Here is a 57,671-nt window from a genome sequence, read left to right on the forward strand (position 1 = left end):
CTGATCCTTTACCTGATCCAACGTCAACTCTGTCTCTATCTCCGTATGTTGATCGTTCGCCATATGCCAACTCCCTCCTCCCTAAAGCCGCCATCAATCCAAATATAAACTTATTTAGAATGATTTTAATTGCTTAATTAGGGATGTTCTCTCATTACCAATTAAACCAGCCTTAGCCATATCTCCAGAAAAAGCTGCTGCTATCATTTCTTCTTGTTTCTGTTCAATCAATTTTTCGATCTTATATATTTTTATTTTACTTATAAAATCGTCGATAACCCGACCATTAACCCCGTGAGAGTTGCCCATCATAGCAATCGAGCTTGCCAAGCCCTCCAATTCTTCCTCCTGAAGCATCGCAATAAAGCTGCTAAAGTTCGGCTCATTGCCCTCCGCAAAGTAAGCGTACAAATAAGCAGCTAAAGCACCATGAGCATCTACATTGAATTGATCTCCCAAGTTCCGTTCTACATATTGCGTAATATCGGCATCAAACAGCATTATTGCCAATAATTGGCGTTCCGCATTATAATAGGCGGGAAGCAATGAGGGGGTTTGTTCCCGGGGTCTTCGTTCATTCCTAACATTATTCCACGGTTTAGCATTATTATCCCCAGAATGATTGCTTTTTTCCGCTTGGAGCCTGATTTCATTCAGGTCTTGCAAAGTAGTATCAAACGAATAATGAAATTCCGAAGATAGCTCCTTTACATAGTGCTCTCTTTCAATGGGGGATGGGACATCCGCAAGAATCTTGAGAGCCTGCTTCATATATCGAAGCTTTTCCCCATCTTCCTGCATTTTAAAATTTTTGCGAAAATAATGAAGTTTATATTTGATCGTTGGTACGGCACCGTCAATGATTTCCCGTACAAATCGTTCAGAACCGTTATTGGTAATATAATCATCCGGATCCTGACCATTCGGAATCATGGCAATTTTGACTAGAAACCCTGCTTGCTCCAAAATTGGAATGCTCTTATATGCAGCATTTTGTCCGGCAGAATCACCATCGTAAGAAACAATCACTTGATCAGCCTGCTTGCGGATAATTTCCGTATGCTCTTCAGTCAAGGATGTCCCCATCGTTGCAACACCGTTCGTTACGCCAGCCTCCCAAGCTTTAATCACATCCATATAACCTTCAAATAACACAATTTGCTGCTTTTTACGAATTTGCGGTCGCGCTAAATGAATGTTGTACAAGCTTTTGCTTTTGTAGAAGAGCATCGTTTCAGGGCTATTCAAGTATTTGGGTTGTGCATCTCCCATAGCTCTGCCACCGAACGCAATTAACCTCCCCTTCCAATCACAAATAGGAAACATAATTCGATCACGGAATTTGTCGAAATACCCTTGTCCTTCCTGTCTTGCGGACAAAAGCCCCCCCTTTTCCATAAGCGGTAAAGCATATTGCCGTTTCTCGAGCAGTTGAGCCAGCGTATCCCAATTAGAGGGCGCATAGCCAATGCCGAAGGTGTCAATTAATTTATCACTTAATCCCCTTGCGCGCAGATACTCCATGGCTTGCTTGCCTTGCTCCGTATTTTTGAGAATATGCTGGTACAGCTTGCCTGTAAACTCGTAGGCTTCATACAGCTTTGCCTTATCGGGATCCTGCTGAACTCGGTTATCGGGACCTAAGTCTACACCAAGATCCAAATTCGCATCTGTAGCCATCTGATTAATCGCTTCGATAAAAGAATAGCCTTCTATCTCCATTAAAAATCGAATTGCACCGCCCCCAGCACCACATCCATAACAATGATAAATTTGTTTTTCAGGTGTAACGGTGAATGAGGGTGTTTTCTCTGAGTGGAAAGGACAAAGTCCCTTCATATAATGACCTTGCTTGCTCAAATGAACATAACGACCCACGACATCGACAATATCATGATGCTTGAGAACTTTCTCGATGACTTCTTCCGGAATGCGTCCGTTACTCATTCTATCCACCTTCATTCAAATTAACACGTAATAATATTCGCTAATACTCGGAAATCTCCTGCAAGCCTTGTAAAACTTTTGTCAAAGTTTGTAGAAAATAATGGCGATCCTCATCAGTAAAAGGTCTTGGGCCTTTGCTGTGCTTGCCTCCACGTCGTTGCTTGGCTTGCTCATGGCGGCGATCTAGCAAGAAATCAATCGTCCGATCCGTATATTGTTGCCCACGATTCGACAGAGCTATCGCTTTTTTGCCTAGAGCCAATGCAGCTAGGCCAAAGTCTTGAGTGACTAAGATATCTCCAGCGGCAATCCGATTCGCGATATACAAATCTGCGGATTGGTCGGAGCGATCTACTTGGACAATCTGTACACCATCCATAGGGGCAAGCCGGTGGTCGAAGGAGGCTACCATGACCACATCAACGGCAAAAGGAGCCGCAGCTTTAACGATCTCAGGCTTAACCGGACAAGCGTCAGCATCCACAATAATTTTGCGCCGTATTAGCATTATTCACCAAATCTCTTTCCTGGTGGTACTTATTAATATACGATGGGGACATAAAAAATCCTGCTTGTTTTTTAGAAAAGCATTGTCTGTGTTATCGGTTGCGGTACCATTCCATAATTAAGCCCGCAGTTTCTTCCACCGCTTTATTTGATACATCGATCACGGTACAGCCAATGCGTTTCATAATACGGTCTGCGTATTCAAGCTCCACATTGATTCGCTCTACATTGGCATATGTCGCTGTCCGCGGCAACCCCAGCATTTTCAAACGCTCTGTACGGATCATATTGAGTTTATCGGGATCAATGCGGAGCCCAATAATTTTTTTATTGGAAACCGTAAATAGTTGCTCTGGTGGCTGGATTTCAGGCACAAGCGGGACATTTGCAACCTTGAACTTTTTGTGGGCAAGGTACATCGATAAGGGAGTTTTAGAAGTCCTTGATACTCCCACCAATACAATATCGGCCTGCAGTACCCCATTATAATCCCGGCCGTCATCATATTTCACAGCAAACTCTACCGCTTCTACTTTTTTGAAGTACCCTTCATCAAGCAGATGGATCATACCGGGCTGATGCCTAGAAGGCTGCTGCATTTTTTGCTCTAAGCCACTTAAGATAGGACCGAGTAAATCAATATGCACGAGTTGGTGAAGAATCGCCTGTTGGATTAAATAATCACGAAGCTCCGGGATTACCAGTGTGAATACGATAATACCGTCCTGAGCCTTGGCCATTTGAATCAATTTATCAATACCCTCGTGATCTTCAAGAAATGACGTGATATGAACGTCTACCAGATGAGGATAAAATTGGACAGCTGCTGCATGGACTACGGCTTCGCCCGTATCCCCTGCTGAATCGGATGCTACATAAATAATCGGAATCGCTTTTTCGACCATAGGCTACAGCTTCCTTTCTTTTCAAAAAAAGAACTCCCCACAAGCCTGTGCGAGACTTATGACGAGGTATATTTTAATGTAATATATTATATTATCAAAACTAAATAAAAATGTCAAATTCCATATTTATCCATCTGGTCCAGAAAGTTACGTGATTTCAATGGGACGCCGATTTGTGCATCAAAATAAGAACGCATTAAGTTTTTCAAGCTGGTCTTGGTTTCTGGTTTTACATCAATCTGGCCAAGCCTCGTAATATCCATTCGAGCAAATAAACGAATTAATTTGAGTGTTCCTGACGAAAGAATAAGGGCTTTAAGGTCTTTAAAGCGGCAGCTTCCACACAGCATCCCACCCAGCGCCGCGCTGAAAGCCATCTCATTATCTTCCCTCCGACAGGCTACACAAACTTCCAGCTCCGGCAGATAGCCAGCATGTGTCCAAATTTTCATTTCATATATGAAAGAAATAATCTGCATATCTTTATGCTCAATAAGGCCTTTCATTGCGGCATTCAGCTGGTCGAAGAGATAAGGATTCGCCTCTTGGTCAGCCAGCATCCGGTCCGTTAATTCCGCCATATAGGAAGCATAAGCAGAAAGATGCAAATCTTCGCGGATAGCATGGTGCGAATCCACAATTTCCGCATGTTTCAAAGTGCCCAGCTGCCCGGAGCGAAAAAACAAATATTGACCCGAAGTGAATAATTGGGAAACCGAGCCATAACGACTTTTTAATTTCTTGGCACCTCTTACTATAACGGCGATTTTGCCCATTTCACGGGAAAATATCGTAATAATTTTATTACCTTCCCCATAATCCATACTGCGAATGACGATTCCTTGTACCTGATACTGCATCGCCGGTTTCCCCCATGCCCCACATTAACGCTATTGTAACGTATCCTCGGACTCGTCATTCAAGTCCTCGTCTGTTTCATCCGAAACGGAGTCCATATTGATCTCTTTATAAAGCAAATAAGCATCGACATCGCCTGTTAATGAAAAATACTGCCATGAAAAATCTCTCATACTGCATCCCCTCTCCATAAGCCAACAACGTTTAGGATGGGGAGAAGCATGAATAATTATGTGTTGCAATAACTGCCACAGTCGATTGGAAACTAAGGACCAACCCACTGTTGCCGATACCTGATAAAATTGTTTCTTAATCGTTGCGGAAGCCTAAGTCACGCAAAACCCGATCCTGGTTCCGCCAGTCCTTTTTCACTTTGACCCAAAGCTCAAGAAAAGTTTTGGAGCCCAGCAGGGCCTCTATATCGTAACGCGCTTTTTGCCCGATTTCTTTTAACAAAGCACCTTTTTTTCCGATAATAATCCCTTTTTGCGAATCCCGCTCCACATAAATTACCGCCGATATATGCACCACTCCATTGTCCTCTACCTTCATGTCTTCAATGCCGACAGCAATAGAATGGGGGATTTCTTCGCGGGTCAAATGCAAAATCTTCTCGCGGATCAGCTCTGCGCAAACAAATTGCTCCGGGTGGTCAGTCACTTGGTCAGTAGGATAATATTGCGGCCCTGGCACTAAATATTTACCAATCTGTTCCAGAAGCGTGTTTACATTATTGCCATTTTTCGCCGATACCGGAATGATTTCTGCAAAATCATACAAATCCTTGTACTTCACAATCGTTGGCAATAGCTCCTCCGGCTGTACTTGGTCAATTTTGTTCATAACCAAAATTACTGGCTTCGTTACCTTCTTGAGGTTCTCAATAATAAAGCGGTCGCCGCCGCCAATTCCTTCGACAACATCGATTAGCAGCAATACCGCATCAACCTCGCGCAAAGAGCTCTCTGCTGTTTTCATCATATAATCGCCTAGCTTTGATTGCGGCTTGTGGATACCCGGCGTATCAAGAAATACAATTTGCATATCGTCGGTTGTATAAACGCCGTGAATTTTGTTGCGTGTGGTTTGCGGTTTGTCGGACATAATAGCAATTTTTTGCCCTATGACCTGGTTCATCAAAGTAGATTTACCCACGTTCGGGCGGCCAATTATGGCGACAAAGCCGGATTTAAATGCTTTTTTAGGGGTAGATGCTGTCATTATTAGGTTGTTCCTCCATTTAGATCGTTTTGGGTAAAAGCACCAGGAAGCAGCTCGGCCACTGTCATTTCAATCATGTCGCCTTGTAAATTTGCCATATAAACGGGCATATCAGGAGCACATAGCTCCATTAGCACCTGGCGGCATACCCCGCAGGGTGAAATGGGATGGGGCGTATCGCCCACGACAGCAATCGCTACAAAGGTATTAGGCGCTTTTCCATCAGCAATCGCGCGAAACAGCGCTGTACGCTCTGCACAATTCGTCGGGCTGTAAGCGGCATTTTCCACATTGCAGCCTTGGTGCACATGCCCGTCTGCATCCAGTAAAGCACTGCCCACTTTGAAATGCGAATAAGGCACATAAGCCTTTTCCCTAGCTTCCATGGCTAGTTGGATCAATTGCTGTTTGTCCATCCGCTCATCCCTTCCTAGTTTATTACATAATAAATAGCGAAAGTTATACAGGTGCCAACCAAGCCACCCAGGATAAGCGAAGCCAAGGAGCGGCTTCGTTTATCATAAAGCACCAGCATAACCAAAAATGCCAAGAAGTAAGCCAACAACACCACATAGGTAATGCTGGAATAAAAGGCAATACAGGTAGCAATGGCAAATGCAATTGCAGATAATAAAGACAGTCGGTACCTGCTGTCCTTGCTGGAGAAGCGAGTATCCAGCACAATGGTCGCCAGTGCAACTAAACTTATTAATATCCATAAGGTAGCTGCTGAAAAAGCCATCCCGCCAGATGTCCTTACATTTCGGAACAATTGGTCAACAGGCTCATAAAATACAACCATGCCGACCACAGCGGCAAAAACCGCAGACACCAAAACGGAGGCTGCGGCCACATCCTTCGCTATTTTAGCTAGGGGATGATGATCTGGCATGGCGAGATCTACAGTTTTTTCAATCGCCGTGTTGATCAGCTCCGTAACGATCATCAAGGTTACAGCCAGTAAAATAAACAATATTTCCAGCTTGGGCAAGCGCAGATACAGAGCGAGCAGCATGACAATAAAAGCGGCAAAAAAATGAAATTTCATATTACGCTGTGTGGAAAGAGCATACTTCACTCCTTCATACGCATACCGAAAGCTTCTGCGCCACTTCAGCATTGAGCTCATCTCATTAAGCCGGCTTGCTCTAAAATTCGCTCCTGCTTAGCGAACATTTCTTTCTCGGCAGCCTCATTATCGTGGTCATATCCGATCAAATGCAGAAAGCCATGCACGAACAGAAATCCCAGCTCACGCTCTACAGAATGCCCATAATCGACACTTTGCTCAATCGCTCGCGGCACGGATATAATAATATCGCCTAATGGTTCATCAAAGGTCGCTTCCATTCCTTCTTCATCCCCGTAATCCCCCTCCTCTGCTTCTAACCCCTCGTCAAGAGCAGAATCAGATCCTGGCGATTGATCCAGACGATCCAAATCCTTAAGATCATCCTCGTTCATGAAATCGTCTGCTTCTTCCTCTTCTTCTTCATTGATGTAGAAGATTTCCATCTCGTCCTCACCAATATCCTGCATGGCAAAGGATAACACATCCGTAGGCTTATCAAGCCCACGGTATTCACGGTTCAACCGTTGAATCTCCTTATCGTCGACAAAGGTTAAGGCGACCTCACCTTCTGTTACCTGCTCCGCTTCTCCAGCAAGCTTTAGTAATAGTTCAAGCCTCTGTACGAATTCGGGTGAAATTGCTAATTGGGTTTGTTCATTGTTCCATTCAAGACGCAAAGCCATGGTTTACCTCCTTTATGCCTATTTGGTTACCACTGCCGATTGGTTCTCTGTGGATAAACTCGTAGGCGGATATTCAATTCGGGAATGAAAAATTCCAAGCAGAGTTTCATTTAAGGTTTTGGCGATTTGGTCAAGCTCCTTGGTGGTCAGGTCGCATTCATTAAACTGCCCATCATCCAGCCGCCCTTTAATAATTTTACGAACCATCGAATCAATCTGCTCCAGGTTTGGGCTGCGCAGTGAGCGGACAGCCGCCTCGACACAATCGGCAATCCCTACAATCGCCGCTTCCTTGGACTGTGCCATGGGACCTGGATACCGATAGTCAAGCTCCTCTACAGGATTCGGATCATTTGCCGCCTCCGCGATTTTCTTCGCTTTGTAGTAAAAAAATTGCAGCAATGTCGTCCCATGGTGCTGCTCGGCAATATCGCGGATTGGTTTGGGAATATGATGCTCTTTCAGCAGCTCAACGCCATCTCTCGCATGGGCAACAATGATAGATTTGCTAAGGGCAGGATCCATCTTGTCATGCGGATTCTCGATATTCGTCTGGTTTTCGATAAAATAGGCTGGACGCTTCGTTTTGCCAATGTCATGGTAATAAGCGCCCACCCTGCATAGCAGACCATCCGCACCAATCGCCTCTGCCGCTGTCTCTGCCAAATTCCCAACCATAATACTGTGGTGGTAGGTTCCCGGTGTTTCCGTTAGCAACTTGCGCAGCAAAGGATGGTTCGGGTTGGACAGCTCAACAAGCTTTAATGGCGATAGGATACCAAATGCAGCTTCGAAGAATGGCAAAAGGCCAATAACGAACACGGCGGTTAGCAAGCCGCTGCCCACAATAAAGGAAAGCGCGAACAACATATTACGCTTGCTTTCATGGTCGTCAATAAGCAGCAGCGACCCGAGAAGCAGCATTCCCATTAAGGCAACAGCCATTCCCGCTTTCAAGATTGAGGAGCGCTGGCTCGCCCGCTGGATGGAGAAAATGGCTGCAAACGAAGTAACCAACGTGACCAGACCATAACGAAAATCAAAGGACTGTAGATGGTCGGTGTTAAAGATCATGCTAGCCATCACGCTAAACAATACCGCGGAAAAAAAGGCTAAATTGGCATCTAATAGAATAGCAACAAGCATGGCTCCCATCGCCGCGGGTGCAAGAAGACCAATATACGGATAATCTAAATTCTGCACAAGCGAGAACAGCTTCATACCTAAAATATTCATAATAATGATAAGCACCAGCATGAGCAGTTGGGCATTATTGCTTTTGATCGGCAATGCGCTGCGTCTAACAAACATCACTACGCCTAAGGTGAACAGCAATACCAGAATAATGAGTCCAATCCGTGGTAAAAAGCTAGATTCATCCTGCAGCATATCAAGGCCGCTAAGCCTTTGATAGATTTCTTCCGTGATGGGATCACCTTTATTAACAAGCACATCGTTTTTATTAATGAAGACTGGCTTCACGTTGTCGCGGGCTTGCCCTTTGGCAGTTTCCGTACCTTTTTGATCCAAAAATTTGTTAGGCGTTACCGCAGCCCGGACGATCTCCTGAACCATCTCCCGGGCAATGCTTTTGGTTAAGGTGGAGCTATTCACGAGCTCGGCAACCTTGGCACGTACGGTTTGGGCATCCAATATTTGATCGTTCATCAGCTTCGTGACGATTTCTTTGGATACCGGCTCCATCAAGGTCAAATCTTCCTTAGCCAGCCTAGGCATTTTATAAAACGTTTCTTCAGGTATCCGGTATTGCTGCTCCGAAACTTTTTTGCGAATCTCTAGCAGCAAGGGCTCATTATACTGGCCGCTTGCTGTGTAGCCTTGAATTTGTTTATCTATATGGTCTTGGGCCAAATTTGGAAAAACTGATTTAAAAATATTAACCTTGTCGCCTAGTGTTACTTCGGAATCGGCATTAATTTGCTGCAGCTTTTCAAACATGGCCTCAATGAGCTGCTCATTCTTTAGCGATACAATCCGATATACAGGCTGCACATGCTGAGCTGCTTCTTCTTTAGCCTTTTCGGTAGCTATCGCATTTTCTATCGCTCGAGGCGCTAGTATATTCTTCTCCGCGGTCGTGCCTACCTGGATATCATAGGTTTGCGGGATCATCCTATTCGTTAAAGCCAAATAAAAGACTGCAGTAAGGATTACAAACAGAAGAAAGCGCACGAGGGCGCTATATTTCCATCCAGAAAACTGGGATTGAATTTTCTTTTGAAACAAAGCCTTATTGTTCATCGCGAAAGGTCAGCCCTTTCTATACGCATCTTCTTTGCCAAAGAGCTGCAAGGGTTTCGACTGACTGTTTCATCTATCAGCCTGCCGTTTCCCCTAAGCTGCATTTATTTGGTCTCGTTCTGTCCATTATAAGCGATAATTATCTTTTGTACCAAACTATGCCTAACTACATCCGCTTCGGAAAATTCAATAAAGCCGATTTCTTCAATTCCATTCAAAATGCGCTGCACCTCGATAAGTCCGGATGACTTACCACGAGGCAGATCAATCTGCGTGACATCGCCGGTAATAACCATTTTCGAACCAAAGCCAAGCCGGGTTAAAAACATTTTCATTTGTTCGGGTGTCGTATTCTGCGCCTCATCCAAAATAATAAAGGAATCGTCCAAGGTCCGACCACGCATATAAGCAAGCGGAGCAATTTCGATCAAGCCTCTTTCCAATGACTTCAGTACCTGCTCCGGTCCCAAGACATCGTTAAGTGCATCATACAATGGGCGTAAGTAAGGGTCAACCTTTTCCTGTAAGTCGCCAGGCAAGAAGCCTAAGCTTTCCCCCGCTTCAACGGCAGGCCTCGTCAGCACAATGCGCTTTACTTTGCCTTCCTTGAGTGCGGTTACCGCTAGGACAACTGCCAAATACGTCTTGCCTGTACCAGCTGGACCAATACCAAATACGATATCTAATTTCTTAATAGTGGACACATATTGCTTTTGTCCGATTGTTTTTACCCTTATAGGCTTGCCCTTATGCGTAGTCGCGATATCGCCTTTGAACAAATCCAACAGTTGGTCTGCCTTCATGTTCTTCGCGAGCTCTAATGCATACTTAATGTCGCGCTCCGTTAAGATATAATTGTTGCGTACAAGCTGCAAGAGCACATCAAACAGCTGTTCAAGTGAATCCATCTCGCTGCCTTGGCCTTGAATAACGATCTCTTCTCCACGAGATTGGATGGTGGCATCCGTCTGCTGTTCAATCATCTGTAAAAACTTATCCTGCGGCCCGAATAAAGCAAGTCTTTCAGCCGTATTTTTCAAAGCTACTTTGATGAAACGTCCTTGATCCGTCAACAGGCCTCTTCTCCTTCAAGCGAATGCGTTATGGTATGATAGCTTGCTCACCAACAATGGATTCTTCCACTTCTAAATGCACTTCCATATAAACTTTACCATTGTCCGTCTTTTCATGCAAAATTTTTTCATTTACGACTCGTGCTTCATTGCCTGCTGCCGTGATAATTTCCTGCTTAGCCCGCTCCATACCGAGGCTGCGGGCCTCCTGAAGCTCCAAGGGCTGTTCTAGCAATTGGATCTCCATCACTTTTTCTTGCAGCCACCCTAAAGGCAGCGTGTAATCACGCCAGTGCAGGCTCTTGCGCTCTGGCAATGTTTCATAATGTTCAAAGGGCAATTCCCCATAGCCGCTTAATTGTAGAGCACGGCTACCCATAACCAAATAGGAGCGGTTGACGACAGCACCTGTATATATTTTCAATTGCCGCAAAAGTGGCACCTCAATGGATGGGGTGTACCATACAATGCCTTTAACCTTGCCCATGGCCACGACCGTTTGCCGGTTCAACTCATCTCCCAAAATACCTGAGATCAGGATATCCCCTTTTTTTACATAGGTATTGGGTTTAACAACAGGTCGTCCTTTTTCAGCATAAATGGAAGTGATCAATGCACTTTTCGTGGCAACCAAATTCCGTGGATTTAACAGTGGGGGCACATCCGGTATTGTGGCTTCAACCACTTTGATAACGATCTGGGTACCTTGTACCTCCACGCCAACCCAAGCTGTGCCGGGCAGCTTATTTTGCAAGCTTTTGGAGAGCACATCTGTATCCTTCAAGCGGAATTTCCATTGCATCTTATAGATGCCCTCCTGCTTGGCTGTCTGTAAAATATCTGTGGTGCTTATCGATTCATTGCCCTCTACCCGCACCTGCCAAACTAGTGACGACAGCAAATAAAGTCCGATAATAAACCCAATGAAGCCCGCAACAAACAATTTTCTTTTTTCCACTTTATTCAAAGTAAAGGGCAGCCCATATCTTTGCAGGACATGGATACGGGAGCCTGTCTCTTTTAAAAGCGGGCGAAGCAAGAAAAAATCACGAAGGGATATGCACAGCTGTGCACGTGCTTCATGGATTTGAATATCCCAAATAGACATCCGCCGCTCTACAATCCGATTGATGAGCTGTTCGATGCGTTGTCCTCTCACTTCGACTATGACATATCCGCGCAACGATGATAGAATGGATGATTTCAATTCAGCACCCCTTTACGGAATATATTTGAGCTCATCAATAACTCCTTCAATGAACACTTCCTCAGACAAAATGGCACGGATTACGAGCTGCTTCCCATGAACCTCTAGCCTTCCTTTGGATAAAGCCAGCCCAAGCAGCTCACTTGAAAAATGCAGCACGCCACGATGGTTTTCAATATAAAGCTGAACATTCCCGATCATGGTCAGCCTAGGCAAATCTGAAGTTATATCTTGTGGAAGGTCCAGCAGCTTGGCAGTCAATTTGTTAATCGTCCGAGTCAACGCTCGCATGCCTTTCCCTCCCCAAACGTTCTAAAGCCATTACCAGACTGTTTACAACATATGCCCGATTGACGTACTTTATGAGACCCCCACAAAAAATTGCATGCAGGAACATTAAGCCCAACTGCGGCTCACTCCATTTTCTAGAAAAACAAAAACGCCAACACCTTGCCAGTTAGGCAGGTTCGGCGATTAGATGGGGGCGTTTTCATTTGGCAATATATCGATCGATTATATATTTAATATATTTAATAATTCTTCTCATTAATTACATCAGCGCAATCTGAAAGAAGCTAATGTACCCTTTCATCTGCTTCCCGCACAATAATGCGTGAACCTTCTACCTCCACGATAACTACTTGCTTATTAATAGCGATAAATTCTCCATACGTAACGACATGCACCCATTCATCGGCCACCTGGATTGTTCCTGAGGGTCTTAGTGGCGTTATTGCTAAGCCGGATTGCCCCAGCAGATCCGTGCGTTGCGGGATCGATTCATAGCCTTGCTGATAGCCAGAGTCCGTATCCTGATTATCTAAGGATAATTTCCACCTGTTGCTTCTTAAAGCAAAACGGACTAGGAGGCCCCCTATAAGCATTGCCAATAACACCACCCCCACCCATCGCTGGCTTATAAAGCGCGCCGTATTTTCTAATAATGTGGGCTCGTTAACCGTTTCCATGGATTTAAGCGCGAACGCGTAGGTTGTAGCATAAAATAAGTTAAAGGGAGTCAGCAAAATTTGTAGCAGCACCACCAGCAGCAGCCATCTTACGTAAAAAAAGCCATGTTGAACAGGTACCATCATGCTTTTACCTCCTAAAATCACAAAATGAGTCGTTATCCGTTTATGATACCTAATTAAAGCAATTGGTCTTCCATTCAAACATGCAAAAAAACACTCCGGTTAGGGAGTGTCTTCTTACTGCTAGGTTAATAGCTGTTGAACGGCCTGATTAACAACTTTGCCATCGGCACGTCCTTTGACCTTTGGCATTAATGCACTCATGACTTTTCCCATATCCGCTTTAGAAGAGGCACCCACTTCTTGGATGGTCTGCTGTACAATGGATTTCACTTCTTCTTCAGTAAGCTGCTGCGGTAAGTACTCGATCAAGATTGCAATTTCTGCCTTTACGGCTTCGGCCAGGTCATCACGACCGGCCTTTTCAAATTCCTGGAGGGAATCTCTGCGCTGTTTAATTTCGCGACTGAGAACGTCAAGTACTTCTTGGTCATCTAAGGGTTTACGCTGCTCTATTTCTAGATTCTTAATAGCTGCACGAACCATACGGATTACGGAGAGTTTAAACTTGGCCTGGCTCTTCATCGCTAGTTTCATATCTTCATTCAGTCTTTCGTTTAAGCTCATCGTGTAGTTAAGCCTCCTAGAACTTTCTCTTACGAGCAGCCTCAGACTTTAACTTACGCTTAACGCTTGGTTTTTCATAATGCTTGCGTTTTTTAACCTCCGCTAACACGCCATCCTTTGCGATGGTGCGCTTAAAGCGGCGAAGTGCAGCATCTATAGTTTCATTTTTGCGAACTCGAGTTTCTGACACCAGTTTTCCCTCCCTCCGAACAGACCGTCCAAGACGAAAAAAAGCAGTTTATCAACTACAATTATATTGCAAACAGATACTAAGGTCAACCTAGAAGCGGAAATATTTATTTTACGTTGAGCGCACCCAGCTTTTCGCCACCAAGTAAGTGATAATGAATGTGGAATACTACCTGTCCACCGTCACTTCCACAGTTATTAACAAGCCTGTAGCCACTCTCCGCCACACCTTCCTGCCTAGCAATATGCTGGGCTGCCTCATGCACATCACCAAGCAAGCCCCAGTCTCCTGGCCCCACATCATTCATGGTTGCGATATGCTTCTTGGGGATAATTAATACATGTACAGGTGCAGCAGGCTGAATATCACGAAACGCCAGCACATGCTCATTCTCGTAAACCTTGGTGGAAGGAATGGATCCTTCAACTATTTTGCAAAAAATACAACTCACAGCATTACCCCTCTCTAGAGCTTGAATAGCCAACTTACTTCTTAAGCATTTGCCAAGTTTGCGTAGCAACAAGCTAACCTAACCCTATGATACCGAAAATCGTTAAATAATTCCAATAGCGCTAAAGAGCCATTGGCGAAAAGTCATGATTTTCCCAGTAAAGGATAGCTGGACTGCGGTATTGATCTGCACGGCTCTCGTTGTGCCATCCCACGTTAATTGCCCACCAAAGGCCTCGCCAATAAACCGTGCCGGGGCCATCGAATACCCATTAATTAGCTGCGCTGGCACTTCCAGTTTAACCTGTTGTCCGTTTTTAGTAGCTTTGCCATCGCGGATATTTAAAGTAATCGTTGTATCTCCCTTACGTCCCGTAGCAACTTGGGTAGCCTGATCCCAGCTAACAGTCGCTCCCAGTGATTCAAAGATCGCCCTCATTGGAGCTAATGTGCTGCCATCGCGGATGATTGCTGGCTGTTCATACTTTTGCCGCTTGCCATCTATGGAAATAGAAACCTCCGAAGATAAAGGGAATGATTTATCCACTACTTTATAGCCCGCACGATTATAAACAACAAGCTGAAGTGTAGAGCCCGCCGGAACCTCGCTTGCATTCAGTTCAATGCCAAATGGGGGATTCCGCTGGGATTCGATAATTTCACCATTAATTAAATAATCAATTTGATTGATATATACATCAGGTATTTTCACCCAGGGTGTGATCATGGTTGTACCTTGAAAAGTATTACTGCTTCCATTGAGCTTGATGTGGCCGACACCATCTGCTGGCCTGGCTCCTTGCTCGACCTTTTTCAAATAGTAAGGCGCTGCAATCATACTGCTATAAAGCTCTTTCATCGCTTCATTATCTGCTAGCAAATAGTTATTGCGGGATTCTCTATCCCCCAAGTCAACATTAAAATAATTGATCGACTTCAGTCGTGGGTATTTTAGCGGCATTACCTGATACAAGCGATGCAAATTTAACAGTGCATAATCCGTAAATGATTCATCCGTAGCATGTTCATAATGCGACACAGCGGTCTCGCTGATCATCAGCGGCTTGCGGTCCGAATAGGTTTTGTACAATTTATCTAACCGTTCGATCGGGCTTGTCGCCGACATATCACCCTGTGCCGGATCGCCATTTTCATAGGGCTCAGTATACATGTTAACACCTACCCAATCGACATAATCATCTCCAGGATAGTAATCATCAATGGAATAGGATGGCACATCGCCTGGACTCCAAACCATCGCTACATTAGGGGCTTCCTGAGCCATAACATCATGGATAAGCCGAAATTTTTCGATATATTTCTGTGGATCGCCATGCCAGACCACCCAATTGCCGTTCATTTCACTGGCATAGCGTAAAAAAATCGGAATGCCTGTTGCCTTCGCTGCCCGCGCCCATTCCCTTAAATGGGCATTATCCTGGACTGAATCCAACCCATTGCTCGGTTCCCAAGCAATCTGCAAAGCTGATCCAGCTTCTTTGGCGCGCACGGCATACTGTTTAGGAAATGGTTGATCATATGGCGTATACGCTAAATAATGGGCATGCTTGCTGCCATAGATCGATTCCGACTTAATGAAATTATTTTGCATTTCAGGATCTTGCTCCGAATACATACCAATGTACGTCCCGTATTCAGGCTCGAATTTAGCAAGCTTCCCATTGACGGGGGCGCCTTGCTTCTTCAACACATCCACATCAGAGGTGGACATATAAACGTCGGCTATGGTTCGAATCTGGTCAGCTCTTATAAGATCAACCGCTCCCCAATCCTTACCTTCCTTCAACCAGTATTGGTTTTCCAGCTCATAATAATAAATCGCATTGTCGTAATCCTGAATTTTATCATAATATTCATTCAACGAGCCGCTAAATAAGGCAGCCCCCTGCCAATCGCCCTCAGCCGCGTAGTGCTCGACAAGAAACTTCCAATGCGGCACCGCTTCCTGCGTGTTGCCTCTTTTGACAGCAGCTTCAGCTGCTTGCCAGCGATCCCAGATTGGGTCAGCTTGAGCTGCCGATGCTCCCGATAATAGCGTAACAGCCACCAGACTAGCAGCCAGTCCTTTGCGCAGATTCGTTATTAAACTTCGATTTTTAACCATGCCCGTCTTTCCCCCACCTCGTAGCAATAAGCATTATACATTCAGCTTTATTTCTATTATACATGAGTAGATGATGGGATTAGCTATTAAGTGTAACTTTTATTCATAATTCTAGCAGCTTTGCACCATCAAATAAAAAGATATATTTCCCCGTCACCGGGCGTTTCCAAATCTTTTCTACAGCATTCGCATATAGATCAATTTGCTGCTTGTGCCGCTCTTTTATTGCTTCAATAGCAGCTTCACCATCATCCAGTAATCGATCGGTTTTAAAATCCACCAACACAAGCCCATTTTCCTCAACAAATAAACAATCGATCATCCCTTGCAGCAATACGGTCTCTGATTCATCCATACTTGAAAGCTCTTTACTGCTGTAAGCTTCTTTGGCAGATAGCCCGAGACTGAATGGGATTTCCCGGTACACTTCGGAGGCTTGCAGCAACCGTATGCCAACACTGCTAGTGAAGAACGCTACAATGATTTCCGGATCTAGCAATTTATGTTGCTCCGCCGTTAGCAGTTCTTTATCGACCATCTCATCCAAAGCACGAACCACATCGATGGCGGAAGGCTCGTGATCAAGCGGTATATACTGCATGACCGAGTGAAATACAGTCCCTCGCTCTGCTGCATTCATTTGCTTAAGCTCCATAAATCGCGGACGCCTCGCCGTAATGGAAGACTGACTCGGTACAGCGGCTTCGGGAAACGTTGATTCCTCGGAATCACGTGATAATACACGGTAATGGTCAGACTGTCGCTTGAGCTCGGTTACGGATATTTTGGATGGCAGCTCCGACGCCTGCTGGTGAGCATAGGTCCATGCCAGCCTATGTGTGACCTGAAACTCCCAATATTGCCCTTGCCCTTCGTCAACAGGCTCCAGATGAAGCACTGCTTGCTTACGGCTTTCATCCATCTCAACGGTCGCAGCAGCTTGTACCATGGCCGCGACACTCTCTGGTCGGATTAGGTGAATCTTCCACAAGGACTCTTCACCATCAAGATAGGCTGCATGCCGGCCAGAAACCGCTGCGTAATCCCGCAAAACGTTTCCATCAGGATGCCGCATCAGAGCAGGACCAATCCAATCCATATAACTTCTCGCACCGGCCACTGCGGCATCTGGCAGCAGCATTTGGTCATGGTCAATGTACTTTGACCAATTGTACAGCAGCTTGTCCATTCCTTTAACTGTTGCGAGCAAATATAGCTTCTCCCGTGCACGTGTAAGGGCTACATAAAGAACCCTCATCTCCTCTGCGATCATTTCCATCCGCAGCTTACGCCGAATAGCAAGCCAAGGTAAGGTCGGATAGCTGGTTCTTGCAGCCGCATCGGTAAATTTGGGCCCAAAGCCTAAATCCTTATGCACCATAAAAGCTTCTGTGAGGTCACGCATATTGAATCTTTTGGATAGAGCCGCAACGAATACGACTGGAAATTCCAGCCCTTTGCTTTTGTGGATGGACATAATCCTGACAACATCCTCCTGCTCGCCTAAAGCACGGGCTGTTCCCAAATCCTTACCACTATCCTTCATCCGTTCCACAAAGCGAAGGAAACGAAACAACCCCCGAAATGAGGTAGCTTCATATTGACGCGCCCGGTCATATAAGGCCCGCAAATTAGCTTGGCGCTGCTGCCCACCCGGAAGACCACCTATAAAATCATAAAAGCCTGTTGCCCTATAAATATTCCAAATCAGGTCTGCCAATGCCCCTTGCCTTGCCTCATTCCTCCAACCTTGAAGGTTTTGCAAAAAGAGAGCCAGCTTGTTGCGCAAAAGAGCATCAATAGGAGCAGCTTTAGCAACCTCTGAATCGAGCGGTGATTCTGTGGCATAAAGGCTTACCGCCTCATAAAATGAGCTCCTCGGGCTCGCGATGCGGATCTGGGCAAGCTGCTCCTCGGAAAGCTGGACGATCGGCGACCGAAGAACAGAGGCAAGTGGAATGTCTTGAAATGGGTTATCAATCAGCTTCAGCAATGATAGTACCACCTCGACCTCCATTGCAGAAAAATAACCTGTATTCAGCTCAGCATAAGCCGGAATCCCCTGTTGTCGCAGCTCTTCAATCATAATGGGCGACCATTGCCCCGTTGCTCTTAGCAAAATAACAACATCCCTGTATGTCGCGTCCCTATAGCCACCCGATGCTTTATCGAACACCTGGAAAACCCTTTCTCCAGTATGCCCCAGCAGCTTATGGATTTGGGCGGCAATCATTCTCGCTTCGAGCTGCACGGTTTCCATCTCACGCGCTTCCGTCGCCAAATCCAATCCATTGCCACCCTCTTGGCTATCGGCTAATCCATCTGTGAACGGATCATCCGTTATTGTTGCGGATGCTTCTGAATCAGCATCATCAGCCGTACTGGATAGCTCCACTTCCTCCGTGCGGTCGATCATCAGCAATTCAATCGCTTCTGACCCATTCGCAAGCTGGTTCCAAGCCGGATAATAGGCGGCTCCATGAACAAGCTGGGCACGGCTATCATAGGCGATTTCACCGACCTCTTCGCCCATAATATGTTTAAATATATAATTGACTCCGTCAACCACAGGAGAGCGGCTACGGAAGTTTTTGGCAAGATCAATACGTTGGCCGGGTATATGATCGTCGATCGGATAGTTTTTATACTTCTCCAGGAATAATCCCGGTTCAGCAAGCCGAAAACGATAGATGCTTTGCTTGACATCACCTACCATAAATCGGTTGCCAGGGTTTTCACGCGAGATAAAGGACACAATCGTTTCCTGCACCCGATTCGTATCCTGGTATTCGTCCAGCAGCACCTCTACATAACGCTCACGATAGCCTAGAGCAATATCGGAAGGCTGTAGCTTTCCTGTCCCTGGATCTACCTCAGACAATAGCTGTAGGCAATAATGCTCCAAGTCGCTAAAATCAACAAGCCCTTTTTCTTTTTTAGCATGCTGATAGCGGGTGCTGAACTCCATGACAAGCTCAACTAATGTATGCATCAAAGGGGCAAGTATTTGTAACTCTTTATCGTACTCCTGTGGAGTTCGTGAGAACAACTCCTCTGCCAAGCCCGAAAGCTGATCCTTGGCTTTATTGCGCAATTCTTTTACCTGCTCCTGAAGCAGCTTATCGTAATCGGCCCCTTTACAAGGCCTCAGTTTTCCAAATGAAGCGCCTTGGAAGGAATCGTAAAGATGCTCCCATGAATATTCAGCAACCTGCTTCAAATAGGTAACGGTGTCCATATCCTCTTGCAAATTCAATAAATAAGGAGCTGGCCCTCCTGGCCGTTCGGCCAATTCGGTCGCGTCCTGGAGCAACAGCACAATCCCATCCAGCTCCAAACGGACAGAAACAAGCAAATCCGGGATCCAAGGATTAGGTGTTTCCGGATTACGATCAAACTGATTCGCTGCCTCCTGCAGCCATTGTAACGGCCAGGGATGGCTACGGGCATCATCATACAGCTTTTGTACAAGCCGATAAAGTGCATCATCGCTTTTTTCCCCGCTGAACCATTCGGCAAGCTTCCAAAAATGGCTATCCTCTGCAGCTTCCCCGTATTGCTCTTCAAATAGCTCCTCAATAAGATCCTGGCGCATCAGGTCGCTTTCGGTTTCATTAGCAATTCGAAAGCCCGGATCAAGCCCAACCTGCTGGTAATGGGTGCGAATCACATCTAGACAAAAGGAATGAAGCGTCGTAATAGAAGCTCGCCCGATCAATGCAAGCTGTTTGCGTAAATGTCCAGAATCTGGGCTTCGCTCCAGCTCCTTCTCTAGAGCTTCACTGATTCTATGCCTCATTTCTGCAGCGGCGGCATTGGTAAAGGTAGCTACCAACAACCGATCCACATCAACAGGCTCTTGTTCATTAGAGATACGCCGAATGATTCTTTCAACCAGCACAGCCGTTTTACCAGATCCAGCAGCCGCGGCCACAAGCATGTCATGTCCATGAATCGATATGGCATCCCATTGGTCCTCAGTCCATGTGGTGCCTTCGGGTTTATCTGTTCTATTGATCATCTGCCACACCTCCTGAACCCGTATCCGTGGAATTTAACAACAGTGAATCCTCTATGTCCTCATTTTTCTGACCGTCCTTGGCTTGTTGACCATCTATCCGCGCATCGTGGTCATCCATAAACATGTCCATCTGTTGAAGCTCTGGCACTGCCGGGGAAGCATCTGCTCCCACATCAACAACAACCGCCTTACTCCGTCGAAAAGACACAACATGGAGATCGCCTTTGGATTCCAGCTTTTCATTCATTAGCTCCAAGGCGCGTTCCTTGCCCACAGGCAATAGCAGCTTGTACTCATTGGCCTCAAAGTGAGTATCAAACTGGCATACTGCTCGATATGAGCAATGGGTACAGGCTTTGTCAACGCCCATGCGGTAAGGCTCAATTCCAACGTCCCCGCTCGTCATCGCCGTTCCAATGCCCCTCATGGTGCGGCGTACATACTCACGAAGCGTGTGCCACTGAGTATCGTCGGCTACTGAGGAGGATTTATAAAAACTACCATCCTTTTTGAGGGCAACCGGGATCAGCTGTGAATGTCCGCTGGATTCGATTAAGCCGCCATCCATCATCATTGCGATGTCCGAATCGGCACGGACCAGGCCCTTCATTTTGAACCGTTTGCGCAGCTCATCATCCGCCTTTTCAGGCGTAATGCTGTTTTTTAATTGCAATAGCGGATTATGGACATGGAAATAAAGCACGCCGGCAGGCTTCGCTTCAAAGCCAAGCCATGCTTTGGAGTGGGTTAAAATCACATCCAGATAGGTGAGCATTTGTAAGGACAGCCCGTAATAAACCTCGGAAAGTAAAAGCCCCGTCGGACTGGATTTATAGTCAATTACACGCAGCAGGGTTCCTTGCTCGGTATCTACTCGATCCACCCGGTCAATACGCCCCCTCACATCCATCCGTACCCCATTCTCAAGCAAATACGACAATGGAGGAATCGTTTGCCCTGCCCCAAAGCCGATTTCCGTGCCCACAGGCTGGAACTTTCCGCGCCTTGCATGCTCGCCCAGCATCATCGCCGCACGCCCGACGACCTGCTTCAGCTTGCGGGCTATATAATGATGCCGATTAGAGCTAAGCAGAATCTCGCTTTGGAGGCGGGGCGCCAACAAATCTACGACATCGCCTGCTAGCTGGTAACATTCCTCCGGCGTGAGCATACCCCATTCGTTGCCTTGGCTAGCAACCTCCGTGGCGAACGCGCTCAGTGCCGCATGAAAAAGCTGCCCGATATCTGGCGAATCCAGCCGATGAATACGCCTTTCCTGAAGCTTCAGGCCATGTGAAGAAAATTGCGAGAAAGGGCAGGCGACGAATCGTTCCATACGCGACACACTGACCAGGAGGTGCTCGCCGTACAGCAATCTGCTCGTTGCTCTGCTTAATGGCTTAGCCTCATTGGTAAATTGCAGGGATTGCAATAGAGCTTCCAACCGTGAGCTCCACCCAGGCTTGGTTGCCAGCCAATTATACACAGACCACCATATGCTTGAGGTCGCTTCGCCCTTCATCCATTGCTTAAGCTGGATCAGAAGGAACGACATCGCTTTTCCAGGATGCTCGACATAGTCCAACTGCTCGATCAAGCTCATCGTTTCTGTTGGCTCTGTAACAAACAGGCGTTCCTTAACGAATGGAAACATTCGCTTCGTCTGCCGGATGATCTCAGAGGGCAGCAACGTTTTCCCTTCCTCATCTGCTAATGGATAGCTAATCCACAAACCATCGGAAGGAGTGCAAAACGTACTGTAGATAAGAAACATTTCGTCCAACAGCTTCCTGCGTGCTCCATCAGCCATCGGTAAGCCTTGCACCTCTAATGTTTCCCTCTCTTGCTCAGAGAAGATTCCGCTCTCGCTTATTTTGGCAGGCAAAATACCTTCGTTAACGCCCAGCACAAAAACATGTTTCACATGCCCCACTCGTGTACGATCCATATTGCCGATAAGCACCTGATCCAGCGACGGCGGAACATGCCCCATCCGGATACTCTCCATCCCGGCTTCGAGCAAGCTTGCGAAGGTTTCTGTGGAAAGGCTCTCCTCCCCCATAAGCTCTACCAATTGGTCGAGCATTTCCATAATGCTTTCCCAAATTTGCGCATGCTCCTTGGCTTGCTCCGGGTTGCCTGCCAGTAAAGCTGCCTCTCTCCATCGTTCAAGCCGATCTGGAACGCCCAGCTCTATCAACAGCTGGTACAAGACGGTTACTTGGCTACGAACCTGCTCCGCACTCTTCATTCGCTCCTGAAAGCCGTGCAGCGGCTGTACCACCAAACGGCGGGATTCATTAATACGGCGCAAGCGCGCCTCTTCTTGCTCTGTCGCGATTATATCGGGCTGCTCCAAGCTGGAGCGAAGCGAGTAGGTCCAAGGGGATGCATCAAACCATTTGTATCCATGAATGCCAAAGGCCAGTACATAGTTTTCCAATTGGTCCATGTCATGGCGAGCCTGCTGCTCCAATTCCTTATCGGCATCTGCGTTTAACGGCAGAAAGAAGTCTGTCTTGATACAGCGAAAAACCGCATCGTATTTCCAATAATGGACAATAGCTTCCATGGAGGATCGAATTAATTCCACGAGCGGATGGTGCATGACAGACCGCTTCTTATCGAAGAAATGGGGGATCCCATTATCAGCGAAGGTTCCGGCCAGCAAATCACCGTAGGCCTCCATATTCCGCACAGCTACCGCCACATCTCGATAACGTAAGCCTTGATCACGCATTAGCTTCCGTATATCACGTGCTACACCCTCTGCCTCAGCTCTGCGATTAACAGCTGCAGCCAGTCGTAGCTGTGGATTCTCCTTATCTACCAAGTTGCCTTCACTAAGTGGAAAAGGCAGCTTCAACCGCTGGTCAAACGATTTCTCCATAAACGCCAGCATAGGGCTTGCTTGAAAGCGAGGAGAATCCCCTGAAGGCAAAATGATGGTTTCTCCCACAGGCAGCTCCAACTGGCTTAAGCGCTCCTGTAGCTGCAGCATGGTGCGTGCGGTTCTATGAAATAAATCCAGCTCATGTGGCTTGTCCCCAAGCTTGTAGGCTTTATCCAAGGTTAGGGTAAGTGTAACGTCAGCACATACAGTGGCCAAGCCCTCGATAACCGTTAATTCCTGTGGCGTGAAACCGTGGAAGCCATCCAGCCAGCAGGTGGCACCTTGTATGTATCGTGATTTCGGAAGCTGGGCTGCAAGCAGCGTCAAATAATCTTCCCCATCCAGATATGCCCGTGATAGCTCGGCTTCAAACTCACTATAAACCAGCTTCAGATCGTGCAGCTTGTCTGAAAGTATCGGCGCAAACGGTCTTTCTGTTGGCTTGCCCATAACGAACATCGCCAAACCCTCTGGCGTGACACAGTGCCGTTTGAATTCGTTGAATAAATCAGAAAGCTTATCAATAAAGCCCATTTGCTCTGCAGAAGCTTGGAATAGCCTCAGCTGTTTACGATGTTTATGTAAAATATGATGGATGAGTAATTTTTTCCCTGTCTCATCTATGGCAAGCCTTGCTGTTCCTCCGACCTCTTGCATAACTCGCAAGGCTAGCCTACGAAAGCTAAGCACCTGCACCCTCATCGTGCCGCCAAGCTCTGGCGAGGAAGCAAGCGCATATTCAGCCTGAAAGGTAGCCTGTTCAGGCACTATTAAAATAAGTGGAGGCCCACCAGGGGACTCGACCACTTGCTCTGTTATACTTCGCAGGCAATAGCTACTCTTGCCCGTACCTGCTCTACCGAGCACAAATTGCATCGCCATATGTGTACATCCCCTTCACTAAATCCTATTCATTATAACAAGAAATGATGAAATACAAAAAAGGAATCTATTAACAATATTATACCACCATTCAAATAAAAAGAACAAATGTTCTCATTCATTTACTCGCCGTCACCGCTATCCGATACATAAAAAAGCCTCCCTTCCACATGAAGCGTGGTAAAGGAAGCCTTTTTAAATTTTTATATAAGAAAGATGAATTTCATTCACCTTCTTAAGTATAAGCTTATTCCTATAAGTCCTTACGCTGGAATACCCATAAACCTAGGCCTAGGGCTGCTAATGTGTAGCATGCGGTATAGAGTAAAAAGGCATTGGTCGGCTCCTGTCCAAGACCAAACGGGCCCAAAACATCATTAATATTCATCAATTCCTTAATCGCCGATAAAGAGAACATCTCGGAAAGCATTCTCTGCTGGATGGCATCTGCCGGCATAACCAAGGACATCAATCCCGCAATCGTTTTGAGCGGCTGCAGCGATGCATCGCGAGCCAGTAATGAACCCGCGACCTTCTCAATCATCCCGCCCAGCCAGCCGGCTCCAAAAAGCATCGTCATAAACACACCATTGCCGAGTGCCGAAAATATACAAGAGCCTAGCATGGAAACAGAAACCAGCAGCGGAACCGTCCAGGCGAAAAGCAAGAACGCCTTCACTAATAGCAGTAAATCCAATGGAATTGCTGCATGAAAACGAGCTATTAGCAGAATGGAAACGAAGATCAGTAAGGAGTACCCTCCGCCTAAGGTTACATATCCAATCCATCTCCCCATATACCAACGCCATCTTGCAAGCGGTCGCGGCAGCAGGGCAAGCAGCACGCCTTGCTCGGCCTCACCAGCCACTGAAGAAAAGGAGCTGAATATCGAAAGAAATGCGGTAACGAAGGAGCCAAAGAAGAAGCCCAAGGCTATAATAATGGCTCCCAGCTTAAACCGCTCGATCAAGTAAGAGACAGATGCTTCCCCTCCTCCCGCGGGCGTTTGCAAGCCGATACCGATGGTTTGCGCCACAAACCAGAAGGCAAGCAAGAAAATGCCCGTCATCAGCAGCGTTAATAGCATGACCCGCTTTCGCAGCATTTCCTTCCATGTCATCGCGATAATGGTAATCATATACGCTCCCCCCTGTGGCTGATCCCGGAGAGTGCACTCACGAACCACTCATCAAGCCTTGTTTTGACTTTATGCACTTCATATAGTGTCAAACCGTGCTCTATAACCAGACTGTTCAGCCAACCAATCTGCTCGTCATCCTCCAACTCCGCTTCCAGCCAAACCGCTTCCTCATTAGGCTGCTCGGTGCCGCCATTCCCGGAAACTTGGGTGATGGACAGCCCCGTAAACTGGGTTAACCATGTCAGGAAAAACGGCGTAAACCCACCGACGCGGAAGCGCCAGCGGATCTTCTCCTGCAAGACTTCAGCGACGGTGCCGCTTTGCAAGATTTGCCCATTATTAAGTAATGCCACCTTATCACAAAGGATCTCGACGTCCTCCAGCAAATGGGAGTTGAGAAAAACAGTTTTGCCGCGGGCACGCAAGCTCTGGAGCATAAGCCTTACCTCATTGCGTCCGATCGGATCAAGTGCCGAAGCAGGCTCATCGAGAAAAATAACCTGCGGATCATTGACCATGGCACACGCAAGGCCAAGGCGTTGCTGCATGCCTTTAGAATAATGCTTCACCCTGTCACGCCCACGGAGTCCAATACCAACTTCTTCTAACAGCAGTTTAATGGAGCGTTTGGCTACAGAACCCCTCATCCCACATAATTGGGCATGCAGCTGCAGTACTTCCTCCCCACTTAACCACTCCTGGTAACGGTACAGCTCTGGCAGGTATCCAATATGCCGCCGTGCCTCCAAGGAGCCAATCGGCTCCCCGAGAATCGTGGCAGTTCCACCGCTGGGATGAATCAAGCCAACAAGCATTTTCACAAAGGTGCTTTTCCCAGCCCCATTGGGGCCGAGAAAGCCAAAGGCCTCACCGCGGCCGACCTTAATGGTAATTTCCCGGCAGCCACGGCCGTTGCCATAGTCCTTAGTCAGTCCATTGGCTTCTACCACCACTTCTGTCATTGCTTGATCAGCTCCGCTGTTTGATCTAGCAGCGCTTGGCGGCTTGGAAATACATCCTCGTTGCCGCTCAGTGTGAACAACTGCTCGTCTTTTACCCAAGTAACACTATAATAGATAGAGGCGCCCGAGCCTCTGCTAGTAACAATCGTATCCACATTGCCCAGCTTCATTTTTTCTGATTGACCATTGGAGAAAACAGGAAGCGGGATCGCTCCACCTTTCAAGACATTGCTTTGTTCAAGGCTTTGCTTTAGCCCATCCGGCAATAACGGAAACTGCATAACTGCGTCAAACGCTTCAGCAACAGAGATTGATGGATCCACCACCACTACAGGAACTGGTTGCTGCGTGAAGGAATAGCCAGGCTGGTCCTTTTTTTCTGTGTAAATATTCGCGGCTTCGCCAAGCTCCAACGTGATCGCTTTGCCATTAACAGACTGCGGAAGCAGCTTAGTGGCACCAAGTCGAGCCATGGTTGCATTCACTTCATCAACATTGATCTTAAAAGTAATCGCATTCGACGGCGAGATATACAGCTTCTGGTCATTTTCATTCAAACCTTTAGGCATAACAATCGGACGCTTTAGTTGTTTAGCTGCTTCAGCGGCGGTAAACTCACCTGTAATTTTGCCAGAAACCTGTGAGAATGTCCCGAATTTATTGATGGTTTCCCGGCTTTCCCCATTGGTTGCATTATAAAATAGCTGCTGCAATTCATTCTCGTTCACCACGGTAACCTGCTGCATGCGGAATTTGCCTAATATGGATGCTAATGCTTCATTACCGAGTGGTGTTGCGATTACAGCGACTAGCAGGAAGGCTGCCGTAGCGATCCCGATTCGTTTATTGTTGCGGCGAATCCAGCTGTCGAACGTTCCGGTACGTTTAAGCTTGCCTGTTTCCATAAGCGACGGCAAAGGCAACGGTAGTCCCTTAGTTACCAATGGATCAGCATTAACAGCATCTACTGAAGCAGGTATGGTTAAACTTGGGGTCTGCCCATCCAATACGGCCATTGGCGCTTGGACAGCGGCCCCTTCCTCTGCCCATTGCTTCCACTGCGGATTCTCGGTCTCTTGCGAGAGTGCCGCTTGGAGCTTGGCCCATGCTGCGTCGGTCGTTTCATTTTTTATATTTGTCAATAGATTACGCCTCCTTAACTGAACTGTTTATTGCAACCTTAACTGCTTTTTGCCTATTAATTTCCCATACCGTACTCGTCGCTTCTGAATTTCAACTACGCTTGTGTCTGAGCCTCGGCGTGTCGCTTCAGCTTGGCAGTCGCCCGATGAAGCAACGTCCCTACAAGTGGCAGCTTCACTTGCAGCTGCTCCGCAATTTCAGCATAGCTATAACCCGAATATCGCAACATGAGCACCTTACGATCACGCTCTGGGAGCTGCTCCAGCCAATCGCGCACTTCCTCTTGATCCAGCTGGCGCATGACCTCCTGCTCATTCGATATGCCCACTTGCTCGGATATTTGCATAAATTGCTCTTGCTTTTCTTGAAGCTTTCGTTCTCTGGTTTGTTTATTCAGATGATCGTAAGCAATACGTGTAAGCACACGATGTAGCCATGCCCCAACCACCTTGGGCTCTTCGGGCGGATTGCGGTAAAGCCGCAAAAACACTTCCTGGGCCAGATCCTCCGCAATCGCTTCGTCACGTACTAAAGCAATTAGCTTTCGACGTACCGATGGATAATGTGTATAGAAAACGTCTTTATACATATCTGTTATAGGATGTTCCAATCGATTATTCTCCTTTCAGCTGCAGCTATATATAAGACAAGGTTCAACCTTATAATGTATCAAAGCCGCATAAAATAAATAAAAAAAACCTAACGCCAAATAAGCCCCTGTCAAGATAAGGAGCTTTGGCTTATATAATGGCATTTTGATTTTTTAATCGAGTTACGCTTATTTAATGGCAATTTCCTTCATGCTAATGCTTCATCCCAGCAGGCTATTCCGTCAACCAAACTGTCTTGGCGGCATAATCCTGCCGCTTGCCCACGGGCAGCGGCATATCCGGATAGCCGATATAAATAAGCGCTACCAGCTGCTCCGCTTCAGACAAGCCAAACGCTTGATTCATACGCTCATGGTACATCGGGTCACCTGAGCGCCAGATCGCACCCAGCCCCATGGCATGGGCAGCCAACAGCATATTCTGTGCTGCCGAGTGCGCCGCAGCAAACTCCTCTTGCCTGTTCACATGCGGAGAAGCGGAGGGCGATACCGCAATCCCGATCACTAGCGGAGCACGGTAAGCCTTGGCTTTCACTTTATTGCCAATAGCCTCCGCTTCCTCAGGAGCCAGAGCCTGAACGCCCTGTGCGGTCTGGGCCGCCTCTACCGTGATATCCGCATAAGCCTGCCCAAGCACAGCCCTGCCTTCGCCCGTCATTACAAAAAAACGCCAAGGCTCTGTCATGTGATGACTTGGCGCCCATGCCGCCGCTTCGAGTAGAAGGTCAATCTGGTCTCTTGCTATCGGGTCCTGCTTAACGCGCCCTATAGTTCGCCGTCCGCGGATCGCTTCCCATATACTCATCTTAGCATCTTCGGATTCGTTCATATTCCCACAATCCCTCCATAAGCATATTTATCTACTCCGAACCTCGAAAATAGCGAATTTCAAATAATTGCCCTCATCCACACCAAGAATCCTGGGGTGATCCTTGCCAGCTGCCCGAAACTCGACCAGTCTTAATATTTTCTTGGCATCAACCGCTGCGGCATGAACGGTTTCAAGGAATAATTCAGGCTTCATGTGGTAAGAGCAGCTGGCAGTAACTAAATAACCACCCTCATTAACCAGCTTCATGCCGTGCAAATTAATATCCTTATATCCTCTGCAAGCCCCCTCGACAGCACTTTTCGTCTTAGCAAACGCCGGAGGGTCCAAAATAACGACATCCCATGTGCGGCTGGTCGATGTTAACGGCTGTGAGGTATCCAGCTTTTTACGGTCGACCTGCGCTCTTTGCTTTCGCTCGTCCAAGCCTTTGGACTGGGAACGCAAATACTCGAAGGCGTCTGCTACGATAAATTCTACACGATCCTCGAACCCATTTAGCTGCACATTACTTCTTGCGCTTTCAATCGCATGCTCAGAAATATCTAGGCAAGTTACTTTTTTAGCACCAAATTTGCAGGCATTTAACGTGAAGCTGCCCGTGTGGGAAAAGCATTCCAGTACATTCGCACCATCCCATAAAGGAAAGGTGACAGCCTTGCCGTTAGCATTAACGGGCGTTTTCACCAAAGCTTCAGAACCATCCCCTGCAGGAAGCTCCTTCATTTCAATCCCGCTGCGTTTGCCCCAGCCCAGCATCAAAGGCTCTATAGCCGCACGGTTTTCCCGCTGGTCAAAGAAATATCCAGTTTTTTGGCCCTCCAAAATATCGATATCCATCTTCAAGCCATTCTCGACAATGCGCACATGGCGCGGACACTCGCCATACAGAAGCCCTTTTACTTGCTGCAAGCCTTCCAGCTCGCGCACCGAAACATCGCTCCTTTCGTAAATGCCGGCTGGCTGCATGACTTCGACCAAGGCAGATACGATAGCGTCACGAACAGCGTCTATACCAAGCGTAAGCAGCTGCAAAACCAGCACATCCTCAAAGCGGTCCACGATTAGCCCTGGTAGCATATCCGCTTCCCCATAAACAAGCCTATAAGACCTTGCTCCGGGTATAAACCGCTCCCGATGGTCCAGACAGCGCCGGAACCGCTCCACGAAAAAAGCATGCGACATTTCCTCCAACGGCTCATAGGAAACAATACGCACAATAATTTGCGAAGCTGGATTATAATAACCCGTTGCCAAGTATTGGCCCACATGGGTATGTACAGCAAGCAATTGTCCAGCGACAGGATCGCCCTCGGTCTTGCCCACTTCGGATTGGTAAACCCACGGATGCCCCGCTTCAAGCCGTTTCTTGCGATTTTTATCTAAATATATAGCAGCCAATTCAGAACCTCCTATCCATTAGTTATAACATAAGTATCATTTCATCTTGATAAGAATAAGCCTTAATAAGCCGAGGAGCTGGAGGTTCCTTTCATAATCGAAACACCCGAGCTCGTACCCAAGCGGGTCGCGCCAGCTTCAATCATCAATAGAGCAGTTTCCAAATCACGGACGGCACCAGAAGCCTTTACCCCCATCGAAGTGGCAACATTCGCACGCATTAATCGGATATCCGCAACAGCAGCTCCTGCAGCACCAAAACCCGTCGATGTTTTCACATAGTGGGCACCTGCTTCTTCCGAAAGCCGGCAAGCGGCAATTTTTTGCTCCTCATTTAAATAGCAGGTTTCAAAAATAACCTTGACGATGGCCTGGCCCTCAACCGCTTTAACCACACCCCGAATATCCTCGCGTACAGCATCATAATTACCATCTAGCAGCAATCCAACCTGCAGCACCATATCGATTTCGGCAGCCCCAGCCTCTACAGCATTCGCTGCTTCGTAGGCTTTAACTGAGCTGGAGCTAGCCCCTAATGGAAAGCCACATACCACGCTAATACGCACGTCACTCCCGGTCAATATCTTTTTGCAAAAAGGTACCCAAACCCCGTTAACACAAACACTATAAAAGCCATACTCCATCGCTTCCTCACAAAGCTTTTGCACCGCAGCAGACGTGGCTTCAGCCTTTAACAGAGTATGGTCGATATAGCTCGGAAGTTCGCTTGGATCCAATATTAAACCTGGTTGGGCTTCATTACTCATGGACTCCACCTCTTATCATAAAATTATTAGCGCTTGGCTATTCTGCTTTCTTAAGAAAAAAGAAAGATCCCACTCTTACAGAATGAAATCTCTCTTCATTAAAACTTTAAACGATGGCATGCACGATTTCCGGTATATGTACCCGTTCACCGCGGCATTCATTCACTCCGGCTTCCACAATCTTCACTTGGCAAATTGTACCGATACTATCCTTGCTGCCTTCAAACACAACCTGCAAATAATTATCGGAGTACCCCATAACGATATTATCCGACCTGCCCTTATTACCATTCTCTGGGATAACCTCAAGCACTTCACCAACATACTTCTGGGCATACGTTAGCTGCATCCGCTCGGATAAGTCGATTAGCTCATGCACGCGTGCATTTTTCACTTCATCGTCTACCTGGTCATCCATACGTGCAGCAGGAGTGCCGGTCCTTTGTGAATAAGGGAATACATGCATTTCGGAAAATTGCATCTCTTCCATAAAACGTTTGCCATTCATAAACATTTCATCGGTCTCGCCGGGAAATCCAACAATAACATCGGTTGTGATCGCAACTCCAGGCATGATTCGATGGATTTGCTTGATCTTCTCCCTGAATTCAGCAGTTGTATATTTGCGGCGCATTCTGGCCAGTACTTGGTCATCGCCCGATTGCAAAGGAATGTGCAAATGACGGCACATTTTGTCGGATTTGCGCAGCACCTCCAGCACTTCATCCGTAATCTGGCTTGCTTCAATCGAGGAGATGCGGATACGCTTCAGCCCTTGAACCTTATCTAAATCCCATAGCAGCTTGGCCAGGCTGTAGTTCTCAATATCCTCGCCATAGCCGCCGGTATGGATACCTGTCAATACAATTTCCTGGTAACCAGCGTCGACCAGCATCCGTGCCTGCTTGATGACACTTTGCGGTTCCCGGCTGCGCATCAAACCACGCGACCAAGGAATAATGCAGAAGGTACAAAAGTTGTTGCAGCCTTCCTGGATTTTCAAAAAAGCCCTGGTGTGGTCGGCAAAATCAGGAACGTCCAGCTCTTCAAACTGGCGTGTTCTCATAATATTGCGCACCGCATTAATCGGCTGTCGATCCTGCACAAGCTGATTCACATAAGGAATCATTTTATCGCGATCCTGTGTGCCAATAACCAAATCGACACCGGGAATTGCCATAATTTCCGCCGGCGACGTTTGCGCATAGCAGCCAGTCACGGCAACAATGGCTTCCGGGTTACGGCGGACCGCACGGCGGATCATTTGTCTGCTCTTCTTGTCACCCGTATTCGTAACCGTACAGGTATTAATTACATAAATGTCAGCGGAAGCTTCAAAATCTATCTGCTCATAGCCTTCGTTTTTAAAAAGCTGCCAGATGGCTTCCGTATCATAGAAATTCACTTTACAACCTAAGGTATGAAACGCTACTGTAGGCATCTCAGCTTCCTCCCATCTCGCCAGATTCATATAAAATACAGGTCAAGCCCACCATGGCTGCCGTTTCTGTGCGCAAAATGCGTTTGCCTAGGCTCACAGACCGACAACCCGCCGCTTCCGCCGCTTCGACCTCGCGCTCGCTAAAGCCGCCTTCAGGTCCCACAATAAGCAGCAGCTTGGCTCTTCTATTCGATTGAAGCTCAGCATCAGCTGCTGTCAACTTGCCTCTAAAGGAAGCTAAAGCCGACTGAATTTCCTGTTTCAGCGTCAAGCCATTTTCTTTCTCATAGCATATCCAAGCTGCATCAGCCCCAACTGCCACTTGCAGCAGCGCTTTCCAGGACAAGGGCATCTCCACCGCTGGAACCCGATTGCGATGGGCTTGCTCCGCCGCTTCCTTGGCGATTTTTTGCCAGCGCTCGATTTTTTTGCCTTCTTTTTTGGCGTCAAGCTGAACGACCGTCCGCTCCGAAGCAAAGGGAATAAACCGATCGGCTCCAATCTCCGTACCTTTTTGAATGACGATTTCCATTTTGTCGCCCTTGGGCAAGCTCTGGGCAATCCACACCTCTACCTTAGGCTCATTGTTCATAGGTAAGCTTTCGACAATATCCGCCATTACGAGATCTTTATCTAACGTGCGAATCCGAACCAGTGCCTCGCGGCTTATTCCGTCACTGACGATCACTTGATCGCCCTCCTTGGCACGCATCACACGAACCAAGTGGTGGGCATCATCATCGGCAATCGTAACGGCTGCTTCTGTAAATTGCTCCGGTGCAATAAAATAACGCTGCATATGCTTCTCTACTTTCTAGAATGACAAAATATCAACCTACATCATACTATGATTAGCTATAAAAATCTACTTATCCATCCAGCCAAAATCAAGCCAAAGTTATCAATCACATTATGCCCAGATCTCAAGTTCGCTTCTCGCTTCTACATACGTATAATAGAGCTATCAAAAAACTGTAACGCAATAGCATTAAAAAAAGCAAATATCGGTCCTTGTAAAGAAAAAATCGGGTCTATCGTAACTGCTCGGATCGGTGGGATGAAAAACATAAGCAATACTGCAAAAAACAACCACTGCTGGTAGCTTCTTAGCTTCTCCGCCCAAGGTCTTGGCAATAAATCCTCAAGAATTCGATAGCCGTCAAGCGGTGGAAATGGAATTAAATTTAGAATGAACAGGAAAATATTTTGCGTAATCATCAGTTGGAAAAATAGTTTAACCGCACTTTGGACACCAAACGACATCCCATCCAATACCTGGTACTGAAGCAGCGCATAAAATACGAGCAAGCTAATAAAGCCCAATATCAAGTTGCTGAGCGGTCCCACAAACGAAACGATAATTCCCATAATCCTTGGGCTTTTGAAATTAGCGCGGTTTACCAATACAGGCTTCGCCCAACCAATCCCAATGACCAGAAAAAAGATCATCCCCAGCCAATCGATATGCGATCTCGGATTTAAGGTAAGTCTCCCCATCGAACGAGGTGTATTGTCTCCGAATTTGTTAGCAAAAAAGGCATGGGCAAATTCATGGATCGTAAAACCGATTAATAAAACTACAAAAACAAAAGGCAACTCTTCCACTTTATAAGCTAAAAATGAGCCGAAATCCATTTCAACCACCTACAGCTTTCTGGCTATTATGACGACCCAAGCTTGATCCTCATACCGTTCTACCACGGTAAAGCCGACAGCTGTAAGTCCTTGTTCCACAAGCTCACCCTTGCTGCTGATAACGCCAGAAACCACATAGGCGCCACCTGTTTCCAATACATCATAAACTTCCTGCACAAACAGGAGAATAATTTCGGCTAAAATGTTGGCGACCACAACCTGTACGGGCAATCTTACGTTTAAGGCTGTAGAACCGGTGCCAGCTTCTGCAACACCTTCTTGAAGCACCTGTAATAAATCGCTTTGTTTGATAGTAATGGATTCACTAAGCCCATTAAGCACTGTATTCTCATTTGCACTATCTACAGCTACTGGATCCAAATCCAAAGCAAGCACGTGGCGGGCACCAAGCTTGGCTGCTGCGATCGCCAATATGCCCGAGCCTGTCCCTACATCAATCACATCGTCTCCTGCTTGAATAACGGTTTCCAAGGCTTGCAAGCACAGCGAGGTTGTGGCATGCGTTCCGGTTCCAAAAGCCATGCCAGGATCCAGCTCAATGATCAGCTCACCCGGTGAAGCGGTGTAGTCCTCCCAGGTCGGCTTAATGGTCAGACGTTCGGATATACGCACCGGTTTAAAATACTGCTTCCAGGCATCCGCCCAATCCTCGTCATCCACTTCCTTTAGCTCAAAGGTTGGACTGCCGGTTTCCACGTATTCGCTTAACTCAAGCACCGACTCCTTCAGCTTGTCCATAATGTCGACCATATCGACATCCTTGGAAAAATAGCCTTGAATGACGGCGCGGCCTTCAGGTATATCATTGAGAGGACGATCGTATAGTTCTCCAAACGTCGTGTCTCGCTCCTTGTTTAACGTACCCGATTCTTCAATCGATACGCCACCGGCTCCCAGCTCGTGTATAAAATTCGAAATCATTTCAATTGCTTCCTCGGTTGTATGAACCGTCACTTCATGCCAGCGCATGTTTCAAATCCTCCCTAGAGTTTTGCGTAGCAAAACTTTCTTCGTAAGCGTTACTGAGTTTTGCGTAGATTCTTCGTAAGCGTTAGCGTTTCGCATAGCAAAGCTTTTTTCTACCAAATGCACATTGTTCCCAGTATACAACACTTCGGCACAACAAAAAAGCTTCCTTAATAGGAAGCCGCTTGTGGAGAAACTTATACAACCCCGCCACCTTCGCGAATAACACGCAGCGCCTGCTCGTAGGTGCTTTCATTTATGACAGCCTTTAACAAGGAACTGTTACCCTGTCCCTCATCATAGGGGCCACTGGTTAGTTCGCTTGAATGGAAAGCAGCGCCATAGGCATTGGACAATGCCGAAAGCGTCGGATCTGCTCCCGCTATACCTTCGAGCGAATCTACCCGATCGATCTGCACATCCAGTGCTCTTAATGCTTTTAGCTTAGCCTCCACGCTTTGGGCTGCTGTTTGAGATTGAAAATAGGCCTGTATGGGCAGCTGATTCATATGCATGACTCCTTCCCTATCTTAATAAGTAGGGTTTGCATTAAACGAATAAATATACAAAAAAACACATCCGCTGACCAGCAGCCTGATGTGCTTATGGTATTATTCACCTAAAATGGCTTTTTTCACCTTTTCAAAAAAAGATTGGTTCTGCTCATGCGTATGCTCGCCGCTTTGCCTTGAAAATTCGCGCAGCAGTTCTCTTTGCTCATCGTTTAAGCTGGTGGGCGTGACGATAATGACTTTAACATGCTGGTCCCCTTGGCCATAGCCACGCAAGCGGGGAACACCTTTACCTTTTAAACGGAAATAAGTGTCGGTTTGGGTACCAGCCGGAATTTTCAGCTTCACCTTTTCGGTTAACGTCGGAATCTCGATTTCATCCCCGAGCGCAGCCTGAGTGAACGTAAGGGGAATTTCACAATAAATATCATCGTTTTCGCGTTCAAAAAACTCATGGGGCTTCACGCGAATAACTACATAAAGATCGCCCGCCGGACCTCCCTTGGAGCCTCCTTCACCTTCACCGGTTACGCGCAATTGTGCGCCGTCATCGACTCCAGCAGGAATGTTCAAATGGATCGTGCGTTGCTTTTTCACTTTCCCTGCGCCGTGGCAGGTGCCGCATTTTTCCTTGATCAACACACCTTGGCCATTACAAGACGAACATACACGGCGGTTGACAATCCGCCCAAATGCGGTGTTTTGCACAACCTCCTGCTGGCCGCTGCCTTTACAAGTCGAGCAGGTTTCCGGCTTTGTTCCCGGCTTTGCCCCGTTGCCATGGCAAGTGTCACAGGTTTCCGTACGTGGAATTTGGATATCTAATTCCTTGCCGAATACGGCTTCCTTGAACTCGATGGTCATCGTATATTGCAAATCATTGCCACGTTGCGGTGCATTCGGATTACGCCGCTGCCCGCCGCCTTGGCCACCGAAAAACATGTCGAATAGATCGCCAAATCCACCAGCACCCCCAAAATCAGCACCGCCGCCCATCCCTTGATTAGGGTCAACATGGCCGAATCGGTCGTATTGCGCTTTTTTCTGGTCATCGCCTAGAACATCATAGGCTTCTTTGGCTTCTTTGAATTTGGTGCCCGCATCTTCGGCTTTATTAACATCCGGATGATATTGGCGTGCCATTGTTCGATATGCTTTTTTGATTTCATCTGGAGATGCATTTTTACTAAGTCCCAGCACCTCGTAATAATCGCGTTTGCTCATCGTTCCACTCCCATTCTTCTGACCACAAACGGAAAGTCAAAGCCCGTAAACGGCTTTGACTTCTTCCTGCCTATGTTTTTCCTACGCTTGCTTAAGATTTTTTGTCCTCGTCAACAACCTCATAATCAGCGTCTACCACATTGTCTTTTTTCGTTGTATCAACGCCGCCATCGGCTCCTTGTGCTCCTGCTTCGCCAGCTTGCTCCTGTTGGGCAGCTTGCTCATACAACTTCACAGAAAGCTGTTGGACGATTTCAGTCAATTCCTCGGTTGCTGCTTTGATTTCTTCAAGGCTATCGCCTTCCAGCGTTTTCTTGACTTTTTCCTTGGCTTCATTCGCCTTGTCGATTTCAGCTTGGTCTACTTTATCGCCAAGGTCCTTAATCGTTTTGTCAACGGAATAAACCAATTGGTCTGCTGTATTGCGTGCTTCCACTAGCTCTTTGCGCTTACGGTCTTCATCCGCATTCGCTTCGGCATCCTTCATCATGCGGTCAACTTCCTCATCGGACAAGCCGCTTGAAGACGTGATCGTAATTTTGTGGCTTTTGCCTGTGCCTTTATCGGTAGCATTAACATTAACAATACCATTAGAGTCAATGTCAAAAGTAACTTCGATTTGTGGGATCCCACGTGGTGCTGGAGGAATATCACCCAACATAAAGCGGCCTAGAGTTTTATTATCATTAGCCATCGCGCGTTCACCTTGCAATACGTGAATTTCCACGCTTGGTTGATTGTCGGCATAGGTTGTGTAAGTTTGTGATTTTGTAGTTGGGATCGTTGTATTACGGTCAATCATCTTCGTAAATACGCCACCAGCTGTTTCAATACCCAAGGAAAGTGGAGTTACATCCAGCAATACGATGTCTTTCACATCACCTGTTAATACACCGGCTTGGATAGCAGCACCAAGAGCAACAACCTCATCGGGGTTAACACCCTTGGATGGCTCTTTGCCGATTAAACGTTTAACGGCTTCTTGAACCGCAGGAATCCGTGTGGAGCCTCCAACCAGAACAACCTTATCGATTTGGTTAGCTGTCAAACCAGCATCTTTTAATGCTTGGCGAGTAGGTCCCATCGTTCTTTCAACAAGTGCGTTGGTGATTTCGTCAAATTTAGCACGAGTCAGGTTGATCTCCAAATGCTGGGGAACGCCGTCAACGACTGTAATAAATGGAAGGGAAACCGTTGTTGTTAATACGCCGGAAAGCTCTTTCTTTGCTTTCTCTGCAGCATCCTTCAAACGTTGTACAGCCGCTTTGTCTTTGCTCAGATCCAAGCTATGCTCTTTCTTGAACTCATTAACCAAATAATTAATAACCAATTGGTCAAAGTCATCGCCGCCCAGACGGTTATCACCACTCGTTGCTTTAACTTCAAATACGCCATCGCCCAGTTCAAGGATGGATACGTCAAAAGTACCGCCGCCCAAGTCATAAACAAGAATTGTATGATCCTCGGATTTTTCAATGCCGTAAGCCAGTGCAGAAGCGGTTGGCTCGTTAACAATACGCAATACTTCAAGACCGGCGATTTTACCAGCATCCTTGGTAGCTTGACGTTGGCTATCGCTGAAATAAGCAGGAACGGTAATAACCGCTTGGGTTACTGTCCCACCTAGGTAGGCTTCAGCATCGGCTTTTAGCTTTTGCAAAATAATCGCAGAAATTTCTTGTGGTGTGTAGTCCACGCCATCAATGGTTTCCTTATGGTTTGTGCCGATATGGCGTTTGATCGAGCTAATGGTGCGGTCAGGATTCGTAATGGCTTGGCGCTTGGCTGTTTCTCCGACGATCCGCTCGCCATCTTTCTTAAAGCCTACTACGGATGGGGTAGTACGATTACCTTCTGCGTTAGGGATAACAACGGCTTCGCCGCCTTCCATTACCGCTACGCAAGAGTTGGTAGTTCCTAAGTCAATACCGATTACTTTACTCATGTGAATGATCCTCCTAAAAGTTTGTTTAAGTATAAAATCAAGACCCGTATCCACAGGTGCTTAACTAGTCTAACGAATATTATGAGCTTACTTGAACCATTGCAGGGCGCAGCACCCGGTCTTTAAGTAAATAGCCTTTTTGGATTTCACTTACAACGATACCCTCTTCATACTCTTCGGATTCAACCTGCATGATCGCCTGGTGGAACTCTGGATTGAACGGCTTGCCTATTGTATCCATTGGTTTCAAGCCTTCACTACCCAAGGTTTGCTCCAATTGGCGGTATATCATTTCTACACCCTTCAGTAACGCTTCATAATCATTGCCTTCTTTGCCTGCAGCCAAAGCACGCTCCAGGTTATCGATAACCGGTAAAAGCTGCTCAATTACTTTCAAAGAAGCATACTTCGCAAATTCTTCTTTCTCTTGGCGAGTTCTTCTTCTAAAATTGTCAAAATCAGCTTGCGTCCGCAAGGAACGCTGAAAATTTTCTTCTGATTGCTGGCGCAATTCCTTAAGCTCCAGTCCAGATAAATCAGCATTCTCCGTTTCAACGGTACCCGTTGCTTCAGAAGCTTCCACTGTTTCTTCGGTATAGTTAGCATCCGCCTGCTCAGCATCCGCGTTACCTTCAAATTGATTCTTTGATTCCGTACTCAATGTCTGTCACCTCCTTAAAGTTTTCGTGGAAACCTACTTCATAAGCATCCCCTGAGTTTTCGCAGAAAACTTACTTCGTAAGCACCCACCTATAACCAGTCTTTATTATTACCTATTTTAACTAAGGCGGCAAGATGTAAGCAAATTTCTTGCTTCACGAGTCCTGCCATCTTTCTGTCAGCTGCTCATCTGTTTCTTGTCACTGTACAATGTTGAATTACTCCTCAAGCCGTGGCTTCATCTTGATCACCGTATGGATGCGCAGAATTGCAGCCGCCACTTCTCCAGCCGCATGCAGGGCATGCAGCTTTACATTCGCAGGATCGACAATGCCATGCTCCAGCATGTTAATCACCTGACCATTGTCACAATTCACACCGAGCACATCGGAGCCAGCAGCAATCTGTGCTGCCTTGACCTCCTCAACCTTCTCCAGCGGGTTGTAGCCCGCGTTGACGACGATCTGCGCTAGCGGTTTGCGCAGCGCTTGGGCAACGGCGGCGATGCCGAAGCCCTCCATGCCCTGGACCGTCTCTCGGAGACGGTCCAGCTCGTAGGCGGCAGCCATCTCCGCCGCGCCGCCGCCAGGCAGAAACCCGCCGCGCAGCGCAGCTTGCATCGCGGCGGCGGCGTCCTTGGCGATGCGCAGCCGCTCGCCGACGACCTCGCTCGTGCTGGCACCGACGACAATCGTCACCTGCGTCTGCCCTCTACCTTCGGAGAGGCGGACGCATTCGAGACGCTCGTCGTACGACACGCGCCCGGCGAAGCCGAGATAGCCTGCCAGCTCCGCAGCAGGCTTGTGTAGCCCGCTGCGGCGGATCGGCCGCGCGCCGAGGTATTCGCACACGCGCCGAAGCTCGTGCTGCGGAACACGCTGCACGACCATGATGCCATGGTCGGTGCAGAACTGCTCCGCATCCGCGTTGACACCGCGGTCCGCGAGAATAAGCCCTACCTCCAGCTCGACAAGCTTGTCGAGCGAATGGCGGAATTGCTCCTTCAGCTGCATCTGCTTCTGGAAGCCCGCTTCCGTCATCAGCGCTTCCTCATCGATGGTTTCCGGCTCAAAGGCATCTTGGAAGATCAATACCGACGCGGCAGCCGTTCTAAAATGCAGCTGCGTATTTACCGGCTTCTTCTGAATCAGCAGCCCCGGCCAAACCTCGCTAACCGCCCGCTTGTGCGAGATCACGGTATCCGCGAAGCGAAAGGTCTCATCCTGGAGCTTGTCAATGCCTAATTGGTGGGCACCGTCAAGAATCAATTGCGCCAAATCCGCATGCTCCCGTCCGGCAATAAAGCCGATTCGGTATAATAACGGATCGTGAAGCCCCTCTATGCGGCGGCTGCGCTTGGTGAGCGAATCCAAGGCAGCGGCTACTCCCTCTTGGATGCCCTTGACAACCTTGGCAACCGGCACCCCGCGTGTGACTTGCGCGACGCCCTCAGCTACGATAGCTCCCGCCAGCACAGTTGCCGTTGTTGTCCCATCACCCACCTGCTCCTGTTGGGAGCGGGCAACCTGGATCAGCAGCCGAGCGGCTGGGTGGGTGACATCCATTTTTTCCAAAATGGTCACACCGTCATTCGTAATAATAACCTCACCTTGTGTGCCAACAAGCATCGTATCCAGTCCCTTGGGACCAAGCGTGCCCTCAACTGCGGAGCATATCGCCCTAATCGCGCCTGCATTGTTGAGCAGCGTTGTATACGTCCCATCGCCCTCTTCAGATAATGGCTTCATCGGGTTCATTTATACCATCGCTCCAGCACCAACGTCATATCCTTCGATAAGTGGTCAAGCAGGTTCATTACCTTGCCATAATCCATACGTGTTGGCCCTAGTATACCTATCGTTCCCAAATGCTTGCCTTCCATCGAGTAGGAGGCGGTAATCAAGCTGCAATCATTAATCGCGGCTACCGTGTTCTCGCTGCCGATTCGTACCTGGATGCCTGAGGCCGTACCTGTGAACAGCTTCACCAACGCTGGTGTTTCCGCCAACAAATCAAGAATATTTTTCACTTTCTCCATATCGCGAAACTCTGGCTGGTTCAGCATATTAGTCGTCCCGCCAAGAAAAATCCGGTCTTCCTCGCCTTGATCAATAACCCCATTCAGCATGGTAAGCAGCTCTTCATAGCCGGATACAAAGCTGCGCATTTCTTCGCCAATTTCGGTAAATAGCTTTGACTTAAATTGGATCAAAGGTACATTTTTCAAGCGGTCATTGAGCAGGTTAACGAATTTTTCAATCTCGGACATGGGGATGCCTTCAGGGATCGTCACTGTTTTGTTTTCGACCTGCCCGGTATTTGTAACAATAATGGCAACAGCTGTCCGTTCATTTAGAGGCAATATTTGCAAATGGCGAAGTGTCGTATTGAACATTTCCGGACCCATCACAATGGATGTATAATTAGTAAGATTCGACAGCATCAGCGCTACGTGCTGAATGACCTGCTCCATCTCCTGCATTTTTTCGGCAAAAAACAGCTTCAGCACATCCACCTCTTGATTGGCAATACCATAAGCAACTAGGTGATCGACATAATAGCGATAGCCTTTATGAGAAGGAATACGTCCAGCTGATGTATGCGGCTGCTCCAGAAAGCCCATTTCCTCCAAGTCGGACATTTCATTACGTATAGTAGCAGGGCTGAATCCGACATTGCCTCGTTTGGAAATGCTTCGTGAGCCAACCGGCTCAGCTGAGCGGATATAATCATCTACGATGGCACTAAGTATTTGGCGTTGACGTTCCGTTAGCATATTCAACCCCCCGTTATGATAATAGTTCGTACATGTATGAATTAACGCTTCTGCTTGGAATGTTAGCACTCCAAAGTGTCGAGTGCTAATTCATAATACAAAAATAACAGACCCGGAGGTCTGTGTCAAGTCAACCCAGCCGCTTTAAAACGGCAATCTCATCACAGCAATGCTGCTTTTTGCAATGGATACAATCACGCCATACTTTCTCAGGAAAAATTTCTTTCTGGACAATCGTATACCCATTTCTTTCGAAGAAGGAAACCGCATAGGTCAAAGCCATAATCTTGGCGATTTTCTGCTTTCTCGCCTCTTCCTCCAGGAAGCTGACAAGTGCATTACCGATCCCCTGACCTTTATGGCCTTCGGTCACACCTAGCGAACGAATCTCTACCAGATCCTCTCCCAGCCTTGTTAAGGAGCCACAGCCAACTAATTGATCATCTATGAAAGCAACAGCAAACGTATCCAGCTGCTTGATTAAAACTTCCCTCGACCTTGGCAGCATGATGCCCTGCTCCGCATATCCTTGAATAATGTTAAATAAGATGTCTACGTCTTGTTCCGTTGCCCTTCTGCAAACAACTGCCATTATGAAAACCACCATTCGTAAAAAAAATTGTTATGAATAAATATACAACAAAACGTATAAATAATCCACTTACAAATTTCTTTATTCGGCAGTTATACTAATAAATTCTCCGAATACATCATTCCCCAGCAGGATTCCTTGCTCAGTTAAGCGATAGCCCTCGTCTGTTGCTTCCAGCAGCTTTTGACCTAATAGCTTGGTCAGCTGTCCGCTGAATATGGTATCCAGCTCCAAGCCAAATTGCCGTTTGAAATCGGTTCTCTTGACTCCTTGCAGCAACCGCAGCCCCACCATCATAAAATCCTCGATCGCTTCCTGCTCGCTGATTTCATTTTCTTCCAACAATGGGCGTCCCTTATACGTGGCATCAATATAAGCTTGGACACCTTTAATATTCACATGGCGTTTGCCATGCATGTAACCATGGGCGCCCGCGCCCAGCCCGTAGTAGCTGCGGTTCAGCCAATACATGCTGTTATGGCGGCTCTCTGCTCCCGGCTTAGCAAAGTTGCTAATCTCATATTGCCCATAACCTGCTGCCTGCAGCCTTTTCATAATAAGCAGGAACATATCCAGCTCATCATCCTCATCGGGCAGCGGCAGCAGGTTTTTTTGGTACAGGTTGTGGAACAATGTATTTTCTTCCACCTTCAAGCCATAAATCGAATAATGGGGCAGCTCAAGCTCAAGCGCCTTATCGATCGAATCCTTCATAGCGGCCATTGTCTGGTTGGGCAGCCCAAACATTAAATCTATCGACATATTGGAGAAGCCGACCTGTCGTGCATTCTCGATGCTGCGATATACATCGTCCGTATTATGGATCCGTCCAATCCCTTCAAGCAAGGCATTATCAAAGGATTGCACACCAAAGGATATTCGGTTTACACCGCCTTCCTTCATTGCTTGCAGCTTTTCTAGGTCCGTTGTCCCTGGATTGGCTTCCATCGTAAACTCCAGCTGAGCCGACTTATCAGGAAAATAGGTATGCACCCGCTTCAGGAAGCTTTCCATCTGGTCAGGCAGCAAGACGGTAGGCGTTCCCCCACCCACAAAAATCGTCTGGATCTGTCCGGGGGGCAGCAATCGCACGGTTTGCTCCATCTCACGCTCGAGCGCGTCGAGATAGTCCATCACGGGCTGGCCTTTTAATATATAGGAGTTAAAATCACAATAGTGGCATTTGTTCGTACAAAATGGAATGTGGATATATAAAGCCTCCGGTGTTTCTTGGCGCTGTATCATAGATGAACTCCTTTCCAAAAAACATAAGCGAGCTGTTGCGGACGCACGGACGCATGATGCCAAAAGCAGGTGCTTTAAAATAGCACCTGCCCTTTTTAAGTTTTTTTTAGCTTATCTTTCTTAACATGTCTTCTTAGACAGTCGCTCTAATCGTCTAGCTTCAATACTGCCATGAACGCTTCCTGCGGCACTTCAACATTGCCGACCTGCTTCATCCGTTTTTTGCCTTCTTTTTGCTTGTCTAACAGCTTGCGCTTCCGTGAAATATCGCCGCCGTAGCATTTGGCCAATACATTCTTACGCATTGCTTTGACCGTTTCACGGGCAACGATCTTTTGCCCGATCGCTGCTTGGATCGGCACCTCGAACATTTGCCGCGGAATCAGATCCTTCAGCTTCTCGCAAATGACCCGTCCCCGTTGGAACGCGCGATCCCTATGGACGATAAAGGAGAAGGCATCGACCTGTTCGTTGTTCAGCATAATATCGATCTTGACCAAATTCGACTGCTTGTAGCCCGTCATTACATAATCAAAGGAAGCATAGCCTTTGGTGCTTGATTTCAGCTGGTCGAAGAAATCGTAGACGATTTCCGATAAGGGTAGGCTATAGGACAACGTAACCCGTGTTGTATCCAAATATTCCATATTGATAAATTCGCCGCGTTTGTTTTGGCAAAGTTCCATAATCGTACCGACATAATCATTAGGCACGATTACCGATGCTGTGACATATGGCTCTTCGACGTAATCAATTTTGCCCGCTTCCGGAAAAAGCGACGGATTGTCGATCATTAATACTTCGCCGTTAGTCTGCGTCACTTGGAAGACAACACTTGGTGCCGTCGTGATCAGCGGAATATTAAATTCACGCTCAATCCGCTCTTGAATAACGTCCATATGCAATAGACCTAGGAAGCCGCAGCGGAAGCCAAAGCCAAGTGCTGTGGAGCTCTCCGGCTCCCAGCTTAAGGATGCATCGTTAAGCTGCAGCTTGCCTAATGCTTCGCGGAGATCATTGTACTCCGTGCTTTCAATCGGGTATAAGCCGCAGAATACCATCGGATTGATTTTACGGTAGCCTGGAAGCGCCTCAGCCGCAGGATTTTTGGCATCGGTAATCGTATCGCCGACACGGGTATCGCCTACCTGTTTAATCCCGGCCACAACAAAGCCTACATCACCAATATTCAGCTGGTCAACGATGGACATACGCGGCATAAAGGCGCCAACCTCGAGAACCTCAAACACTTTATCCGTAGCCATAAATTTGATCTTTGAGCCAGCTCGGATCGCTCCATCCATCACACGCACGTACACGATAACACCTTTGTACGGGTCGTAGTGGGAGTCAAATATAAGTGCCTTAAGCGGCTTGTCTGTATCTCCGGTTGGAGCCGGTACCTTCTGTACGATCTGCTCCAAAATTTCTTTAATGCCGATGCCCGCTTTAGCTGAAGCCAATACAGCATCGCTTGTATCCAAACCGATAACGTCCTCGATTTCCTGCTTAACCCGATCAGGATCAGCACTTGGTAAATCGATTTTATTAATAACCGGAATAATTTCCAAATTATTATCCAAAGCCAGGTACACATTCGCCAATGTCTGGGCCTCGATGCCTTGTGCCGCGTCGACTACCAATAACGCACCCTCACAGGCTGCCAGGCTTCGAGACACCTCATATGTAAAGTCGACATGTCCGGGCGTATCAATTAAATTTAAAATATATGTTTGTCCATCATCCGCTGGATAAGCTAAACGTACGGCTTGCAGCTTAATGGTAATTCCCCGCTCACGCTCCAAATCCATTTGGTCAAGCACCTGCTCCTGCATTTCACGCGAAGTAAGGGCACCTGTAAATTCCAAGATGCGATCGGCTAAAGTTGATTTTCCGTGGTCGATGTGGGCAATAATTGAAAAGTTTCTTATCATTTTCTGTCTGGCATGAATATCCATTTGTGTTGACCCTCACTAACCTGCAAATTTACAATTCTTCTAATTATAGCAGGTGTCGGGTTACGCGGCAATGGAGCCCGTGATGATAGAACAAAGATCGTACAAATTTCAGCTCCATGTTTATTGGACATTTACCTTTCTGACGTTAAGAATAACTTCAGAAATAGCTGCTGCCAGCGCATCAGCTGTCCGGTAGCATTCCTCCAGAGTGTTGTCGACGCCACCGATTTCAACCAGTATGTTGTTTGCCGAAAAGGTTTGGTTGTACACACCATTGCCCTCACCAGCCTTGGCAAAGGAGCCTTTGGAGATGCCGGGAAATTTAGCTTCAACCGTTTGGTGAATTTGGGAAGCAAACTGCTCATTCTCCTTCCAGTTCGGATTTTTACCGCCAATAATAAAATAAATCTGGGCATAATCCTTCCCATTGATCCGAACCGTTGTTTTCTCGCGGCGCTGGGAATCACGGTGGATATCAAAATAAAACTTCAGGTCGGGGTGCGAGGTGCTTGCCTCCTGCAACGTTTTCAATGAATATTTATAGGAATAATAATAGTTGAAGCCTTTCTCGATAGCCGGATAGTTTTTATCGGAGTGAACCGCGCCAATCCCTTCTTGTTCAAGCTTCTGGGCTAGTCTTAGCCCCACCTTGGTTACATTCGTCTGAGGATCGTAAGCTTTATCTGGATCCTTGACACCCTGCAGCTCCGGCAAATATGATTCCTGGTTATGTGATTGATAAACGAAGGCAACATTTCTTCCTGCTGTTCTTGGCGGCTGTGCCACCGGAGGCAAAGGCTTGGACTCAGGCTGGGTGGGCTCGCTGACTTCTGGCGGCGCTGTGGGATTCGCAGTAATCGAACCCTCTCCCCCTTCACCGTTTTTGGGAATCACATCCGCTTTCGGTCCGTAATCCTCAGGTCCATCCTCTCCGGTCTGCAGCCCTTTGCGAAGCACCACAATGCGATCCTGCGACATGCCAGGTACCTCACGGGCTATGAACGTTTTGGGATCCTTCCAATTGAGATCGGTCACTAACGAGAATAAAAAGCTGGAAACATTCGACTGCGAGAATGTAAACGTCGAACGGTCCGTCTGCACGTATGGCATTTCCATCCCTAGCATGTCCATAAAAAATTGGCTGGAAACCGCCGAGGCCAGCCCTTTCATCGATGAGGTCGGAGTCGTATTCGCTATCTTAGTCTGACCATAGCCCAGCAAGCCTAGTGCTGCAAAAAACAGCACACCCCCAAGCATTAGCATAGACATAACTCGAAAATATACGTACAAATCTTGTCCTATTTTTCGAGGCTTATTCATATGTAATGTAACAGATTTCCACTTCAATAGTCCTCCTCCTCCACACTTAGCCGCAACGAATTTGCCGTTTATTTTGGTTCTCTAGTAAATAATCTATGAACGAATGATAGGTTATAGAACCAAATTGCGGCTACGTGTGTGTGACAAGAGCTACAGTTGTTGCGTAATAACGTGCGCCCAGTAATCGTCTGCGTTGGAAAATCTGCCTCAACCGAGATATTCTCCCGATTACAGAGCAAACAGCCGCTGGTGCGCAGAATATATCTGCAGCCACACAGCAGCAATTGGCTTCGATGGACCAACATGTACTTGGCCTAGCTTAATGGGTATAGGCGGCGACATTGTCCAAGCCTACAACCTCATGCAGCGCAGCGTTCAAGCCGCTGGCAATAATGTTGGCGATATCCTCAATAAATTCGTCAATCTCCTTCGGAGTGACCAACAAATCATGACCCAATGGGCTTAGCACCTCTTTGACCAATAGCAGCCTTTCCTGCTCTTGCAAATGATCGAGCAAACCGAGAATTTCCCCTGTATTCGAGGTTTGCTTGATAAAATGCTCATGCATCAGCTCAAAGGCATTGTTCACGATGGTTGAGGCATACACGACGGTTGGCACACCTATCGCTATAACCGGAACGCCAAGGGTTTCATAGGTTAGACCCTTGCGTTTATTGCCAATGCCCGAGCCAGGATGAATCCCGATATCAGCGATCTGGATCGTTGTATTCACTCTTTCAAGTGAACGTGAAGCGAGGGCATCAATCGCAATGACCAGATCCGGCTGAGATTTTTCCACAATTCCTTGTATAATCTCGCCCGTTTCAATACCTGTCGTCCCTAACACGCCTGGTGCAATTGCACTAACAGGGCGGTAGCCAGGGCTTACCTCGCCGGGCATTAACTCAAAATAATGGCGAGTCACCATTACATTTTCAACAACCAATGGACCCAGTGCATCCGGTGTGACGTTCCAATTCCCGAGCCCGACGATTAGCACTTTCGCCATAGCTCCGATATTGAGCTTTCTCATAAACGACTCGAATTGCTGGGCAAAGACCGCCGCTACTCGATCCTGCAGGGCGCTGTCCTTTCTTCTTAGAGCCGGTACCTCTATCGTAATATAATGGCCAGGGAGCTTGCCTAAGGCAACAGATCCTTCTTCACTTGTAATATCAATAAAGCTAATGCGAATCCCCTCCAGCTCTTCTGCTGAAGTGAAAACGCCTGGAATAGTTTGGCCGGATCCCGCAGCCATGCTATGTGCTTCCAAAGCCAAATCGGTACGGATCGTATACGCGCTTAAGTCCATGTAAGTATCTCCTTTTAAAACGGTATTTCCCCTATTGTGTGAATATGCCTTCACCCTTATTCATAATTATCGAAACGGCATCTGGAGATCTATTGCAATTTAATAGTGACCATGTTAGAATATCAGGAGTTGTCAACAGAAGGATTTTCATGCAATTACGATGGTTGATGCAAGTTGTATTAGGAGGTGAACGTCAATGCCGAACATTAAATCCGCAATTAAAAGAGTGAAAGTAAGTGAGAAGCGTCGTCTACGCAACGCATCTCAGAAATCTAACCTTCGCACTGCAGTAAAAGGCTTCGAAACCGCTGCTGCAAGCAGCAATGTGGAAACTGCAACAGCAGCCCTAGTCACTGCCAGCAAAAAGCTGGACAAAGCAGCGACCAAAGGTTTAATCCATAAAAATGCCGCAGCTCGTAAAAAGTCCCGCTTAGCTAAAAGGTTAAACGCGCTTACTGCCCAGGCTTAATAACCAATGCCTACAAACAAAAACGACCGTGCTTTTAGCGCAGGTCGTTTTTTTGTTGCTTTTAGACCATCAGCCTTAGCAGGAACATCTCCAGCCCCAAAGACTTATCGATCTTGCCGCTTTTCATCTGATAATCGAGATCCGCCAATTGACCGAGGATGCTTGCAAGCTGTGCAGCTTCAAAGCGGTTGCATTGCCCGGCGGCGATTTTGACCGCATAAGGGTGCAGGCTCAGCTGTGTCGCTATTTGCTGCTGGGAATAGCCTTGCTGCTGCATATCCTTAACCTGGTACATAATGCGGAATTGCCTGGCTATTAGCGCCATAATTTTGATCGGCTCCTCCTTGCGGCGGAACAGGTCAGCGAGGATCGTAAAGGCTTTATCCAGCTTAAGCTGAACAATATGCTCAATCATAATAAAAATATTTTGCTCGATGCTTCGTGTAACCAATTGCTCCAAGACCTCAATCGTAATCTTGCCGCCACGCCCTATGTACATCGCACATTTATCCAGCTCACTGGACAAATTCTGCAAATTCGTCCCCGTATACATAATGAATTGATCCATGGCACCCGGGGCGAAATGAACGCCCAGCTTATCGGCTTCTCCCTGTACCCACGAGGAAAGCTCGCCTGCTGACAAGGTCGTGCAAGCCACGATGCAATCCTTCTCTTTTAACGATTTCACCAGCTTCTTGCGCTCATCCAGCTTCTCAGCATTCACGGTTAATACGATAACTGAGAAGTCCACAGGTGCTTTAAAATATTCCAGCAGCCGCTCGGGCTTATGCTCAACCTTCGTGGTTTCCTTGGCACCTGTTAGAAATAACGCGTTCGTTGCAATAATAAGCTTACGCGGGCCAATAAAGGGAAGCTCCTCCGCTTCCTCAATAATTGTATCTAGCGGTGTTTCCGCTAAATCATATTTGGACACCGCAAAGGCAGCATCTTGTGGGTCAATCAGGCTCGCCGTTAGCTTTTGAATAAATTCCTGGATTAAATAAGATTCGGTGCCATAGCAAACATACACCGGGGCAAACGTCTTTTTTTGAATATGCCTTAAAGCGGTTTTGAAATCCATTGCTGCTTCACCCGTTTCTTGTCTCCCCTAGTCTTACCAGCATTGTAACAACAACAAAGGGACTACGTCAAAACCTTGCGGTTTTAAGGTAATCCCCTGCTGGTGATCCCATCTATATAAACAACCGGGTCCAGGCTCTAGAAACCTTACCCCGAGTGGTCATACATGGCCACTCCATCATTCATACCGTATTTTACGCAGCTGCCCCCTGAAAGGTGTTTATTATTTTCATTAAAAAGCAGGCAGGCAAGCCTTTATTTATTCGATTCTGTCCAATTGGCCGTGTTAATTACGTATGTCTTCGTTCCTGCTTGGTTACTGACCTGGTAGGTCAGCTTGGAATCCGTTGTCCATTCCACCAAAGCCACATGATCAGCGTCCGTTGTTACACGCTTCGATGTAAACAAAGCTTTCCCGTTTTTATCTTTAATAATAACTCGATTATCCAATATGCTACCTGTAAATTGCTTATCGAGTGAAGCTAGGCTTGTCGTATCCGCCGTCTGCATGGAAGCGATACCTTGGTCAGCAGCTGGAGAGGAGCCCACTTTAAGCTTGTTGGCATCCGCACTGCTGTCTGCAGAAGCTGCAGGAGTACTCCCTAGCTTAGGTGGCTCTGTAAGCGACGAGCTAGCCGCATTGTCCTTAGCGGCTGAAGAGCCACCGGTAGCTCCGCTTGGCGCTTGCAAAGGCGCCGGAGTCGCTAATTTACTTTCAGGGACAATCTGCGATGCAAGGGGTGCCCCGCCAGACGAGGACGGCACCTCCTGCTGGGTCCCAAAAGTCGCCGGCTCCCTAAGCTCTCCGCCACCTGCCGCCGGGACGGAAGATGGGGCTTGCTGCGTGCCATTCCCCGTTTGGCGAGGCATTGCAGCTATCGAGCTATCTGTAGTCGTGCTTCCAGAGCTCACTGCTCCTTCAGGAATACTCCCACCTATTTTATTGGACCCCATATGGTTTGCAGGAGCTATTGGTGAAGATGTATTTGTATCTTCTTTAGCCTTAGGTATGTTAAGGGGTACATTGGAATGAGGGACATTCTCGTTAATAGATTGTTCCACCTTATTGTCCTCTATAGGCGCTTCCCCAGACAAATTGCTATCGCTGGCAGGAGCCCCTGCTGGAGCCTTCAGCTCACTTATGCCACTGGTACTATCAGCCGTGTTCGCCTGCTCCTTGTTGGCCATTCTGCTCTGCGACGAAGCGGAGGTTGGAGCTAGCACACCGTCTGCATTTTGCATATTGCTTTGCTCCTGCCGATCAAACATGAAGAAGCCTAATACCAAACCAGCGGCAACAACACCGCCAATAATTCGCGTCGATATTAACCCTTTAGTACGTTCGCGCCAGCTTGCCAGCCTCGTTACTGGAACGCTGTCCTTTTTGTTGTCCCTCGCCTGGGACTGCCCTTGAACTTGAAGTTTTGGAGGCGTTGGCGCTGCAAGCCGCCCTATTGTCTCTGTACCTGCAGATGAATGTGCTGCACCCGCGGCTGCCCCATAATCCACAGCAGCTGGAGCCTCATCAATAAGCTGAAGCCTTGGAAGTATCGCATCCACTAAACTAAATGCCGGCGTAACCTTCGGCAAGTTCTCCAAGTGCTCAGATATGGACAATAGCCGCTGAAACAGCTCTGTACATTCAGGGCAATCCTGCAAATGGCCCAGCATCTGTTTATATTCGAATTCATCGAGATCCTGATCGAGGTATCTCTGCATCAGTTCGATCACCTCATGGCATATCATCCCGCACACTACCTTTCTAAAAGATTCACAATTGAATGTGACAATCGCCTAACGCTTTTGCAACCAACTAATTAGACAACACCCACGGCAAGATCAAGCTTAGCTTGTTTATCTTCGCGTGGATTCAATAGAAGGTTTTTTGTAATCCTGCAATAACGTTTGCAATTGCTGTCTGGCCCTGAATAAGTAAGACTTTACCGTGTTGATGGGCAGATCAAGTGATTCGGCAATTTCATTGTAGGAAAAATCCTGCAAATACCGCAGCACAACGACAGATCGATGATGTTCCGGCAGTTTATCTATAGCCTCTCTAATATCTTCGGCAACATATGCGGACATAACCTCTTGTTCTACCGTTTTTTCTTCAGTAAAGCTCATATCAAACTGCTCAATAGAAACCGTGGGTTTGTTTTTCCGGAATTTGTCTATACACAAATTGGTCACAATCCGTTGGACCCACGTTTTGAACTGGGCTTTTTCCTCATAGGAGTTAATTTTGGTATAAATGCGTATTAAAGCTTCCTGTGCGATATCCAAAGCATCCTGCTCGTTATTCAAAATATAAAAGGCCGTTCGATAAACATCGTTTTCAATCTCACGCAGTAGGGTAATTAGAGCGTCGCGATCGCCCGACTGGGCAGCCTTTATCAAATCTGGCGCTACCACTGGGATCCCCCTCTCTTGCAACTATATAAACGAAATAAGAATGATAAATGTTGCAGATAATGATGATTAACTGTACTAAGAATATCAAATTTATGCGCCGAGGTATACAGCAGCCCATTTCCAGCTCCATAACCGCTTTTTCCATTTAAATTTGCCCGTTTATAAATTTTCCACAAAGATAATTGTTAAGTTCACCAATGACCAGTGTCACATTTTGTTATAAAATGATCAAAAGATAGTTGTTGAATTTAAATTGGAGGGAATCCCCATGACTGAAGCAAATGAAGATCGAATATATTGGATAGATACATTAAGCCGAATTGCACAGCCTGTGCTGCACCACTTAACGACTCGCCAGCTGAAAGAAAAAATGCCTGTTGAAGGAAAGTTGGATGACCGTCCTATCTACACCCATTTGGAAGCGTTAGCGCGATTATTAACGGGAATGGCTCCGTGGCTGGAATCCGGCGGCCGAGATGGTGAAGAAGGCAGGCTCCGTTCCCATTACGCGGAATGGGCACGAGATGCTATCGATGCGGGAACTGATCCGACCTCGCCGGATTTTATGAACTTCTCGGAAGGCCATCAGCCCATCGTAGATGCCGCCTTCCTGGCACATGCGATTCTAAGAGCACCTGTTGAGCTATGGGAGAAGCTGGAGCCACGTGTCCAGCATAATGTAGTAGAAGCACTGAAGGCGACACGTACGCGGAAGCCAGGCTTTAACAACTGGCTGCTTTTTGCGGCGATGATTGAGACCGTGCTTTACCGGGCCGGTTCTGACTGGGATCGTATGCGCGTTGATTATGCGATCCGGCAGCATGAAGAGTGGTATAGCGGTGACGGCGTGTATGGCGATGGTCCGGAATACCATGCGGACTATTACAACAGCTTCGTCATCCAACCGATGCTGGTGGATATTATTGAAGCGGTATCCGGCGAGGATGAAGCTTGGGCGGCGTTAAAGGATGGCATCATTGAACGCGCTACGCGCCATGCTGTCCAGCAGGAACGCCTTATTTCTCCTGAGGGAACGTTCCCGGCGGTTGGCCGATCACTCGCATACCGCTTTGGGGCTTTTCAGCTCTTAAGCCAAGTTGCCTTGCAGCAACGACTTGATCCGAGCATTGAGCCTGCACAGGTTCGCGGCGCTTTAACTGCGGTCATTCGCCGAATGATCGAAGCTCCCGGTACCTTTGACGACAACGGCTGGCTCACGATCGGCTTCTGCGGTCATCAGCCTGAAATCGGAGAAACCTATATTTCGACGGGAAGCGTATATTTATGTGCTGCGGTATTCTTGCCTTTGGGCTTAAGCGCAGACGATGCTTTCTGGCAGGGTGAAGCCGATTGGACAAGTAAAAAGGCTTGGAGTGGACAAGCTTTTCCCATTGATAAGGCGTTGCGGAAGCATTAAGCTCATCGATCATTCGTGGACGAACATATAAAAGGTTGGGCAGAAGCAATCCTCTGCCCAACCTTTTTTCCTACCAGCAGCCTCCGAGCCCTGCGTCATAGCGAGCGGCTCAAAGCCTTGAATTACTTAATAAAGCCCGCTCCTTTTAGAAAATCGATAATACGCATAACAGACACTTCTAGCGACAGCTTGTCGGTTTCCACAATCAGCTCCGGATGAGCCGGCACTTCATAAGGAGATGACACACCGGTAAAGTCTGGCAGCTTGCCTGCTCTGGCTTTTTTGTATAGCCCCTTGGGATCGCGGCTTTCACATACACTTAATGAACAGGATACATAAATCTCGATAAATTCTCCGCTTTGGAACATGCTTCTGACCAGTTCCCGATCTTCCTCATACGGCGAAATAAATGCACTAATTGTAAACAACCCCGCGTCAGTAAACAGCTTCGCCAATTCTCCCACTCTGCGGATATTTTCCTTGCGGTCCTCTGGGCTGAATCCAAGATTTCGGTTTAGACCTTGGCGCACATTGTCACCATCTAATACGTAGGAGCGAATTTTCATCAGGTATAGCTGTCGTTCTAATTCCATCGCAATGGAAGATTTCCCCGAGCCGGACAATCCCGTCATCCATATGACGCAGCTTTTGTGTCCGTTCAAAGCATGCCGCTGCTCTTGCCCAATGGCTGCAGGCTGCCAGGTCAGGTTATTCGATTGATTAACCATGTGCTCCTCTGTCATTCCTTTAACTCCAATCGTACACGGCTCCAAGCATTTGGGAAAGCCTCTGATTATAAAATGCTAGTTAGTCCGATATACAAATAAACCCTTTTTTCACGATACCTGCTTCTGGATGCTTGATGATCGCAAACGTGAGCTCAGCTACTTCTTCGGCTTGGGATAGCCATTCTTCACCGGTTAATGCCACTCCCATAGCATGGGCTGCCTCCCTGTCAATCGTATCGGGTGCTAGAGCGATTACATGGATATGATGGTCACTAACCTCACGGCATAATGATTCTGTCATCCCGATTAAAGCGAATTTAGCTGCCGTGTTGGCCGATTCGTTCGCCTCTCCGCTCGCTTCCGACTTCGTAAACACATTAATAATCATTCCGCTTTGGCGCTCAATCATATCTTGGATAACCGCACGATTCATATGATACATTCCGAGCACATTCACTTCTATATTTCTTCTCCACTCATCGGGAGCTGATTCCGCCAAAGATCTACTTTTACCCAGCCCTGGATTGATAACCGTTATTAAATAATCGATAGGTCCCAGTTCCTTTTTCAACTCGTTTGTAGCGCGCTCCACCTCCTCATAGTGGGAAGCACTTGCTGTTGCAAAGCATATTTTGGTTCCATCATTTAATTGCAATTCTGCACATAAAGCTTCGAGATTCGAAGCGGAGCGTGCCATCAAGCCAACATGAATGCCTGCCCTAGCAAGTGATTTCGCTATTTCCTGGCCAATCCCTTTGCCTGCTCCTCTTATGATTGCTGTCTTTCCACGTAGTTCCAATAGCTTGTCCCCCTTACCGTCTGCATCAGCAAAACTTGCTTCATCCTGTGATAGCCAATACATGCCATAAATACTGACATGTTGCATTTCGGAGCTATAGCAGTTTTCATTATATCATATAGAGATTCAGTAGTTTTACATAAATTTAACCCAAAATAAATAATGGTTAGCTGTGCGATCATTCCAGCTTTGTGCGGATTCTGATTTGTCCATCCCGGACAATCATTTGTACCTCGCCCATTTGGTCCGTCCGTAGAATCTGGGCACCATGCTGCTGCAGCCTCTCCACCACCAACGGATGTGGATGCCCATACGTATTGTTCGCTCCTGCTGAGATCACCGCTAGCTTCGGCTGATAGGCTTGCAGCCATGTGTTCGATGTGGAAGTTTTACTGCCGTGGTGGGCCACTTTTAGAACATCGACCGATCCCTGCTGCATGGGGAGCAAATTGGCAAGGGGGACTGGGGGGGCGGCACCATCGGTCGGAAAGCTGGCCAGCCCAGCTGCCATCTGTGCCACAGCAGTTTCGGAGGTCTGGTCCATATCTCCGGTAAAAAGCCATTTGGTGCCAGCCATATCCATCATCAGCACAACCGATTGTCCATTTTGCTCCTTTTCGATTCTAATTGCGTTTTCGAGCATAATTTCGTTCTCGCTATCCATTTTATTCTCAAGCCTCTGCTCCACGTCGTCTACGTCGGCAAATGGTTCAGCAATAGGATGCAGCACCATGAGCTTGGTAAGCGGATCCACCTGCAAGCTATTGCCTGCCGTTACCTTCACAAGCTCCACCTGCTTGTCCAAGGCCGTTTGAAACAATTTTTCTACCGCTATTCCCGGCTTGAATGTACCGTTAAAAATAAGCTGCTTCACCGGAATTTGCTCAAGCACTGCCTGGAGGCCGCCAATATGGTCCGCATCCTGATGAGAAATGACCAAATAATCGATGCGCTGAACGCCGCGTTTTTTTAACAAAGGCACTAGTAGCTTTTTTCCTACCTCGAAAGGGTCCTTGCGGAGCTTCCACTCCTCACCGGGTTTTGTGAAAGTTAAGGTGCCTCCCCCATCAATCAGTATGATTTGGCGGCTTATTGGGGAGCGAATCATTATACTGTCGCCTTGGCCAACATCGATAAAATCGACATACCCTTCCCCGTTCTCTTTCCAGCGATCAGGATTGTACGCATAAAGGAATAGGGCAAGCAAGCTTACGCACGCCAAAGGTAATGGCAATGAACGGGCCTTCCAATTTCCGATCCAGCTCCTACTCCAGTTCAATATCCAATTCCAGCTCACAGCTCCATTAACATTTCCTTTTGAAGGCGTGTTACTATGTTTACTCCTCGCTCCATTTGGCTTGACTGCATGCAGCATAGGACCTTCCACTGCCGTATGCTCCTGTTGGATACGCAGCAGCCCCCAAACCATACTCGCTAAAGCTAAGTAGTAACCAGCCATCCAGGTAATCGTCGGGCTCGCCCAAATTGTTTGGAAGGCGTCCCAGCGGCTGGATAAGTCAACTATTACAAAAACCCAGTCATTCACTTGTGCAACCACCCAAGCAATGGCTTGTCCAGCCGGCCTATAAATAAAACTCACAACTAACGCAGCCGTACCTGCCGGCATCGTAACCATACTGAATACAGGAACCAAGCATAAATTTGCTGCCAAGGACAGCAAGGATAGCTGGTTAAAGTAATAAATCGATACCGGAAAAGAAATACATTGGGCAACCAAGGAAATGGAAAATGCACCTTTGAGCATGGGCGATTGGATAGGCAGCAGCTTATTCACTGGCGGCACCCCAATAATTAAGCCAATCGTTACCAGAAAAGATAGCTGGAAGCTAACATCCATTAAATAATAAGGCTCCCATAGCAGCATGAGGAAGCCAACTAGCAGTACGGTATGCAGCCCGTCCTTTAAGGTGTGGCGGTAAGCGGTGTATAAGGCAATCATCGCCATTAAGCCCGCACGGACGATTGATGGCGAGCCGCCAGTTAGCGCAATATAAAGCGGCATTAGCGCAATGGCCGTTAGTAGGCATGTCTCTCTGGTACAACGAAATTTGCGCAGTACCCATAATAAGCAGGCAAGAAATACCGCAACGTTTAATCCAGATACCGCGAGGATATGTGTCAAGCCCAGTTGGGAAAATTGTTGAAATTGCAGCGGATCCATATCATCGGTTAGCCCAATCAGCATGCTTTTCATAAAGCCGCCCTGCTGGGCAGGAAAAATGTCCGCAATTCTCTGACCAAGCAGCAAGCGAAACTCATCATTCCAACGCAAAGCAGATTGCCAGGTCCACTGCTCCGGCGCAGATGCTTGAATCGCTGCTAGTCCTTTAA

51 protein-coding genes (2 of these 51 cut by a window edge) are annotated in these 57,671 nt (G+C 47.3%); 2 read left to right on the plus strand and 49 right to left on the minus strand.

The features are described 5' to 3' along the window. The 43 genes from rpoD to gpr form a co-directional block, all read right to left on the minus strand. On the minus strand, positions 1-63 hold the 5' end (the start) of the coding sequence (rpoD, locus tag G9U52_RS13880) for an RNA polymerase sigma factor RpoD (protein ID WP_166150391.1). The gene continues 1,074 nt to the left of window position 1, outside the view; the window shows 63 of its 1,137 coding nt (coding positions 1-63); the start codon lies at positions 61-63; the stop codon falls past the left edge of the window. A 51-nt stretch (positions 64-114) separates the two neighbouring features. After that, positions 115-1,947 carry a DNA primase gene (dnaG, locus tag G9U52_RS13885; RefSeq protein ID WP_166150393.1) on the minus strand — a complete coding sequence of 611 codons (1,833 nt, stop codon included), beginning with the start codon at positions 1,945-1,947 and terminating at the stop codon, positions 115-117. A 40-nt stretch (positions 1,948-1,987) separates the two neighbouring features. Further along, on the minus strand, positions 1,988-2,455 hold the full coding sequence (locus G9U52_RS13890; protein ID WP_207952948.1) for a YaiI/YqxD family protein: 468 nt from the start codon (positions 2,453-2,455) through the stop codon (positions 1,988-1,990). Between the two features lie 91 nt (positions 2,456-2,546). Next, positions 2,547-3,359: a pyruvate, water dikinase regulatory protein gene (locus G9U52_RS13895; RefSeq protein ID WP_166150395.1), complete on the minus strand. Its 813-nt coding sequence runs from the start codon at positions 3,357-3,359 to the stop codon at positions 2,547-2,549. 113 nt (positions 3,360-3,472) lie between these two features. Continuing rightward, positions 3,473-4,219, minus strand: a complete 747-nt coding sequence (gene recO / locus G9U52_RS13900; protein ID WP_166150397.1) for a DNA repair protein RecO — start codon at positions 4,217-4,219, stop codon at positions 3,473-3,475. 30 nt (positions 4,220-4,249) lie between these two features. Next, the gene (locus G9U52_RS13905; RefSeq protein ID WP_166150399.1) at positions 4,250-4,390 is read right to left on the minus strand and encodes a YqzL family protein; all 141 of its coding nucleotides are present in this window, start codon (positions 4,388-4,390) and stop codon (positions 4,250-4,252) included. A gap of 136 nt (positions 4,391-4,526) precedes the next feature. Continuing rightward, complete coding sequence (gene era / locus G9U52_RS13910) at positions 4,527-5,438, minus strand: GTPase Era (RefSeq protein WP_166150401.1); 912 nt, start codon at positions 5,436-5,438, stop codon at positions 4,527-4,529. A gap of 2 nt (positions 5,439-5,440) precedes the next feature. Continuing rightward, positions 5,441-5,854, minus strand: a complete 414-nt coding sequence (locus tag G9U52_RS13915; protein ID WP_166150403.1) for a cytidine deaminase — start codon at positions 5,852-5,854, stop codon at positions 5,441-5,443. A 14-nt stretch (positions 5,855-5,868) separates the two neighbouring features. Beyond that, the gene (locus G9U52_RS13920; protein ID WP_243767321.1) at positions 5,869-6,558 is read right to left on the minus strand and encodes a diacylglycerol kinase; all 690 of its coding nucleotides are present in this window, start codon (positions 6,556-6,558) and stop codon (positions 5,869-5,871) included. 5 nt (positions 6,559-6,563) lie between these two features. Further along, positions 6,564-7,193, minus strand: a complete 630-nt coding sequence (gene ybeY / locus G9U52_RS13925; RefSeq protein WP_166150407.1) for an rRNA maturation RNase YbeY — start codon at positions 7,191-7,193, stop codon at positions 6,564-6,566. 18 nt (positions 7,194-7,211) lie between these two features. Then, the gene (locus G9U52_RS13930) at positions 7,212-9,455 is read right to left on the minus strand and encodes an HD family phosphohydrolase (protein WP_166150409.1); all 2,244 of its coding nucleotides are present in this window, start codon (positions 9,453-9,455) and stop codon (positions 7,212-7,214) included. 104 nt (positions 9,456-9,559) lie between these two features. After that, positions 9,560-10,528, minus strand: a complete 969-nt coding sequence (locus tag G9U52_RS13935) for a PhoH family protein (RefSeq protein WP_166150411.1) — start codon at positions 10,526-10,528, stop codon at positions 9,560-9,562. Positions 10,529-10,556: 28 nt separating this feature from the next. Then, a complete protein-coding gene (gene yqfD / locus G9U52_RS13940) occupies positions 10,557-11,735 on the minus strand; it encodes a sporulation protein YqfD (protein ID WP_166150413.1) in 1,179 nt (392 codons plus the stop codon). Between the two features lie 12 nt (positions 11,736-11,747). Beyond that, on the minus strand, positions 11,748-12,026 hold the full coding sequence (yqfC, locus tag G9U52_RS13945) for a sporulation protein YqfC (protein WP_166150415.1): 279 nt from the start codon (positions 12,024-12,026) through the stop codon (positions 11,748-11,750). A 284-nt stretch (positions 12,027-12,310) separates the two neighbouring features. Then, complete coding sequence (locus tag G9U52_RS13950) at positions 12,311-12,829, minus strand: NfeD family protein (protein WP_166150417.1); 519 nt, start codon at positions 12,827-12,829, stop codon at positions 12,311-12,313. A gap of 120 nt (positions 12,830-12,949) precedes the next feature. Then, positions 12,950-13,393, minus strand: coding sequence for a GatB/YqeY domain-containing protein (locus tag G9U52_RS13955; protein ID WP_166150419.1), 444 nt, complete (start codon positions 13,391-13,393; stop codon positions 12,950-12,952). 16 nt (positions 13,394-13,409) lie between these two features. Further along, positions 13,410-13,583: a 30S ribosomal protein S21 gene (rpsU, locus tag G9U52_RS13960; protein WP_076230116.1), complete on the minus strand. Its 174-nt coding sequence runs from the start codon at positions 13,581-13,583 to the stop codon at positions 13,410-13,412. A gap of 106 nt (positions 13,584-13,689) precedes the next feature. Further along, a complete protein-coding gene (locus G9U52_RS13965) occupies positions 13,690-14,034 on the minus strand; it encodes a histidine triad nucleotide-binding protein (RefSeq protein ID WP_166150421.1) in 345 nt (114 codons plus the stop codon). A 102-nt stretch (positions 14,035-14,136) separates the two neighbouring features. Beyond that, entirely contained in the window at positions 14,137-16,158 is a 2,022-nt protein-coding gene (locus G9U52_RS13970) for a stalk domain-containing protein (RefSeq protein ID WP_166150423.1), read from the minus strand. Positions 16,159-16,261: 103 nt separating this feature from the next. Next, positions 16,262-20,179 (minus strand): helicase-exonuclease AddAB subunit AddA, encoded by a 3,918-nt coding sequence (addA, locus tag G9U52_RS13975; RefSeq protein WP_166150425.1) that lies wholly within the window; start codon positions 20,177-20,179, stop codon positions 16,262-16,264. Further along, complete coding sequence (gene addB, locus G9U52_RS13980) at positions 20,169-23,954, minus strand: helicase-exonuclease AddAB subunit AddB (protein WP_166150427.1); 3,786 nt, start codon at positions 23,952-23,954, stop codon at positions 20,169-20,171. The genes addA and addB overlap by 11 nt, the downstream gene beginning before the upstream one ends. 253 nt (positions 23,955-24,207) lie before the next feature. Further along, complete coding sequence (locus tag G9U52_RS13985; protein ID WP_166150429.1) at positions 24,208-25,092, minus strand: ABC transporter permease subunit; 885 nt, start codon at positions 25,090-25,092, stop codon at positions 24,208-24,210. Beyond that, on the minus strand, positions 25,089-26,057 hold the full coding sequence (locus G9U52_RS13990; protein ID WP_166150431.1) for an ABC transporter ATP-binding protein: 969 nt from the start codon (positions 26,055-26,057) through the stop codon (positions 25,089-25,091). Before G9U52_RS13990 ends, G9U52_RS13985 begins: the two co-directional genes overlap by 4 nt. After that, positions 26,054-27,199, minus strand: coding sequence for a hypothetical protein (locus tag G9U52_RS13995; RefSeq protein ID WP_166150433.1), 1,146 nt, complete (start codon positions 27,197-27,199; stop codon positions 26,054-26,056). The genes G9U52_RS13990 and G9U52_RS13995 overlap by 4 nt, the downstream gene beginning before the upstream one ends. 95 nt (positions 27,200-27,294) lie before the next feature. After that, a complete protein-coding gene (locus G9U52_RS14000; RefSeq protein ID WP_166150781.1) occupies positions 27,295-27,789 on the minus strand; it encodes a sigma-70 family RNA polymerase sigma factor in 495 nt (164 codons plus the stop codon). Positions 27,790-28,024: 235 nt separating this feature from the next. After that, positions 28,025-28,615 (minus strand): nitroreductase family protein, encoded by a 591-nt coding sequence (locus G9U52_RS14005; protein WP_166150783.1) that lies wholly within the window; start codon positions 28,613-28,615, stop codon positions 28,025-28,027. Positions 28,616-28,666: 51 nt separating this feature from the next. Then, positions 28,667-30,040, minus strand: coding sequence for a class I SAM-dependent rRNA methyltransferase (locus G9U52_RS14010; RefSeq protein ID WP_166150435.1), 1,374 nt, complete (start codon positions 30,038-30,040; stop codon positions 28,667-28,669). Between the two features lie 62 nt (positions 30,041-30,102). After that, positions 30,103-30,807: a deoxyribose-phosphate aldolase gene (deoC, locus tag G9U52_RS14015; protein WP_166150437.1), complete on the minus strand. Its 705-nt coding sequence runs from the start codon at positions 30,805-30,807 to the stop codon at positions 30,103-30,105. Positions 30,808-30,913: 106 nt separating this feature from the next. After that, entirely contained in the window at positions 30,914-32,248 is a 1,335-nt protein-coding gene (mtaB, locus tag G9U52_RS14020; protein ID WP_166150439.1) for a tRNA (N(6)-L-threonylcarbamoyladenosine(37)-C(2))-methylthiotransferase MtaB, read from the minus strand. A gap of 1 nt (position 32,249) precedes the next feature. Beyond that, positions 32,250-33,047 carry a 16S rRNA (uracil(1498)-N(3))-methyltransferase gene (locus G9U52_RS14025; protein ID WP_166150441.1) on the minus strand — a complete coding sequence of 266 codons (798 nt, stop codon included), beginning with the start codon at positions 33,045-33,047 and terminating at the stop codon, positions 32,250-32,252. A gap of 143 nt (positions 33,048-33,190) precedes the next feature. Next, complete coding sequence (locus G9U52_RS14030) at positions 33,191-33,883, minus strand: site-2 protease family protein (protein ID WP_166150443.1); 693 nt, start codon at positions 33,881-33,883, stop codon at positions 33,191-33,193. 9 nt (positions 33,884-33,892) lie between these two features. Beyond that, complete coding sequence (gene prmA / locus G9U52_RS14035) at positions 33,893-34,873, minus strand: 50S ribosomal protein L11 methyltransferase (RefSeq protein ID WP_166150445.1); 981 nt, start codon at positions 34,871-34,873, stop codon at positions 33,893-33,895. A gap of 194 nt (positions 34,874-35,067) precedes the next feature. Next, complete coding sequence (locus tag G9U52_RS14040; RefSeq protein ID WP_166150447.1) at positions 35,068-35,379, minus strand: hypothetical protein; 312 nt, start codon at positions 35,377-35,379, stop codon at positions 35,068-35,070. A gap of 102 nt (positions 35,380-35,481) precedes the next feature. Then, complete coding sequence (gene dnaJ / locus G9U52_RS14045) at positions 35,482-36,606, minus strand: molecular chaperone DnaJ (RefSeq protein WP_166150449.1); 1,125 nt, start codon at positions 36,604-36,606, stop codon at positions 35,482-35,484. Positions 36,607-36,697: 91 nt separating this feature from the next. Next, a complete protein-coding gene (dnaK, locus tag G9U52_RS14050) occupies positions 36,698-38,551 on the minus strand; it encodes a molecular chaperone DnaK (protein ID WP_166150451.1) in 1,854 nt (617 codons plus the stop codon). 79 nt (positions 38,552-38,630) lie between these two features. Beyond that, on the minus strand, positions 38,631-39,212 hold the full coding sequence (gene grpE / locus G9U52_RS14055; RefSeq protein ID WP_166150453.1) for a nucleotide exchange factor GrpE: 582 nt from the start codon (positions 39,210-39,212) through the stop codon (positions 38,631-38,633). A 217-nt stretch (positions 39,213-39,429) separates the two neighbouring features. After that, entirely contained in the window at positions 39,430-40,968 is a 1,539-nt protein-coding gene (locus G9U52_RS14060; RefSeq protein WP_166150455.1) for a TCP-1/cpn60 chaperonin family protein, read from the minus strand. After that, on the minus strand, positions 40,965-41,987 hold the full coding sequence (gene hrcA / locus G9U52_RS14065; RefSeq protein ID WP_166150457.1) for a heat-inducible transcriptional repressor HrcA: 1,023 nt from the start codon (positions 41,985-41,987) through the stop codon (positions 40,965-40,967). Before hrcA ends, G9U52_RS14060 begins: the two co-directional genes overlap by 4 nt. A 130-nt stretch (positions 41,988-42,117) precedes the next feature. Next, positions 42,118-42,579 carry an N-acetyltransferase gene (locus G9U52_RS14070; RefSeq protein ID WP_166150459.1) on the minus strand — a complete coding sequence of 154 codons (462 nt, stop codon included), beginning with the start codon at positions 42,577-42,579 and terminating at the stop codon, positions 42,118-42,120. A gap of 81 nt (positions 42,580-42,660) precedes the next feature. Further along, the gene (hemW, locus tag G9U52_RS14075) at positions 42,661-43,824 is read right to left on the minus strand and encodes a radical SAM family heme chaperone HemW (protein WP_166150461.1); all 1,164 of its coding nucleotides are present in this window, start codon (positions 43,822-43,824) and stop codon (positions 42,661-42,663) included. A gap of 146 nt (positions 43,825-43,970) precedes the next feature. Then, the gene (gene lepA, locus G9U52_RS14080) at positions 43,971-45,782 is read right to left on the minus strand and encodes a translation elongation factor 4 (RefSeq protein ID WP_166150463.1); all 1,812 of its coding nucleotides are present in this window, start codon (positions 45,780-45,782) and stop codon (positions 43,971-43,973) included. A 120-nt stretch (positions 45,783-45,902) separates the two neighbouring features. Then, positions 45,903-47,129, minus strand: coding sequence for a stage II sporulation protein P (locus G9U52_RS14085; protein WP_243767322.1), 1,227 nt, complete (start codon positions 47,127-47,129; stop codon positions 45,903-45,905). A 292-nt stretch (positions 47,130-47,421) separates the two neighbouring features. Then, positions 47,422-48,414: a GPR endopeptidase gene (gene gpr / locus G9U52_RS14090; protein ID WP_166150465.1), complete on the minus strand. Its 993-nt coding sequence runs from the start codon at positions 48,412-48,414 to the stop codon at positions 47,422-47,424. Positions 48,415-48,610: 196 nt separating this feature from the next. Here gpr and rpsT point away from each other — a divergent pair, with 196 nt between their 5' ends. Beyond that, positions 48,611-48,883 carry a 30S ribosomal protein S20 gene (gene rpsT / locus G9U52_RS14095; protein ID WP_166150467.1) on the plus strand — a complete coding sequence of 91 codons (273 nt, stop codon included), beginning with the start codon at positions 48,611-48,613 and terminating at the stop codon, positions 48,881-48,883. Between the two features lie 61 nt (positions 48,884-48,944). Here the strand turns inward: rpsT and holA are convergent, their stop codons facing one another. The 3 genes from holA to G9U52_RS14110 all read right to left on the minus strand — a co-directional run bounded on the left by holA (position 48,945) and on the right by G9U52_RS14110 (position 52,375). Next, positions 48,945-49,964, minus strand: a complete 1,020-nt coding sequence (gene holA, locus G9U52_RS14100) for a DNA polymerase III subunit delta (RefSeq protein ID WP_166150469.1) — start codon at positions 49,962-49,964, stop codon at positions 48,945-48,947. Between the two features lie 254 nt (positions 49,965-50,218). Further along, positions 50,219-51,682 carry an anti-sigma factor family protein gene (locus G9U52_RS14105; protein WP_166150471.1) on the minus strand — a complete coding sequence of 488 codons (1,464 nt, stop codon included), beginning with the start codon at positions 51,680-51,682 and terminating at the stop codon, positions 50,219-50,221. A 135-nt stretch (positions 51,683-51,817) separates the two neighbouring features. Next, positions 51,818-52,375 carry an RNA polymerase sigma factor gene (locus G9U52_RS14110; RefSeq protein ID WP_166150473.1) on the minus strand — a complete coding sequence of 186 codons (558 nt, stop codon included), beginning with the start codon at positions 52,373-52,375 and terminating at the stop codon, positions 51,818-51,820. A gap of 268 nt (positions 52,376-52,643) precedes the next feature. Between G9U52_RS14110 and G9U52_RS14115 the strand changes: the two genes are divergently transcribed. Continuing rightward, on the plus strand, positions 52,644-53,792 hold the full coding sequence (locus tag G9U52_RS14115; protein WP_166150475.1) for a DUF2264 domain-containing protein: 1,149 nt from the start codon (positions 52,644-52,646) through the stop codon (positions 53,790-53,792). Between the two features lie 122 nt (positions 53,793-53,914). Here the strand turns inward: G9U52_RS14115 and cysC are convergent, their stop codons facing one another. The 3 genes from cysC to G9U52_RS14130 all read right to left on the minus strand — a co-directional run. After that, complete coding sequence (cysC, locus tag G9U52_RS14120; protein WP_243767323.1) at positions 53,915-54,535, minus strand: adenylyl-sulfate kinase; 621 nt, start codon at positions 54,533-54,535, stop codon at positions 53,915-53,917. A 64-nt stretch (positions 54,536-54,599) separates the two neighbouring features. Beyond that, positions 54,600-55,406, minus strand: a complete 807-nt coding sequence (locus tag G9U52_RS14125) for an SDR family NAD(P)-dependent oxidoreductase (RefSeq protein ID WP_207952950.1) — start codon at positions 55,404-55,406, stop codon at positions 54,600-54,602. A gap of 91 nt (positions 55,407-55,497) precedes the next feature. Beyond that, a protein-coding gene (locus G9U52_RS14130) for a ComEC/Rec2 family competence protein (RefSeq protein ID WP_311764863.1) crosses the window boundary here: on the minus strand, positions 55,498-57,671 show its 3' portion. The gene runs 649 nt beyond the window's last position; the window shows 2,174 of its 2,823 coding nt (coding positions 650-2,823); its start codon lies beyond the right edge, outside the window; its stop codon occupies positions 55,498-55,500.

Source organism: Paenibacillus agricola, assembly GCF_011440305.1.
Taxonomy (GTDB): domain Bacteria; phylum Bacillota; class Bacilli; order Paenibacillales; family NBRC-103111; genus Paenibacillus_S; species Paenibacillus_S agricola.

Excerpts from the sequence above, each read along its gene's own strand:
- dnaG (WP_166150393.1), bottom strand. The coding sequence starts at position 1,947 with ATGAGTAACGGACGCATTCCGGAAGAAGTCATCGAGAAAGTTCTCAAG.
- G9U52_RS13890 (WP_207952948.1), bottom strand. The coding sequence starts at position 2,455 with ATGCTAATACGGCGCAAAATTATTGTGGATGCTGACGCTTGTCCGGTT.
- G9U52_RS13895 (WP_166150395.1), bottom strand. The coding sequence starts at position 3,359 with ATGGTCGAAAAAGCGATTCCGATTATTTATGTAGCATCCGATTCAGCA.
- recO (WP_166150397.1), bottom strand. The coding sequence starts at position 4,219 with ATGCAGTATCAGGTACAAGGAATCGTCATTCGCAGTATGGATTATGGG.
- G9U52_RS13905 (WP_166150399.1), bottom strand. The coding sequence starts at position 4,390 with ATGAGAGATTTTTCATGGCAGTATTTTTCATTAACAGGCGATGTCGAT.
- era (WP_166150401.1), bottom strand. The coding sequence starts at position 5,438 with ATGACAGCATCTACCCCTAAAAAAGCATTTAAATCCGGCTTTGTCGCC.
- G9U52_RS13915 (WP_166150403.1), bottom strand. The coding sequence starts at position 5,854 with ATGGACAAACAGCAATTGATCCAACTAGCCATGGAAGCTAGGGAAAAG.
- G9U52_RS13920 (WP_243767321.1), bottom strand. The coding sequence starts at position 6,558 with ATGCTGAAGTGGCGCAGAAGCTTTCGGTATGCGTATGAAGGAGTGAAG.
- ybeY (WP_166150407.1), bottom strand. The coding sequence starts at position 7,193 with ATGGCTTTGCGTCTTGAATGGAACAATGAACAAACCCAATTAGCAATT.
- G9U52_RS13930 (WP_166150409.1), bottom strand. The coding sequence starts at position 9,455 with ATGAACAATAAGGCTTTGTTTCAAAAGAAAATTCAATCCCAGTTTTCT.
- yqfC (WP_166150415.1), bottom strand. The coding sequence starts at position 12,026 with ATGCGAGCGTTGACTCGGACGATTAACAAATTGACTGCCAAGCTGCTG.
- G9U52_RS13950 (WP_166150417.1), bottom strand. The coding sequence starts at position 12,829 with ATGATGGTACCTGTTCAACATGGCTTTTTTTACGTAAGATGGCTGCTG.
- G9U52_RS13955 (WP_166150419.1), bottom strand. The coding sequence starts at position 13,393 with ATGAGCTTAAACGAAAGACTGAATGAAGATATGAAACTAGCGATGAAG.
- G9U52_RS13970 (WP_166150423.1), bottom strand. The coding sequence starts at position 16,158 with ATGGTTAAAAATCGAAGTTTAATAACGAATCTGCGCAAAGGACTGGCT.
- addA (WP_166150425.1), bottom strand. The coding sequence starts at position 20,179 with ATGATCAATAGAACAGATAAACCCGAAGGCACCACATGGACTGAGGAC.
- addB (WP_166150427.1), bottom strand. The coding sequence starts at position 23,954 with ATGGCGATGCAATTTGTGCTCGGTAGAGCAGGTACGGGCAAGAGTAGC.
- G9U52_RS13985 (WP_166150429.1), bottom strand. The coding sequence starts at position 25,092 with ATGATTACCATTATCGCGATGACATGGAAGGAAATGCTGCGAAAGCGG.
- G9U52_RS13990 (WP_166150431.1), bottom strand. The coding sequence starts at position 26,057 with ATGACAGAAGTGGTGGTAGAAGCCAATGGACTGACTAAGGACTATGGC.
- G9U52_RS14000 (WP_166150781.1), bottom strand. The coding sequence starts at position 27,789 with ATGTATAAAGACGTTTTCTATACACATTATCCATCGGTACGTCGAAAG.
- G9U52_RS14005 (WP_166150783.1), bottom strand. The coding sequence starts at position 28,615 with ATGAGTATATGGGAAGCGATCCGCGGACGGCGAACTATAGGGCGCGTT.
- deoC (WP_166150437.1), bottom strand. The coding sequence starts at position 30,807 with ATGAGTAATGAAGCCCAACCAGGTTTAATATTGGATCCAAGCGAACTT.
- mtaB (WP_166150439.1), bottom strand. The coding sequence starts at position 32,248 with ATGCCTACAGTAGCGTTTCATACCTTAGGTTGTAAAGTGAATTTCTAT.
- G9U52_RS14025 (WP_166150441.1), bottom strand. The coding sequence starts at position 33,047 with ATGCAGCGTTATTTTATTGCACCGGAGCAATTTACAGAAGCAGCCGTT.
- G9U52_RS14030 (WP_166150443.1), bottom strand. The coding sequence starts at position 33,883 with ATGGATTTCGGCTCATTTTTAGCTTATAAAGTGGAAGAGTTGCCTTTT.
- prmA (WP_166150445.1), bottom strand. The coding sequence starts at position 34,873 with ATGCGCTGGCATGAAGTGACGGTTCATACAACCGAGGAAGCAATTGAA.
- G9U52_RS14040 (WP_166150447.1), bottom strand. The coding sequence starts at position 35,379 with ATGAATCAGCTGCCCATACAGGCCTATTTTCAATCTCAAACAGCAGCC.
- dnaJ (WP_166150449.1), bottom strand. The coding sequence starts at position 36,606 with ATGAGCAAACGCGATTATTACGAGGTGCTGGGACTTAGTAAAAATGCA.
- dnaK (WP_166150451.1), bottom strand. The coding sequence starts at position 38,551 with ATGAGTAAAGTAATCGGTATTGACTTAGGAACTACCAACTCTTGCGTA.
- G9U52_RS14060 (WP_166150455.1), bottom strand. The coding sequence starts at position 40,968 with ATGAACCCGATGAAGCCATTATCTGAAGAGGGCGATGGGACGTATACA.
- hrcA (WP_166150457.1), bottom strand. The coding sequence starts at position 41,987 with ATGCTAACGGAACGTCAACGCCAAATACTTAGTGCCATCGTAGATGAT.
- G9U52_RS14070 (WP_166150459.1), bottom strand. The coding sequence starts at position 42,579 with ATGGCAGTTGTTTGCAGAAGGGCAACGGAACAAGACGTAGACATCTTA.
- hemW (WP_166150461.1), bottom strand. The coding sequence starts at position 43,824 with ATGATACAGCGCCAAGAAACACCGGAGGCTTTATATATCCACATTCCA.
- lepA (WP_166150463.1), bottom strand. The coding sequence starts at position 45,782 with ATGGATATTCATGCCAGACAGAAAATGATAAGAAACTTTTCAATTATT.
- gpr (WP_166150465.1), bottom strand. The coding sequence starts at position 48,414 with ATGGACTTAAGCGCGTATACGATCCGTACCGATTTGGCTTTGGAAGCA.
- rpsT (WP_166150467.1), top strand. The coding sequence starts at position 48,611 with ATGCCGAACATTAAATCCGCAATTAAAAGAGTGAAAGTAAGTGAGAAG.
- holA (WP_166150469.1), bottom strand. The coding sequence starts at position 49,964 with ATGGATTTCAAAACCGCTTTAAGGCATATTCAAAAAAAGACGTTTGCC.
- G9U52_RS14105 (WP_166150471.1), bottom strand. The coding sequence starts at position 51,682 with ATGCAGAGATACCTCGATCAGGATCTCGATGAATTCGAATATAAACAG.
- G9U52_RS14115 (WP_166150475.1), top strand. The coding sequence starts at position 52,644 with ATGACTGAAGCAAATGAAGATCGAATATATTGGATAGATACATTAAGC.
- cysC (WP_243767323.1), bottom strand. The coding sequence starts at position 54,535 with ATGACAGAGGAGCACATGGTTAATCAATCGAATAACCTGACCTGGCAG.
- G9U52_RS14125 (WP_207952950.1), bottom strand. The coding sequence starts at position 55,406 with ATGCAACATGTCAGTATTTATGGCATGTATTGGCTATCACAGGATGAA.